This is a genomic window from Methylomonas sp. LWB (assembly GCF_001856095.1).
GTDB lineage: Bacteria > Pseudomonadota > Gammaproteobacteria > Methylococcales > Methylomonadaceae > Methylomonas > Methylomonas koyamae_A.
This window is the reverse complement of record NZ_MKMC01000100.1, coordinates 57,672-115,342: the sequence shown is the minus strand read 5'-3', so window position 1 is coordinate 115,342 and position 57,671 is coordinate 57,672. Positions and strand designations below refer to the sequence as shown.

Genomic DNA, 57,671 nt, shown 5'->3' with positions numbered 1-57,671 from the left:
CCAAGGAATTTCGCGGCTTCATGGCCCGCCACAAGGCGGCCTGGATATTCACCTCGGCGACGTTAAGCGTCGCCAACAATTTCGCGCATTTCTCGCGCAGTCTGGGTTTGAGCGGCGCCGACAGCCGGAGTTGGGAAAGTCCGTTCGACTACCCGAAGCAAGCGTTGTTTTACCACCCCAAGGGCTTGCCGCAACCTAACGATCAGGATTTCACCGACAAAATCGTCGAATTCGCGCTGCCGGTGCTGGAAGCCAGCCGGGGCAGGGCGTTCTTTCTATTCACCAGTCACCGGGCTTTGCAACGAGCCGCCCAATTACTGGACGGCCGGATCGATCATCCGCTACTGGTGCAAGGTACCCGGTCCAAGGCTGCCCTATTGGACCAGTTCAAGGAGCTGGGCAACGCGGTACTATTGGCCACCGCCAGTTTTTGGGAAGGCGTGGACGTGCGCGGCGATGCCTTATCTTGCGTCATTATCGACAAACTGCCGTTTGCCTCGCCCGGCGATCCGGTGTTGAAGGCCAGGATGAGCGCCATCGAAAAGCAGGGCCGCAACCCGTTTTTCGAACACCAATTACCCAGTGCGATTATCATGCTCAGGCAAGGTATCGGACGCCTGATCCGCGATGTCAACGATCGCGGAGTACTGATGGTTTGCGATCCGCGCTTGTTAAAGCGTTCCTACGGACAGATGTTTTTGGATAGCGTGCCGGCGATGCGGCGTAGTCGCGACATCGAAGATGTGCGGCGGTTTTTTAACGAAGTATCGGATTAGCTCGATACTGGGGCCCGATCGGGCCAGCGAAGCATCGGACGCGTTTTTGATCAACTCTGTTACTCGAACTGAATTATGAAATTACTGGCAGTAGAAACTTCCACCGATGCTTGTTCGGCCGCCTTGTTTTTCGACGGCGAGATTGTCGAGCGCTTCGCCGTCGCGCCGCGCGACCACACCAAACTGATTTTGCCGATGATAGACGAGCTGATGGCCGACGCCGAACTAAAACCTCGGCAACTCGACGCGGTCGCGGTGGGGCGTGGGCCGGGGTCGTTCACCGGGGTTAGGATTGCCGGCGGCCTCGTTCAGGGCATCGCGTTCGGCGCGGATCTGCCGGTGGTGCCGGTCTCGACGCTGGCCGCGATCGCCCAGGATTTTTTCAACAAACAATCATTGGCCGAGATGGCGTTTACCGCGATGGACGCCCGGATGGATGAAATTTACTGGGCGGTGTATCAGCGAGATAATGAACATTTCGCCAAATTGCTTGGCATAGAAGTCGTGACGCCGGCGGGAGAGGTGGCGTTTCCCGAAGCCGTCGGTTTTGGCGTCGGTTCGGGCTGGGGCGTGTATTGTGCCCAGTTGGCTGAATGCCTGGGCGAACTGGTGCAAGGCGTCGAAGTCGACGTTTGGCCGAGGGCCGCCTGTATCGCTCAATTGGGCGTGCGCGACTTTATGAAGGGGCTGGCCGTGCCGGTCGAGGAGGCCATGCCGGTCTACCTGCGCGACAAAGTGGCGAAAAAGGAATCGGAAAGATAAGGTACAATGCCGCCCTTACGCGGCAGTTTCATCGGGTCAATGGCACAGTTCTTCGAGATTCATCCGGACAATCCGCAGCAGCGCTTGATCCGGCAGGCGGCGGAAATCGTTCGGAAGGGCGGCGTCATTGCCTATCCGACCGACTCTTCCTACGCGCTGGGTTGCCATATCGGCGACAAGGCGGCAATGGACACCATCCGCCGGATTCGCCGGCTCGACGACAAGCATAACTTCACACTGTGCTGCAGCGATCTGACCCAGGTGTCGACCTTCACCAAGATGGGTAACGACGCCCATCGGCTGATCAAGAAGTTGACGCCGGGACCGTTTACGTTTTTGTTGGACGCCACCCGCGAGGTGCCTCGGCGCTTGCAACACCCCAAGAAAAAAACCATCGGCGTCAGAATTCCGGACAACCGGGTGGCGGCGATGTTGTTGGAAGAACTGGGCGAACCGCTATTGACGGCGACCTTGATTCTGCCCGGCGACGAAGAGGCGCTGAGCGACCCTTACGAAATCCGCCTCGGCCTGGAACACGAACTGGATTTGGTGATGAGCACGGGAACTATCGAAGCGCGCGCCACGACTGTGATCGCCTGCGGCGACAACGGCATCGAAATCGTCAGACAGGGCATAGGTATAGCGCCGATGCTGGAGGCTTGAGACTATGATGGAAGAACTGACCTTGGTGCAACGCGTCGTGGTTTGGAGTTTGCCGGTAGTCTTCGCGATTACCGGCCACGAAGTCGCCCATGGCTGGATGGCCAAACGCTACGGCGACAAAACCGCCGAACGGGAAGGCCGCTTGACGCTGAATCCGTTGCGGCATATCGACCCGCTCGGCACCATCATCATTCCCGGCCTGCTGTTAATCACGTTTACCGGTTTTATCTTCGGCTGGGCCAAGCCGGTACCGATCGACGCCCGCAACTTCAAGCAGCCCAAAAAAGCCATGATGATGGTGGCGTTGGCCGGTCCGTTGGCCAACCTGTGCATGGCAATAGCCTGGGCCTTGCTGGCTAGGATAGGGGTTGCGCTGGAGTTCGAATTCGTCTCGATGCCGTTGATTTACAGCGGCGTGGCGGGCATTACCATCAATCTGGTGTTGATGATGATCAACCTGCTACCGATTCCGCCGTTGGACGGCAGCCGGGTATTGTCCGGATTGTTGCCGGATTATTGGGCATGGCGTTATAACCAATTCGAACGTTACGGTTTCATCGTGTTGCTGATTTTACTGGCGACCGACGTGCTCAGCTTTTTACTGGCGTATCCGATGTTTTATGCGCAGCAATTGTTTTTCACGCTCGCCGGCATGTGAAGCGGTTTCGGATGGGTTTTTTAAGCGCCGAGCGGATGTTCGCTTAAACCGATGAATGCGGTGGAGTTACCGGTGGAAACGGCGCCGGAACCGATTGCGCTGGTGCTCGGCGAGCCGTTCCAAACCTTGCCCGACGATTTGTACATCCCGCCGGATGCGCTGGAAGTGTTTCTGGATGCGTTCGAAGGGCCGTTGGACTTGCTGCTGTATTTGATCCGCCGACAGAATCTGGATATTCTCGATATCCCGATCGCCCAAATCACCAAGCAGTACATCGCCTACATCGACATGATGGACAATTTGCGTCTGGAGCTGGCGGCCGAATATCTAGTGATGGCCGCGCTGCTGGCGGAAATCAAATCGCGGATGCTGCTGCCGCGCCAGCCGGAAAGCGAGGAAGAGGAGGAGGACCCGCGCGCCTTCCTGATCCGCAAATTGCAGGAATACGAAGCGATCAAAAAAGTCGCCGAGGAAATCGACCGCTTGCCGCGCCACGAACGCGATACGTTCGAAGCGGTTGTCGACGTTTCGACAATCGGCATCAGGCAGATTTTGCCGGACATCGAGCTCGGCGAGCTGTTACTGTCCCTCCAGGATGTCTTGAAGCGCGCCGAACGACTTAGTCACCACCATATCAGTAAAGAGCCTTTATCAGTCCGTGAACGAATGGCAGCCATTTTGGAAAAACTTGACGGAGCAGATCAGCTCCATTTCTCAGCGTGTTTTACCCGAAGTGAAGGAAAAAACGGGGTGGTTGTCGCGTTTCTTGCCATCCTTGAGCTCTCCAAGGAGCGACTCCTCGACATCTTCCAGCCCGAGCCTTACGCCGGCATCCACGTCCGGCTTAGAGCCAATACCGCTACAGGCGACTGATTCGCCGTCGTTCGCCGCTACCGTCGCCGATGTTCCCGTCACAGCCAAACCGCGCAAGCCCAGAGTCAAGCCGGAGCCCGTCACGGTCTATGTGCAGGTCCGGCGCCGAGCCGTGCGTTTTCCGCGAGGTTGGTCGGTCGAGCGCCATGCCGGCATCGCCGCGCCGACCGAAGCAATCGCAAACGTCGAATCGGTGGAGCCGGCGGCGATCGATGCCGACGTTTCGCGTGGTTTCAGACCCAGTAAGGCGCGCCTCGCGGCTGGCCGGCGCGGCGATTGGCGATGCCCGACATCCGCTGCCACATCGGTCGGGCGCAATAAGTCCTCGGCGCGCTTGCCGCCCAACCGGCGCGGTGACTGGCGAATGCCGCGGCCGGCCGCGCCCGCCGTTAGCCAGCGCAAGCGCGTGCCGAGATTGCCGTTGGCCTTGGCCGACGGTTGGCGGGTGGCGGTTACCGAGCGGAGCGAGCCAAGGCCGGCGGTCTTCGACTATCCGCTGGAGGCCAATGTGAATACCAAGCGCATCGTCGAAGCGATTCTGTTCGCCGCCAATCGGCCGATGACGGTCAAACAGATTCAGGAAACCTTTCCCGAACTGGAACAACCGGATACGCTGGCGATTCAGATCGCGTTGGAAGAAATCGCCCGCGACTACGCCGATCGGCCGGTCGGCCTGAAACACCTGGCCAGCGGTTACCGTTTTCAGGTGCGGGAAGGTTTGGCGCATTGGGTCGGCCGGCTGTTCGAGGAGCGCCCGGCGCGTTATTCGCGAGCTCTGCTGGAAACGCTGGCCATTATCGCCTACCGGCAACCGGTGACGCGCGGCGAGATCGAAGACATCCGCGGCGTCAGCGTCAGTACCTCCATCGTCCAGACGCTGCTGGAGCGCGAGTGGGTCAAGGTGGTCGGCCATAAGGAAGTGCCCGGCCGGCCGGCGCTTTACTGCACAACCAAGCAGTTTTTGGATTATTTCAATTTAACGTCGTTGAGCGAATTACCGCCATTGGAAGAGATTGTCGACATGGACCTCGGCTCGTCCGCTCAACCGCCAGCACCACAGGAATCCCGTGAAAGACCGCAAACCCAGCAAACCCCAGTCGGCGAAGGCCCAACCGCCCAAGCGCAAAACCAACCTTCCGAAGCCGAGTCCGACGAAGCCCGGCTCGACGAAACCCGGTCCGGCGACACTCCCGAGCGCACTCTCCACTGACGCGAGCGGCGAACGCATCCAGAAGTTCCTGGCGCGGGCCGGTTTGGGCTCGCGGCGAGAAATCGAGCGTTGGATCGAGGAAGGCAAGCTGACGGTCAACGGCAACCGTATCCAGCCGGGTTATCACTTGAAACCTGGCGATCATTTGGCGGTTAACGGCCGCATCGTCAAGTGGGAGAAGTATGCCGAGCAACCGACCCGCGTGTTGGTGTACCACAAGCCGGTTGGCGAATTGGTAACCCGTCGCGATCCCGAAGGCCGGCCGGTGATTTTTACCCAGTTGCCGCGCTTGGCCGTCGGCCGCTGGATTGCGGTTGGTCGTTTGGACATCAACACCTCCGGCCTGCTGTTGGTCACCAATAACGGCGAGCTGGCCAACCGTTTGATGCATCCGTCGCGCGAGGTCGAACGCGAATACGCGGTGCGCATCCTCGGTGAGGTCGGCGACGACATGATGGAACGCCTGAAAAACGGGGTGGAACTGGAAGACGGCCCCGCTCATTTCGAGGAGGTGAGTTTCTATGCCGGCGAGGGCGCCAACAAGTGGTTTTACGCGACGGTCAAGCAGGGCCGTAATCGCTTGGTGCGCCGCTTGTGGGAATCGCAAGGCGTCAAAGTCAGTCGCCTGATACGGGTGCGTTACGGCGATATCGTACTGCCGGAGCGGGTGCGCGCCCATTCGTTCTACGAACTGGAAGCCAAGGAATTGCAGGAATTACTGGCTTTTGTCGGCCTGGCCTAACGCGCGGGTATTGCCCGAGCGGAAAATTTCGGCGGGAGCGGCTTCGGTCGCGATCAATGGTGTGCCGACACCGGTATGTATGTCATTTGCTCAACGATTCCCAAGTAACGCATCGCTGTCGCGTCCGGCGATTGCGGTTGGCCGGAGCGCCCGCGATGCGCCGGCCGATTCTTCAGTCGTAGCCCAGCGCGGCCAGAAAGGGTTTCAGTTCGGCTTCAATTTCGGCGAACTCATCGGCGTAATGGCGCCAACGGCCGACCGACGACGAATACAACGGTTGGGCGACTTGCTCGTAACTTGGGCTGGCAATGTATTTGCCGGCCGCTCGCTGGTGGAATTCGGCGACAGCGGGGTTCCAATCCAGACCGATCAGCGAGAACACCCGCCGGAACGTTGCTTCGAAGTCGAATACCGCATCTTCGTAACGCAGTTCGACAAAGTCCATCGTCAACATTGGCTTGACGGTCAGCCACCAATCCATCACCTGGCCGTAAAAGCGCGCCGTGCCGAGCCAAGTCAGCAATGGCACCGTGGACGGCGTGGGAACCATGGTCTGCATGAAACAACTCAGGCAAACGTCGCGCGGATCGCGCAGCAAAAACACCAGCTTGGCATCCGGAAAGATCGCGTTGATGAAACCAAGATCGATGGAATTCATCGTGGTTTTGTCGAGCAGGTGTTTCGTGCCGATCCGGTCGCCGAACAGTGCTCGCGCCCGATCCCAGTAAAACCGTCGCAGATGCAATACGCCGTCCCAATCCAAACCGGCCAACAATTCGGTCTGTCGGGTGCTTTGCGGGTTGACGCGCCTGAGTTCCTTGACCGTCGCGGCGATCAGGTCGGTTTCGTCGGCAACGAATAAATCGGGGTGAGTGCCCAGCACTTCCTGGGTCAGCGTGGTTCCGGTACGCATGAAACCCAGCACGAAGACCGGCGGGGGCAGGTCGGCCGGAAACTCGCGGCCGGCCCAGCGGCCAAGCAAGTCGCGGGTGTAGGCTGTTTTATAGTCAGCCAACATCGTGGGGACCAAGGTTGCGTCTTGCCGTTTGACCTCAACGAGTTGCGGCGCTATATCGGCGGCGGGACGCAAGTGGGCAAAAACTTGGGAAAACTCGCCCAGCCTATCCAGCAACCGGGCCATCTCCTTGTGGGCGCGAAATTTTTCTTCCGGCTTCAACAGGGGATGGCTCAAGGCCTTGGCTAAACGTTCGCGCGCCGGCTGGTATTGGCCGTCCGATATTTCCAGGGTGGCGACGAGTATCGTCAGCATCGGATTGTCAGGCACCAATTTCAACGCTTGTTTGGCGGCGGCCAGTGCCGGCTTTTTTTGATTCAGCCGGGAATGGCTCAGAGCCAACAGTTGGAAACCGCGAACGTGGTTGGGCGCGATTTGTACCGCCTGTTTGCAAAGTTCGAGTGCGCCGTCGTAGTCGCTCCAGTGCTGTAGCTGATCGGCCAAGTCCAAGGCTAAGCCGGTGTCGCGGCTTTTTTTGGCTTTTTTCAGCAGCCATTGGCCCGATAGACGTAAGTATTTCAGCCCTGCGTCGCGATCGCCCAACCAACATAAGGATTGGCCGAGACAGGCGGCGATTTGGGGATCCTTAGGGCTTTCGGCCAGGGCCTTGCCGAAGCATTCGGCCGCGGCCGCGAAGTTTTTTTGTTGCACTGCGGCTTGGCCGCGTTCCATGAATGACGCCATTTCGAATTCGCAAAAAAAACCGCAAGTTTAAATTGGATTAGTGGGATGTGTGAATGGAATTTGCCGCGCGGTGGATCAGCGTTGATTTTTGAGACTGCCGAGCCCATTGTGCGGCGATGTCAGCGTTGGCTCGAACGATGCGCCTAGCGCACGACGCGGTAAGCGACCGCGCCATATCGCGGACGGGACATGACGCGGTTTCAGGCTATTGGTAGATGATCAAAGAGGGTTGGCGCTGATACGCATTTTTATCGACGTTGCAGTTTGCACCAGCTCGTAACCCAAGTTCCCAGGTAAGCGTGGAGAGCTCGCTAAAACAGGGTATCCGGTAATGTTGTTGGCGGTGATCAGCGTGACTTCTTGGCCAAACCCCAGCAAGTAATCTTCACGAAACGAGACATACAGTCGGGCGCCATCCAGGTTCATATTGCCGTTTACGACCAGTTTGTCATTACCGGCCGCGCCGCCAAGCTGCATTTCGATCGATCCTCCAAAATCCAAGCTGCCATCAATGGTGAGAGTACCAAGATCCGAGCCGGGGGCGATCGTAACCTTTGGGCTCATTCCTGGGTATCTTATCGTCCCGCTGCCGGTAAGCACCCCGCCGTTAAGGTCTATTTCCACATCGCTGTCGAAAACGCCGTCTATTTTTGTGGTTCCGGAGTTTTGGGTATAAGGGTGTCCACCTAAGTCACATTTAGTGTTTTGGGTAATTTCGAATAGTCCATCGTTAACGATTTGTCCATCGCCGCCGCCGCCGGTGGCACACGCGTCCCACAACTGCCCCTGGGAGTCCCTAAATGTTTTGTTGAATGACATTTTTCCGGTGTTATGAATCAATCCTAAAAAATACGGAAAAATTGCGCTGGAGTATTGTCCTGGCTGGCCGAACAGCAGATTCCCGGCATTTTCCACGACTGCATCTGGAGAATATAAATCCATGTAGCCGTTAACCAGGATGGTGCCATTGGGGTGATTGATGATTTTTCGGTTCGTGCCGTTGGAAGAGCCGGACCCGATATTGAAGTTGTAATTCGCGATCAGCAGGCCGTCGTTTTCGAATATGCCGGATACTACAAAAGCGCTAGTAAATATTTGACCATGGTTATTTAAAACCCCGGCGACGCTGAGGCCGGAACCGCTTGTACTGGACAAGCCCGAGGTAACCACTCTGTCGGTAGAGGCAACCGTTACAGTTTGCCCGGCTGGGATAGGAGAAGGGATGCTAACAATCGCTGCTTGACCGGAAACGGCGGGTAGAGCCAGCAGCATCGATATTGCGGTACGTATTTTTAATTTGGCTTGTAACATAATTTATTCCTATTTTTTTGTGTGTTTGCAATGACGTTAAATTGAAATTAGCAAAATATCCGCGCCTCCCACTAAGATGTTACTTAACTTTTAAAACGCCTCAATTTTCCCTGGCCGGTATTCGTTTACCTCCCGCGTTTTCCAATATTGCAAAACCGGAGATTGTGACGAAGCTCGGATAGTTAACGTCAGTTTGCAAGCTAGTCTATAAATCTCACTTTTCCAGGCACGCCGAATCCGGCTGTCTCAATGAAAATCCGCCATCCGTGGCGGCCGTCGCGATTAGACCGAGCGCTTGCGACGTTGAACGCCGATGTAGCCGGCCAACGCCGTGCCGAATAGCCAGACCGCGCCGGGTGCCGGTACCGAGCTGGGCGGTGCCGAAGTCACGCTGAGTTTATAGCCGTCGATGGTATCGCCCCATCCGCCGTTACGATAGCCGCCCAGCACGATGGTATAGACCTGGCCGGCCAGTACGTCGAAGCTGATCGTGTTGAGGTTGCTGGGGGTGGCGCCGCCGACGCTGTAGGCGACAATGTCGCCGACCGCGAACGTGGTCCAGCCATCCGGCAACGAGTACTGGGTTAAACCGTAAATATTGTTGTCCGAATTCCACAAGCCATGGTGGTAGTAGTCGGCATTGCTACTCATACCCTGGAATATTGTGAAGCCGAATTGGGTGCCGCTTTGATTCACGCCGGAAGCCGACAAGGTGATTCGGGCGTCGATATCCGATTTGAACAAGCCGAATTCAAGATCGTGGCGCCAGCCGGCGGCGTGTTTGGCTGGGTCGTTAGGGTCGTTGGTATCCCCGGTCACGGCATCGCTCCAGGCGCCCTTGGCGGTGTCGATATCGGCGTGCACTCCGTAGCGGGTGAAGGCGTCGGCGCTGGAGATTTCGGCGCTGTCGTAGCCGGTCATCGACAAGCCCCAGTTCAGGTGGGCGCCGGTGTAGCCGAACGGGGTTTTGTGGCTGCCGGTGGTGCCGGCCCAGGCCGCGATCGAAGTATCGGTGCCGTTGGAGCTGCCGCCGAAACCGTATAGCCAACCATCCACGCCGCCGCCCAACTTGGGTACGCAGGCGGCCGTCGCGCAGGGGGCGCCGTAGGCCGTGGTCAGGTTATACATCGTGGTGGCCGACGCGGTGGCGTCGCTGATCGCGCCCAGCGTCAGCGAGCCGCCGGCCAGGGTGTAAGCGATGGCTTTGGAGAGTGTGGTGTATTTCATAGGGTCTCTACATTAAAAAATCGTTTTAAGAACATCGGCATCATGCCGGGGCCTAACCATCATCCGAATCAGGCCTTGCGCCGTTGCCAGCCCAGCAAGCCGATCGCGCTACCGAACAGCCAAACGGCGCCCGGCAACGGAACTGGGGCTGCGGAAATCGTCAATTCGTAGTCGTTTCTGGTAAAGGTCCAGCCGCCGCCTTGAAAGCCGCCCAAATAGATGGTGTAAACCTTGCCGGCTTCGGCCAAAAAGCTGGCGTTGTTGCCGTAGACATCGTCCAGAATCAACTTGTCGGCTTCCAGGCCGTTGCCGTCGCCGCCGCCGGCAATCGTGAACGGGTTGGGGTCGGTAATTTGATAGGCGTTGTCGCCAACACCGACGGCCGCTTGGTTGTCCCATGCATGCCAGGAACCGTGGTGGCCGTAGTTGTCGGTGGATGTATCCATGCCCTCGAACACCGTGAAGCCGTAGTCCGGGGTAAGATCGGCGGCACCGTTTTCCAGAAGACTGTGAATCGACAAGGTCACGACCTGGGTCACCGTCGATTTGAACAAGCCTATGTCGGTGTCGTGCTTCCAGCCGGCGCCGGCGCCGGGAGTGCTCTTCGGCGACTTGCCGCCGTCGTGCCAAGCGCCCTGGGCGGTGTCGATATCGGCGTAGTTAAAGATGGTGCCGTCCGCTAATGCCGTGCCGGCGTAACGGGCGTTGGAGTCCAGTTTGGAGATTACCGCGGTATCGCCGGCATCAATGACGGCGGTCCAGTTTAACGTTTGGCGGCCAACGTAATCGAAACTAGCGCCGCGCGGATCGTTGCCGACCCAAGGCACCGAGGCATTGCCTTCCGCAACGGCTTTATTCGGGTTGTTATAGGTTGCAGGACCGTTACCGCAGGTACTGCCTGCGGTACCGCAAGCGTTGGCGCTGGTCCGCATCCAGCCGTCGGTGCCTCCGGAACCGCTTGAGACCAGTATGTTAGGCGCCGATCGATCGTGATTGAAGGCGTTGTAGGAGGTTACCGCGGCGGCATTCGCAACGGAAGAGCCGAATCCGGCCACCGCGCTGCCCGATAAGAGCATGGCGATGACGCGGCAAAGTGGTTTAGGATTGTGCATGATCTGTTCCTGGGTTTGAATTAACGAATACCGACTTGGCGTCGCGCGACGGTCGGTGTTCCGCGCCGTATCGCCGAAATTTCGGTCAAGCGCTGACGCGGTCAAGCTGTAGCGTTTTTCCGATTCAGGATTCCGCTAAAAATAACTTCTCGAAATGACGTTTTTCTCCCACCGTTCGTGCTCAACTTACATGGATGCGGAAGGCAGAACCTTGCGGGCGGCATAGCCTAGAGCTCAGACGAAGCAGCAGCGGTTTGGCGGGGCCTTGTTATTTCCCTTCGGCTAGGCTCGCCTGATCGCAGTCGAAGGGCTCGAGATAAAACTGAAAACCGTGGTAATCAGAAACAGGAAAGTTAATCTTCATCTTATCTCCAGTGTTGCAAAACAGGACGTTGAGCCGGGTAACGCACCCCAGCAAACTCCCGGAGCCCCTAGTTGCGTAGCTTGGCTGCGGGTGCTTGCGACTGAGTACGGAATAAAGAAAGCATTATTTGCGCCAAATTGATGCGACAACCTGCGTTGACATAATGCTTGTTCCAAGATATTGAAATTCAGCTAAAAATTAGCGACACGATCAGTAAGCCAGTGGCGAAATCTGTAATTGCCAATAGGCCCGGAAGCAGGTGTGCTTTCCAAAAATAGGTGGTTTGACGCGTTTGTTAGTTTAAGTAACATAGTTTAGTGATAAAGATCAGTGGCTTTGGTGATTCATACCATGCCGTCGCCGCAAAACCTTGGAGGCGTAGCGCAGGCGAGTGAAGCTTGGGCGGTATTTGGAGGTGCTAGCGCCGCGTGGCTTTTGGGCTAGAAAACTGCAAGGTATCGAGAAACGCGTCAAGTCTTGCGAAAGTCAAGACGTCGATCCGCCTGTTGAGTAAAATTTGGAGGTGGTGCTGACAGCCAGCGACGTCGAAGGATTTGAGCGAGGGAGGTGCGATTGTTAGCCATCCCAGACTAACAATCTTTCCCGTCGGCGGTGGATAATCGCCGCCATCCGTGGCGGCCGTCGCGATTAGACCGAGCGCTTGCGACGTTGAACGCCGATGTAGCCGGCCAACGCCGTGCCGAATAGCCAGACCGCGCCGGGTGCCGGTACCGAGCTGGGCGGTGCCGAAGTCACGCTGAGTTTGTACCCGTCGATGGTATCGCCCCATCCGCCGTTACGATAGCCGCCCAGCACGATGGTATAGACCTGGCCGGCCAGTACGTCGAAGCTGATCGTGTTGAGGTTGCTGGGGGTGGCGCCGCCGACGCTATAGGCGACAATGTCGCCGACCGCGAACGTGGTATAGCCATCCGGTAACGAATCTTGAGTAAGGCCGAAAATATTGTTGTTGGAGTTCCAGGCGTCGTGGTGGAAGTAATCGGCGTTGGTGCTCATGCCTTGGAAGATCGTGAAGCCGAATTGGGTGCCGGTCTGATTAACGCCGGAAGCCGACAAGGTGATTCGGGCGTCCACCTCGGATTTGAACAGGCCGAACTCGAGGTCGTGGCGCCAGCCGCTGGCATGTCTAGTCGCGTCGTTGGTATCCGGTGAAATCGCATCGCTCCAGGCGCCCTTGGCGGTGTCGATATCGGCGTGCACTCCGTAGCGGGTGAAGGCGTCGGCACTGGAGATTTCGGCGCTGTCGTAGCCGGTCATCGACAAGCCCCAGTTCAGGTGGGCGCCGGTGTAGCCGAACGGGGTTTTGTGGCTGCCGGTGGTGCCGGCCCACGCCGCGATCGAAGTATCGGTACCGTTGGAGCTGCCGCCAAGTCCGTAAAGCCAGCCGTCGGTACCGCCGCCCAGCTTGGGTACGCAGGCGGCGGTCGCGCAGGGGGCGCCATAGGCCGTGGTCAAGTTATACATCGTGGTGGCCGACGCGGAGGCGTCGCTGATCGCGCCCAGCGTCAGCGAGCCGCCGGCTAGAGCGTAAGCGATGGCTTTGGAGAGTGTGGTGTATTTCATAGGGTCTCTACATTAAAAAATCGTTTTAAGAACATCGGCATCATACCGGGGCCTAACCATCATCCGAATCAGGCCTTGCGCCGCTGCCAGCCCAGCAAGCCGATCGCGCTACCGAACAGCCAAACGGCGCCCGGCAACGGAACCGGGGCTGCGGAAATCGTCAATTCGTAGTCGTTTCTGGTATAGGTCCAGCCGCCGCCTTGAAAGCCGCCCAAGAAAATGGTGTAGACCTTGCCGGCTTCGGCCAAAAAACTGGCGTTGTTGCCGTAGACGTCGTCCAGGATCAATTTGTCGGCTTCCAAGCCGTTGCCGTCGCCGCCGCCGGCAATCGTGAACGGGTTGGCAGTGGTAATTTGATAGGCGTTGTCGCCAACACCGACGGCCGTTTGGCTATCCCATTCGTGCCAGGAACCGTGGTGGCCGTAGTTGCCGGTGGATGTATCCATGCCCTCGAACACCGTGAAACCGTAGTCCGGGGTAAGATCGGCGGCACCGTTTTCCAGAAGACTGTGAATCGACAAGGTCACGACCTGGGTAACCGTCGATTTGAACAAGCCTATGTCGGTGTCGTGCTTCCAGCCGACGCCGGCTTCCGGGGTGCTGCCGGGGGATTTGCCGCCGTCGTGCCAAGCACCGCGGGCGGTGTCGATATCGGCATAGTTAAAGGTAGTGCCGTCCGCCAATGCCGTGCCGGCGTAACGGGCGTTGGAGTCCAGTTTGGAGATCACCGCGGTATCGCCGGCGCCGACCACCGCGGTCCAGTTCAGCGTTTGATTGCCGGCGTAATTGAAATTGGCATCGTTGCGCGGATCGTTGCCGACCCAGGGTACCGCGGCGTTACCACCGGATAATGTTTTGTTTGGACTGTCAAAGGTAGCGGGACCGTTACCGCAGGTACTGCCCGCAGTACCGCAAGCGTTGGTGGTGGTCCGCATCCAGCCGTCGGTGCCGTTGCCTCCAGAAACCAGTGCGTTCGGCACCGACCGATCGTGATTGAAGGCGTTGTAGGAGGTTACCGCGGCGGCATTCGCAACGGAAGAGCCGAATCCGGTCAGCGCGCTGCCCGACAAGAGCATGGCGATGACGCGGGAAAGTGGTTTAGGGTTGAGCATGATCTGTTCCTGGGTTTGAATTGACGAATATCGCCAAAACGACGCGCGGTTACCAGCCATTCGCTTACGAAGCGGTAACACTTGTTTTGCCGCTGGTGTGGCTTGACGGATGCAACGAATTCGTGATTCGCTTTTCGAAGCATCGGTTCGCAGCTCAATGTCTGTCGGCGAATGTTCGGTGTCGTTTGGTTGCGTGGCCGGGCTCCGAAAAACTACGGTCAAACGCAACGTTAGAGCAAGCAGGATGCATGCCCGAATCGGTTGAGAACCCTGCTCCGTATGTGATTCGCACGCGGACGGTGGGGTGAATATAAGTTATTGAAATATATTTATTTTTCTAATCCGATAACTTCGCGGTCGTGCTCGGCTTGGACGCTCCGCGCAAACCGGCAGGCAGTGTGCTTTTAAAAAGTGTGGGATATAGCGTGCATGATGCGTTAAATAACATTGTTTTTATTACGGTTCCGCCGGCAGCGGGCGGTGTTGATATTCGTTCTCCAATATCGCGAGGCCGCATCGGTTGCGGTGCGTCGGTTCACCCGAGGTGATGGATCATGTTGCGGGAAGCCTGGTTGGCCTCTGGGAGTTTTGTTATACGTCTCGTAATTAAATTTCGGTATATGAAAGGTATGGCATCGGGTCAGAGTTCGCTAACCCGACCGGTATTGGCTGTTACCGAGATCCTCCGCGCGATGAATAGCGGGTGCGCGACCGGTAATGCCGCCGGCTAGAACGCATAGTTCCAGGTGGCGGTCAGGGCGCCGTCTCGGTCAAGTTGATAACCTTGGTGATCGGTTCCTACCGGTTGAAGCCATTCCACGCCGAAACTGTGGCCGGCGAAGCGGCCGTCAGGAACGTCAGCGCTCAGGCCGAAACCTATATCCCAATAGCGTCCGCCGTAGTTGGTTGGATAATCCACTGGGGCTGTCGGTTCGTGGTTTTGTGTCGTGGAGCTTTGAATCTTGTCTTGCCAAGTGTAAACCCCTCGAATGGACGCCGAAAGCCAATCGAATATCCGATAGCTGCCCCAGCCGCTGGCTTGAAAAAGGTCGCCGTAGGCGTAACCGTACTTGTTTTTTTCCAAGCGTTTGATACCGCTCAATTGCATGCCCCAGCCCCAATCGTCCATGCCGCCGACGTAAGTCAGACTGGGTTTGAAATCCCAGGTGCCGCTACCTAATTGCATGCCGTAATCTTGTAAAACCGGCGAGCCCGGCGTGACGTCCGTCTTAGCGTTGTTTTTCAAAGAGCCTTGGCTCATCTGCGCGTCGATACTGCCAGTTGGTGCGCTGACTCCAATGCCCGCGTGTAAATGGTGTTTACCGTCATCCGCCAGCTTAATTAACGCGGTAACAACGGTATCGCCAATATCGTTGCTAGTGTGGTACGCGCCGCCATGTCCGCCGTATTCGCTAAGCTCTTCTTGGTCGGCGAAGGCGCGGATCGGATTGCTCATGCTCATGTCCATACTCATTAGCTGCGGCATGACCATCAGATTCAACCAGTCGGTCGGCGCATACATCAGATCCAGCATGTGCATCTGCATGTGCATCTTGGTCGGCTTGTAGATGCAGCCGTTGCTAAAGCCGCTACAGCCCCCGGCGACGATTGCCGCGTCGCTGGCGGGGCTGTTGCCGCGCAGCATGGCGCCGCTTTGGACGTTATACATAAATCGATAGCCGACCATGATTGAGTCGGCTTGATTCATCATGTGGCCGAACATGATCCCGGCGGGTGGCGGCGCGCCGTGGACGTGATGGTGGTGATGGCTCTCGTGACTCGAGCCTTCCTCGAACAAGCCTTTGGCAGCGAAATCGACGCTCAAGTTAGCGTGGGCCATAAAGTAGTCGAAATCGGCGTAGTCGCCGATGCCGCCTCCGCCCAATTTGAGCGAACCGGCGTGCGTCACGTACTCGAATCCGCCTTCTAATTTAACGCCGCGCGCAAACTGCTTACCTATTGTCAAGCCTCCGCTCAAGTCGCCGAATGCCGACAGGCGAAAATCGCTGGTATAAAACCCATCCGCGCGCGGTGATAAGAAATAGGGTGCGAAAAAGTCCGCTTGAGACTGTGAGTAATAGCGGATTCCGGGTGTCACGGTAAGCCCCCAAGGAAGCGATTGGTACCATTTCAACTCGAAGGTGTGGGAGTTGATTCCCCAGTCGTCAAGATAAAAACGATAGTCCAAATGCAAGGAAGCATCCAGCGCGGGAACATGCTGGTTCAAGCGGCTGGATAGCGACCATTGATTGCGCTGGCTGGGGCGATTTTCCCGAAACAGTTCCGTACCGACTACTTCCAGCTGAGTGATGCGCTTCCAGTCAACGTGTTCGGCATCGGTTGCTAGTTGGTAGTATTCTTCGGGCGAGATTTCACCTCGAACATAGACGAATTTGTAAGGGTTGCTCAGATAGCCGGTTTGATGTGTAAAACTGGTGCTAAGCTGAGCCACGCTGTTTTTGGAGAATACTTGCGAAATACTGGCGGTAAAGTTGTGAAATTTGCTTTCCTCATTCAGACGCGGGTAGTCGGCCGCACCGAAATGTTCGCTGTGTCCGGCGTGTCCGGCGTGGCTGTCGGAACTGCGGTTGATTGTGTTACTGGTCATGCCGTAACCGGCCGACACGGTCGTCAACTTATTATTGAACTCGTGACTGATGTCGACATTGCCAAAGTTGGATAGAAAATCCGGCTCCTCGGAAAATCCGCCAGTGACGCCCAATGTCGTATTATCGAAGTAATAGCGCGTGCCGAATTGCGGCATCGAACGAGTTTCCTGCGGTTGCAACTGAAAGCGTTGTACCGTGGCGTTGCCGGTGGGTACCAGCTTGTTCAGGATTGCCGCGTATTGGGCGATCTGCGCTTGTTTGCTGAGTTCGGCGTCGAGCGCCGTCTGTTGGCTGATTTGTTGATTGTAGGTGTCGGTGAGAGGCTGGGTCTGTAGGTTGTAGTTGTCGGTAACGGTGGCAACGTTACTGTTGTATTGGGCGGTTAACGCGTTTTTATTCGCGGCGTATTTGTCGTTGATCGCCTGAGTCGCCGCATTGTAACTGGCGGTGGCTTGTTGCCGAGCGCTCAGATTCGCGCTGTCCAATTGCGCCAATTGAGCTTGGTAATTGCTGTCTAAAGCCGCTATTTCGGCTTGATGTTCCGCGATTAAATCAGTACGGGCGGCGGTGTATTCGTTTCCCAAGCGGGTCAGCTCGCTTTGTTCCGAAGCGTTCAGCGCGCTCAATTGCGAATTGTAGTTGGTGGTCAGCGTGGTGTACGAAGGGTTATAGACTGTATTGGAATAGGTAGTTCGATAAAGCTGTAGCGTGTTGTCCCAGGCCGTTTGCATACTGGTCGGCGTCGATACCGGCGACACAACGATGTTGTCCAGGGTTACCGAGAAAGATTTGATTTGTAGCGGCCCGTTGGAAATTTCCACGCCTTCCTCGTCGAAAACTTGGTCCGGGTCGGTTGGCGTTTTAGGGTAGCCTTTATAATGGAGCCAAACGGCGTTGACGTTGGCAAACGAACTGTTCAGAGTCAGAGTGCCGTTAAAGCCGTTGGCGACGGTTTGATAAGCGATCTTGGTGGCGTAGTTGGTACCGTCTCCATTATATAGGTCGGGGTTGATGGATTGGTTGAATCCGAGGATTTCCCAATAATCCTCGGCGCCAGTGCCCGGATTGCTGTTGCTGATTGGCGCGAGAAAGTCCATGGAGTCCAAGCTGAATGCCGCGCCGGTCTGCGCTCGAAGATAAACGCCGCTGGAATCGTTATGATAGGTCAGTTGTCCGTTCCCGTAGTGCAAATGCGCGCCGGACGCCGTTGGATCCTCAACAATACCGACTGCGAAATTGTTTAAGGTGGGGGAGGAAGTGCCGAACGGGTAAACGCATTGGCTGCCTTGATTCAGGCGGCAGACGCCACTGGCTGTAGGGTTGACGTTGGCCATGCCGTAGTAGGCCGCGCCGCTGACGTTGTTAAAATCGATGGTCCTTGTCGCCGTAATGCTGATGGGGTCTGACGGCCTAGAGCCTAGTGTGTTGGTAATGTAGTCGTTTTCGGCTTGGGTGCGGGTCGTGTTTAGAGTGGTCACCGACGAATCGTAAGTCGATTGCAGTGCATTTCGTTGGCTCTGCGTGTTGGATTGCAGCGTGTTGACCGAGACATTGTAATTTTCAAGCAACGCCGGCAATTCGGCGTCTATGGCGCCAAGCGACGCATTATAGGCGCTCGATTGCAACGCCTTGTCGGCGGCCAACTGAATATCCAAGGCCAACAGGTCGGCATTCAGGTCTTGCGTCAACGGGGATATTTCCAGCGCCGCTTTTGCATCCTCGCTGGCTTTTTCGGCGCTAAGCTGGGTACTTAGTGCGTTCAGCGACGCTTGATAAGCCTCGTCGATAGGTGTCTTTACGGCTTCGTATTGCGCCGAATAGCCCGAGTTGGCGATTTGACTGGCCGCGTCGATGTTGTCTTGAGCGGCGTCCATGCCGTCTACGTAGGACTTAAAGGAGTTCAGGCCGCCCAATACCGTTAACCCTGACGCTGTAACGCCGCCGGAGGCCGAACTGACCAGATCGACGTATTCCACTAAATCTCGTCCGCCACCCAAGACGTATTTGGCTTGGTTGGTTATTGCTGTCGGAATCGAGTAGGCCGGAGTAGCGCCGCTGTAAGTGTCGCGGTCGAGACTGAAGCTGAGTTCGATCCGGTCGGAAAGAGGAATCACCGCATCGGCATGGTAGACCTCGACACGCATACGCTCATCGCTTTCTTGATAGTGCCCGTAGCTGACGTTGGTGTGGATTTGTTGAGCGGGAATCGCGGCCGATGCATTCAGGCCCGGTAAACTTAGCGCGGCCGACGTTAGCGCCGCAAGCGCTTTGTTCGAATCCGGTTTAATTGCACCCACAGCCGCCTCCATTGCCTCCGTGCCCGCCTTGCGAAGCTTCCTTACTGGTGTAAACGTGATCTCGGAAATGGTTTTGGCTGGGATTCGGAGTGATGGCCATTTCCGGTTTTGCCAGATTGCCCCGCTCCCAGGGCGCGACGTCGGCGCATCCTTGCGTGAAGCCGCAAACGATCAGCAGATAGACCGGCTTCGTCGACCAACGAATTCGCGTCTTGGGCGCTTGCCCGAGGGGAGCGGGGGGGGGATTTGAACTGTGATTACTGAATTGTCCATCTCGTTGGGCCGAAATCGCTTCGGATCTTGGATGGCTCGCGCGAGTATAACGCGTCGCGCGGCCATCACCTTCCACTGAGATCGGTTTGGACACGACTCGAGGTTCTTCCTGTCTCGCCAGAAGGAATCCAGCGCGGTAGCTGTGGCGCTCGGACCTATCACGGCATACCCGCCAGACCGGCATCGGCGAGAGCTCCGAACCACCGCTAGGGAGCGCGACGGTTGGGCTAGCGTCACGAGACTCGGCGCTACAAATTTTTATCGGGGGCGTCACTAGGCTGGACTTTACTGTCGAATTCATTTTAGGGTTCCTTTAAGTCAACGCCGCATTGGTTGTTTCGTATCGCAACCGAGACCGTAGCGTCGTTGTCTTTCATTTGCCGGAGTGCATTTAGCGCCATGGGTTCTCGAGTGGATCGCGAAATGGCGGTCGATTCGCTTGCCTTTCGCGGTTCTCAACCGCTCGATAGCCGAATAGTCTTTGTTTGGTCGTTTATTTTGAAACCTTTCTTGCCAGCTTGTGGTTTTTCCGCGACCTGTCGATAGATTTGCGGTATGGAATCTCAAAAATACGAGCACCAAAGCCGCTAACAGGTCGCGCACGTTCACCGCGCACGTTCACGGTGTTCCAGAACGTTTAGACCTGAGGCGGGTGTAACCTCGGGTGACAATTGCAATGGTGCCGCTCTTAATTGAAATTGGACAGAAGATTCGGGCGAAGAGTGGGGCTTGTTGCGACATTCTGACGTAGCGTTGGCGATAAACAATTTTGATGGTAAAGCACAAACCATGCCGCAAGATCACCCAAAAACTTCCGGAGAGGTTGGGCTGTGGAACCTCGCGGTTCCGCGGTACGAATGGAAAGCCTTGAGACTAGCATCATCCGCGCAATGGTTTTAGCGGGTTCGGAAAACCGATTTGTTTACGTGGCTAGCGCCTAAATTTGTGGGCTATCGATTACTGGCTTTAACGATGATTATTGTCAGTTTGGTAAGTGCGTCAAATCACCTATCAGCCTGACGCCTAGAGAGTTTACTAGATAGATTGGGGCTGCCATAGGATGAGTTTCTCTGACTTAACGTCTTGATAAAGCGCCTGAAAATGGGCGGAGCAGTTGGTTTTAGAGGCATATCACGCATCGATCTAGTTAAATAACATAGTTATTTTATGCTGATAATGCGCTCTAGGCTTTTGGGTTTACTCAGTAAGGTTGTTGGAGAAAATCTCGTCGGCATTATTAACGGGGGGCTATATCGATATTGTTCAGTTAAATCAGTAGGTTGTTGTTCTGGCTGGCTGAGTAGTAAATTTGTCACGACGCGATGATTGTTCTTGGTACATGAATTGCTGGCGTATAGTATGCTCTCCTGTCTACATATGGGAGTTTGTTTGGCTGGAATTAATTTTTGCGAGGACATTTGAATGAATAAAGGCATATTTGGCGTTGCGACAGCGACTGCGTTGCTGTCTGTGATGGGGGGGGCAAACGCGTCCATGACGACGATGGTGACCTATAACTTGAACGACTTTCCGGTAGCGGTTTACCACGATTCGAACGTGACTTCGACTGCTTCGGGGGCTTGTCCCGCCGAACCTGGGCGGTCGGGAAACTGTTACATTTCCAATAACACCGGCGCAACTCCCGCGTCCAGCGTAACCGAAAATGTTATCGTTGCCGGAACCGTGCGCGACGAAGCGGACTCCGGTGCGCACGTCCATCAGGAAGTGGACGATTTGGACGCGTCGAATTTAAAAATCCACTACCACGCGGACTCTGGCGGGCTTTACGTCAGAATGCGGGATAAAAGCGCATTCAGCTTGTTGTCTATCAATCTCGAGGCTCCCGAAGGAACCGGAAATCCCGACCCCAATGCGTATTGGGAGATTCTTGGGTTTAGCGATGCGATAAACCCTTCATTGACGGCGGGTGATGGTACTAACTATGCAAATCGCGTGGCCTATCAAACTTTACCGTCTACCTTCGATTGGTCCGATCCCTCCTCACCGTTGTTGCTTAACGACGACTTTAGCAACATTAGTGCTTTTTGGATTCATTTCGGCGGTTGGGGCAAGGTGCCTTACGATCCCGATGCGGTATACGACGACGAAGGTTTGTTGGTATCGGATGGTCCGTTAACGACTCCGGTATTTAATCTCTATATCGATAACATTACGATGGCTGCCGCTGGTACGGTCAATCCCCCGTCTAACGTTCCTGTCCCAGGTGCTGTTTGGCTGTTTGGATCGGGCTTGTTGGGTCTTTTGTCATATCGTAGAAATAACGTTAGCGCCTAACGTTTTGTCGGGCTAATGGCGAAAAAAGGGTCGGGTAACCGGCCCTTTTTTATGAAGAGCATTTTTACGCGCGCGAAGTATGTCAAATCACCTATTTTTGTTACGGATGCTAGAGTTGGTCTTGGACGGATTTTTTAACATAATGAATCTATTGAGTATTTCTGTTTTAGCTCAATTATTGCTTTTACAATACCTGCGCGGTGTCGGTACCGGACAAGCAAGGCGTTCACCCAATATTTGCCCTAGAGGTTACCAATGAGTTTAAACAGAAATCTATTTATTTTCGGCTTCGGCGTGCTGGTCATGGAGGCCGGAAATGCCCACGGCCCGTTGCCGATGCCGCTACAAGACGTTCCAGTCCCGACAGTGCCGGGTTTGTTGCTGGACGCTACGCATCCCGATCCGATTGTCGTCAACAAGGAAAAGGCGATAGCGCTTGGAAAAGCGTTGTTTTGGGATACTAACGTGGGGAGCGACGGCATGGCGTGTGGTTCATGCCACTTTCACGCCGGAGCCGATCGTCGGGTACAAAATCAGATTAATCCAGGTGGAAAAAGCCATCTTTCCGCAACCGCGCAAACTTTCGAATTGGCGGCACCGGATCACAAGCTGAATGCCGATGACTTTCCGACTTATCGTTTCGATAACCCTTTCGACAATACTAGCAGTGTCCTATTTTCCACGGATGATGTTGTATCGTCGTCCGGTACATTCAGCGGCCAGTTTACCGGCGCATCAAAATTGACGGGTATGGAAGACCAGTGTGCTCGTGCCGCCGATCCGGTGTTTCATCTAGGGTCCATAGGGACTCGGAAAGTCGAGCCGCGTAACGCTCCATCCGTTATCAATTCGATCTTCAATTACCGAAACTTCTGGGACGGACGCGCCAACAACGTATTTAACGGTGTTAACAATTGGGGGGATCGAGATCCCAATCCAATCGGGGTTTGGGTAAAAACCGGCGCTCGAAGCGTTAGTAAGCAACGGCTGCATTTAACCAACTCATCGCTTGCGTCGCTCTCCGTGGCGCCGCCGCTAAATGACGCCGAAATGTCTTGCCAACAACGCGATTGGCCGAGCATCGGTCGCAAATTGCTGTTACGTCAACCTTTGCAAAACCAACAGGTTCATCCCCAGGATAGCGTTCTAGGCGCCTATAGTCTGAGTGGCGCGAGCGAGTTAAAAAACGGTCTGAATTTGACGTACCGAACGATGGTGCAGCAAGCTTTCAACAACAAATATTGGTCCTACAGTGGTGCCGGGCCGTTTGGAGCACCGAGTTCCGGGACGCCCTACAACCAAATGGAAGCAAACTTCTCTATGTTTTTCGGTATTGCGTTGCAGATGTATCAGGCAACGCTGGTATCCGATCAAGCGCCTATCGATTTGAGCCCGCGTGACCCTGCTTCCATGGAGCCAACATGGGAAGGCTTGGGCAAATCCGCGGCTGAAATTGAGCAGTTAAAAGAAGGGTTGAATGCTTTTGTCAGCAATCACTGCAATCTGTGCCATGCGGGACCAAACTTAACGACAGCGACGATAGACGTCAACAGTACCTTGGTGACAGCGACGACACCAACCAGTTATTACGGCCCATCTCACTTTCGGATCCCCTACGGTGCGAATGCATTAGGAACAGGGAATGGCGCGGCCGCGGCCGCTATTACCCCGTTTAAAAATGTTGTCGATCGGCGAAATTTATCGGGTGCTTTCAAACTGGTCGATGTTGGGTTTGCCAATACGGGCGTTAACGATCCTCTCGCTGATATGGCGATAGGTGGCGTTGACGATTTTAATAACCCGTTGTCGTTTGCAGACCAATACGTGCAATACCTGCTAGGAAACAGTTCGGCTATCAAGGATTCCGTGGTCGCTACGACTCGTGCTTGCGATTTTACGATCGGATTGGCGGTTAATTCAACGTTGGTGAGCAGCGCAACGATAACTAAAGCCGACGGCACCCTGGAGATCGATGGGAATCGCGAAGGTGTTTTGCGGGATCAGAATTGTTTATCGGCCTCGAGGAAATATATTCCTACCGTGACCACGGCGAATAATGTTTATGTTAATAAGCCGACCAAATTGGCGACCAGCACGGCCGGGACGTTTAAAATTCCCGGATTAAGAAATATTGAATTGACAGGTCCCTATATGCATAACGGTAGTATGGCCACCCTGGAGCAAGTTATTGAATTTTATTCCAGATTAGGGAATTTTAATAATCCGAACAAGGATAACTTAGTAAACAACATCACCCTTGCCGGTTATCCGCCGGCCAGAGATGCAATTATTGCATTACTAAAGAGTTTTACCGACGAGAGGGTGCGCTACGAGAAGGCGCCATTTGATCATCCGCAAATAAAGGTGCCACACGGACATGCCGATCAATTTGGCGCTTTGAATGAAGGGAATTTTGGAAGCGTCAACTTGGCCAAGGATCAGTATTTAGAGATTCCGGCCGTCGGCGCGAATGGAGCGGATACTCCGTTGCCATCGTTTGCGGATATTTTGGAGCAATAATCAGCATTAAGACAAGTGGACGTCGTCCGCTTGTCCGATGTTAAATTGAAATTTAATATCGGTAGATGTTGGCTTCGTCCGTTATCTAAATTGAAAACACGGTTATTTGCTAATTTGTGTCGTGTTTTATTCTGTTTTGGGGATTATATGAGATTTAAAATAAAATCGGTGTTGATTGTGGCTGTGTTCGCGCTTGTAATGGCCGGTACTAACAACGCCGCGGCGAGCGTTACGTTTTCAAGTCTAGCCAATTTGAGTTTTTCAATTGCAAATATTGAAACGTCGGCCAGCGATTTGAGTGACTTAGAGTTTTCAGCATCGTTCGTAAGGTCGGGAGCTGATTTTCCAGCGACGTTTATCGACTTGACCGGAGACGGGGTAGTTTTTGATACGACCGAGGAGTTCGCCACGGGCGTTAAACCGGTACAGGTCGGCACGAGCTTTTCCCACGAATTTGATTTAGCGGGGGGCGTTTCAGCGGGTGCGATCGACTATAGTCAAGTCGGTTGGTACGATGTTGGGTTTAATAATTTAGGCGTTAACTCATATTCGATTACCATGAGTTATTCCTATAGCTTGTCAACTGAAATCGTTGGAAATGATGGCGTCACATCGGTCGGTATTCATTATACCGATAGCGATGGATTGATCGATCAATTCGACGAGGCGTTGGCAAGCTCCTTAATCACGGGCCTTTCCTCCGGGACTAAACAATTTTCGGGTAGCTTTACCTTTACATTGGATGGCGTAAGTAATGCTAAAACTTTTTATATTGACTTAAATCACTCGGGTAATCTGCTGTCGGCGGCGCCAGTTCCTCTGCCGGCTGCCGCGTGGTCTTTTTTGATAGGTTTGCTGGGAGTGTTGGGCTTCAATAAGAAAAGCATGGTTTTTTAGTGGAATAGAGAGTCGGTTTAAACATCTGCTGATTTAATTAGTTATAGAATTCTAGGTTGCGAATTAATCAGAGGTTCCTTAATACTCGTGGCGTTGATGAATAAGTATGTGTCAGCGTAAGAAATTGATTACACAGAAGCAGGTAAGTCCTTACGTGTATAGACTGGTCGGAAGTTATTTTGATAATATTAGTGAGGGAGTTATGAATAAATTAAACCAAGTTATCCGTGTTGTATTTTTTCTGCAGATATTGTTTTCGGTCAATTCGGCGCGAGCGGATATTTCAGATTCGATTGAATGTAGAGAGGCTCTAGTAAATAATGTTGCTTATACTATTCCTTATCAAACTGCCATTTCTTGCGATAGAGGAGTCGGGAGTGTCACCTATTCCGGTGATTTAACCAATTACGGCGAATTTACCGTGGCCCCTGGCTTCAACCTTGTTTTAGAGGGTGGGATAGAAAACTATGGAACTTTAAACATCTACTATGAATTACAGTTCCGGGGAAACGCTGCGGTTATTACTAACCGGGCGTCTGGGATTGTTAATTCCCCTGAGTGGCTATTTGTACACAGTGGTAAATTTGACAATTACGGGACGGTTAACTTTGCGCCGATACATGGTGACGCCGCTTTGGGTGATAATTTGCTGGCTATAAACGGTGCCTTTAACAATTTTGGAACATGCAGGTTTGATGACTCAATAGGGTCGGCGGGTGGAGCAGGTGCATTTAAAAATCAAGGTAAATTTGAAATAACTTCTCGCGGTAATTTCCCGAAAGAAGATTATCAGGAATCCTTCAATTACGTTCAAACCAAGGGAGAGATCGAAGTCAATGGCTTTTTTAGAGCAAAATCAGTCAATATATCCGGAGGGAGGCTGAGTGGGAACGGAACGCTAAAGATCGATAGTGGAACCGCTTCCATTGTAGGTTCAAAAGGAGTAATTTCTCCTGGCGCTCCGATCGGTACTTTGACCATCAGCAAAGCCGATCTGATCTTAGGCGGTTCTCTGGATATCGAACTATCCGGGCCACAAAACAACGACAAATTAAATGTGGATGGCAGTCTGAACTTGAGCAACACTTATCTCAACGTCTTGCTACGGCCTGGCTTTTTACCTCCAATCGGTACTCAATTTACCATAGCTAATGCGACTCATATTACCGGTCAATTTTTAGTTCCAGTATTGCCTAAGCTACCCTTTGGCGCCTGCTGGCTAATAAACTACACGGACACCGCCGTAATGCTGGAAACATCGGGTGGCGGAAACAGTAGTTGCATTGATTGATGGTCTTAAGAGGTACGGATTTAGGGTTGGGTTGAGCTAGGCGATGCTTAGATTTTAAGAACCAATTTTCCGGATTATTTCCATTCGGGATGGATGAATGCGGTAACTAAAAATAAGCGCCTTAGGGCGTTTAGCACCGATCGCTTCCGGTGTGATTTATACAACTAAGTCGGCGAATGCCATGGAGCGGCCGGATTGCGGCGCGAGTGATGTGCGCTGGGCATAATCGCCATTACACGGGCAGTGTTCGATGCGGTAATGATGCAACCCAATTCAACTCTTACAATATTAGGAGTCTTTGACGTGCCGCAAGTTGGGGTTAGCAGAAAGACACGTTAGTGTGCCTATTTGCTAAGGACGTGTTCTGGGGCGCGCTATTGTTGCGAAAGATTGTTCGGCAATCCGTTGCCCGAAAAATCGACAAAATTTTGCGACCACTTTTCCGTCGGCGCCGCCGACTCGCCAGCGTCGTCATGTTTCGCCCCCAACGAGGAGGGGACGAAACATGAGCTCTTACGTGACTTGACGGCGCGTTTCGATGCCTACCAGATTTTTCCTTTCTGCGAGAACCCTTCCGGTACTAAGCGTCACGGGGGCTAAAATCGTCACATCGCTATCGCGCCATTTCCACGATTTTCAGCGAAGGATGTTTTTTGAGGGTAAAGCGCTATATGCCCATCGTTAAATAACATAGTTATTACGATGGGTGCTGGCGACCCTCGAAATCCGTTACAACAAGTTATGGTCTGTAAGTTGCTATAATTTTCGTACTTGGGTTACTTGAGGCCTTAGTGGCACGAATCGTTGAAATTTATTAATCCTTCAATGGAGAACACATGAAAAACAAAGTTTTTTACAAATCGAATGCTAAATCGGCATCTAAGTTGGGTCTGGGCATTGCGCTGGCGCTGGCTGGGGTGGCTCAGCAAGCTCAAGCGCACGTCGAGTATTACGATCTCAACCAGGGGGCGCAAATTGGCGATCTGACGGCTGCCGGTAAAGCGGCTTCCACCGCGCAGTATGGCGAAACACCAGCGGCGGTTTTGGCCGTGGCGGGTTCCGGTTTGACGAGTGCTCAACGTGCCGCCAACGGTATCGGTGCGGCCATTAGCGCGCAGAGCGATCGTCCGCTGAACGACCCGAACCTGTGGAACGCCACTAACCAAAGCTATACCGGCGTCGGCTCGTTTTCCAACGTTAACTACACCTCCGCCGCCAGTAGCGCCACGGTTGACGTCACCGACGTAACCGATTTCGGTTGGGGCGCCGGTACACAGACGTTGTTGGGCGATAGCCATAAGGTCGACTTTTTCAACTTCCGTCTGGATCAAACCTCGACGGTGACGATCAAGTGGAATGTCGATAGCGACGGCACCTATATCGACTCCGCGTTTACCTTGTACAGCGGCGTGTTGAACTACCAAGCCCACGACGATGCTAGTGATAAAGCCAATCCTTCGGTGGTGCCGACCGGCAAGGTTCAAGACGTGCTGGATTCGGCTACCGCGCCGGTGGACGCGCAAGGCATCGCTTCGTCCTTCCGCGATACCAGCAAGGCTGGCAGCCCGGGAACCTATGTCGGTCAGTTCAATGCCTTGGCGAACTGGGGTCAATCCAACGTTTCCGGTAACTGGGGCAATATTGCTTATCTGGCCGGCGTAAACGCCAATGCCAGCGCCGAAGTAGCGGCTAACGGCTTCAGCGCCAATGCCGAAGATACTTTGGAAACCTTGGTCATCACGCTCACCGCCGGTAACTACACCATAGCCGCCTCAGGCGCGTTGGGTGCTGTTGCCAATAGTACCCTGGGAACTTTGGGTGCATTGGATTCTTTCGGGCTCACTAATTTGCATGGCCACCTAGAATTTTCGGCGTCGGTTGCGGCGCCGGTTCCGGTGCCAGGCGCGGTATGGTTGTTCGGTACCGTCTTGGCTGGATTCGTGGGCTTGAATCGCCGTAAAGTGTTGGTTGCCTGAATTTCCGACTTGGAAATACCGTTAGGTAACCGATGAATAAAAGGCACAAGGACGTGTTATTGGTTGTAAACGGCCCGTATGGGCCGTTTTTTTTGCATAGAGAAAGCTGTTCTCGGGCTGGGTCTTGGTCTGATCGAGGATGTGTGGGATTTGCCGATATTGCTATTGCATATAACATAGTTTAATTAATTTGCCCGCGCGTCTTCTAAGCTTTGTGCGGGAAAAATTCATGGCATGCGATTTGCTGTAACATGGCCTAGCTTAGCCGACGAAGTATAGAAAAGATTTTCGGATTGGCTAGGGTGTCGTCGGGCGTTTGATGAAAGTCGGTTTCCACAGTCGCGGACCTTGGAGCTTTTTACTTGGGGGATTTATGTTGAATATGAATAAGTTTAATTGGGCGGCGCTAGCTGTCGTGTCACTGTGCGGTTTGTCCGGACAGGCGCTGGCGCATGTCGATTACGCGGATTTAAGCGATCCGATTTCGTCGCCGGGTGGCGTCAACGGCGGAACGTTTACCAATTTCGGTTGGCATAACGGTACCGAGGCTGCGTTGGGCGATAGTCACTCGCTGGCGGGTGGGACATTTTTCAAATTTCATCTGGACCAATCTTCGTTAGTGACGATCACTTTTAGCGATATTAGTGGAACAGATGCGTTGAACCCGGCATTTAGCTTGTATTCGGGGCTGTTCGCGGCTGAAGCGCACGACGATACGACGGTAGATCCGTTGAATCCTAAAGTATTGGTCTCCACGCCAACGCCGCATGTCGTCAAGCTGGCTTCGCCGGTGGATAACGGGGTGCTGTCACCGTTTCGCGATACTGAACACGTCGAATATCGCGGCCAGTTCGATGCTTTGGATTCCTGGAGCATGGCCAATAACAGCGGTGAATGGGGGGTAATTCAATATCTGACTCACGTTGGTCCTGCGGGAGGCAATTCGGTGTCGCTGGTGAATTATCTGTTGGGCGCCGGCGATTATACGATCGCGGCCGGCGGCGGAACGGTTTATGACGCTGCAACCGCGCTGGAGGGTTTGGACGGCCAGATTTCCTTAAGCGTGACGGCGGTGCCTTTGCCGGCGGCAGTATGGTTGTTCGCTCCGGTCTTGGCGGGTTTGACGGCAACGGCAAGGAAACGCAATAGCGCCAAAGGTTGACTTTCGTTTTGGGAAATGAGGAGAAAACAGGACGTTTTGCCAGGGATGGTTCGCCACATTCGCCGCGAGGCGAAGCCGGAAAGCCACGGGTCCTCTTAGGGGGAAGGGACGGCCGGGTTGCAATCGATGTAAGGGGCGGATTTGGGGTTCACTGCGAATTCAATGTCTGTCAGAGGGATAATAATTATTACGGTAAAAATAACTATGAAAAAAATGACTTTAAAAGCTTCGGTTTTAACGTTGGTTGGCGGTATGGCATTAATGTCCGGACAAGCAATGGCGCACGTAGGCTACGGCAGCGCGTTATATTGGGGCGCGGGCACTTACGATCCGTTGACAGGTAACACCCAAGGCGCGACAAGTACCTATGGAGCTGCGGCAAACTTTACACCCACCGTATCCAGCAACGGCGGTTATCTGGCCGGTTTGAACCCGGATTCCTTGGGTAATACTCACGACATCCGCTTCCGTTATTTCATTCTGGAAAAAGACGCGAATGTTAGCTTCACCATTACCGGTACAACCAATGCCAATGGTGCAAGCACATTGAACCCAGGCTTCTCGTTGTACAACGGCGTGGTTCCAGCCTCCTCGCACGACGGCGTGGGCGATGTCGCTTCAACCGCGGCTGATCCCGATACCGCTGCATATTTGGCGGGAGCGCCTGATTTTGCTTCTTGGTCGCCGTTCGCGGGTGTCAATGACGTTCGCGGTGGCGCGGCGGCCGGCACAGCCGCTAACCCTACCGGTTTGTGGGGCGTGTTCGATACCAACGGCAGTATTACCACAGGCAACAATGGCACTGCCGGCGCGACCGATACCCATGGCCCGAACTATTTGGGTAATTTAGATACTGCTAAGATCGCAACGATTACCTATACCGGCAAATCGGGTGCGGACGCCGCGGCGGGTTCCAGCTTCACCAACTCATCAGGCGGAACTACTGGCGTTTTAGCGGCCGACGGTACGGTGGATAACAGCGTGTCTTGGAATGGCTTTTTGCACGCCGGCGTCTATACCCTGGCAATCGGCGGCGCCAATGTCGCGGATTACACCCAGTTGTTCAACGACATCGTCAACGGCGGCGCCACCGCCGGTAGCCAGTACGCGGCAGCCTACACAGCCGACCGTTTGGCCCGCGGTTTGACTATCAGCAACTTCAGCGTAACCACCGTTCCGGTTCCTGGTGCGGTTTGGTTGTTCGGTAGCGCATTGATGGGTTTCCTGGGCATGAAACGCCGCGCGCGTAGCGCTTAATTCAAGGAAGGTTATCGGCTTGCTTCGATAACGCATTGGCGGGATGCCAACCATTCGCGAGCGCTCGCCCCAGGGATTGGGGCAAGCGCTCGTTTTTGTTTTGATGCCATCGGGCCGGTTTGTGACGCTTAAGGATGCCGCTTTAAATGATATTCGATGGCCGAGGCGTTTTTCTTTAGTCGCCGGCATACTGTCGATTCGATGCCGGCAACGGACGATTTGGTTTTTCGCGCTTATAATGCCCGGCCCGATTACCGATCGAGTACTTGTTAGGAAGTTCGCGGCGATCAATAGGTTTTTACTTCTTACTCAAAGTTTGGTCAGTCATGTCTGAAAACGGTTTAACCGATTCTAAAGCGCGGAGCGGCGCATTGAGCGCCGCCGCGTTGTTTGCCCTGGTGACGATTAGCGGCGGCGCGGTGATGATATTGGAACTACTGGGTACGCGAATTATCGCGCCGTTTTATGGGGTCAGTTTATACGTTTGGACCGCGCTGATTTCGGTAACGATGATTGCGTTGGCGATCGGGTATTACCTGGGCGGTTATTTGTCGGATCGTTATCCGGCCTTGCGGCTGGCGCATATTTTGGCGCTGGCTTCGGTAACAACGGCGCTGATTCCGTTTCTCGGCGGTCCGGTAATGACGTGGACTAATCCGCTGGGAATACGCGGCGGCGCGTTTGTCAGTGCGTTGTTATTGTTTACGTTGCCGCTGACTTCGTTGGCGATGGTTGGTCCCTATGTGATCAAAATGGCCACTCGCGACTTGCGGGGTGTAGGCCGGGCAGTCGGTTCGGTGTATGCGGTCAGCACCGTCGGCAGCGTGATCGGCACTCTGTTGCTGGCTTTCTATTTATTGCCGGAATTCGGTACCCGCGCGATCGTGTTCAGCTTGAGTCTGGCGTTATTAGTGGTGGTGATCGGTTTACTGGTTTTCGACAGGCCGGCGCCGTCAACGGGTGGGGCGACGTTTTCGGTGGTATTGGTGGCCGCTCTGACTTGTACGTTGGCGGCGAACGGCTATGCGAAGACCGTCAAATCGGTCGGCGGCTTTAAGGTGTTGCACGAACAGGAAAGCATCTACGGCTGGGTTAGAGTCGTCGACGACGAGCGCAAGGGCTTTCGCTTGCTGTTGTCCGATTCTTCGGTGCTGAGTGCGGTCGAAAAAGCCCAAGGTCGCAGTTTGCTGGGGTATCAGGTGATATTGGGTTTGGTGCCGCCGTTGTTCAGACCCGAGGCCAATCAAGCCTTGCTGATCGGTTTGGGCGGCGGCCATGTTGCTCGCGATTTAAAGGCTAAGGGACTGGCGACGGACACGATAGAAATCGATCCGGTAGTCGCGGATGCCGCGAAGCAGTATTTCAATTTTCAGCCGACCGGCGAATTTTTGGTGGGCGATGCGCGTTACGAAGTCAAAAAGCTCAATAAGCGCTACGACTTCATCATCCACGACTGTTTTACCGGCGGTTCAGAGCCGACACATATGCTGACGGTCGAGATGTTGAGCGGCTTGAGAGCGATGTTGAACGAGCAGGGTATTCTGGCGCTGAACTACGTCGGCTTCACGCAAGGCGAAGGCGCGAACGCGGTGACCTCGGTTTATAAAACGTTGGCCAGTCTGTTCCCGAATATTCGCGTTTTCACCACCGAAAAAGGCGAATTCACCGATTTTATTTTTCTGGCTTCGCGGGGTGGCATCGAATTCGATCGCAATAAGCCGGAACTCGCTCGGCCGATTCAATGGTTGTCGGAGCACGAATATGCGATGACCGATGCCGACGGTATTCTGATTACCGACGATTATAATCCGATGGAAAGCATGCAGGTCAGGAAGGCCGAGAGCTACCGGAAAATTTTCATGGAACGAATCGCACCCGAATTATTGTTGCTTTAATACCGAATAACCGTTTGATCTCGCCGAATCGTCCGCAGGAATGACGCTTCGATAGCATAAAGTAAGCTTGACCGTGGTGACTATGAATCGATTTTTGACTGGTAAAGTTTGGTTACGCCTAATCTGGCTCGCTGTGTTTTTGCTGATGTGGCCTATGAAGAACTGTTGGGCCGTTCTGTCCGCCAGCGCGGGTTCGAATCAGACCGTGCTCTACAACGCGACCGTCACGCTGAGCGGTAGCGCATCGGATGTGACCAAGGCCGTTAAGCGCTGGCAATGGCGGCAGATTAGCGGCAAGAAAGTCAAGTTGCGTAACGCCAATCGCGCGTCCGCTAGTTTCGTTAGTCCGTCGGTTGCCGGGACGCTGAAATTCATGTTGACCGTCACCGACAAAGCCAAGCCCAAGGCGTACGCGGTCGTCAGCGTCACGGTCGTGCCGAGTGCGCCGGGTTTGACCCTGGTTTCGCAAAATTTTAACGCCAATCAGGCGATAGCCGCCGGTCAGACCCAGGTGTTGACTTGGAGCGTGCGCAACGACAGCGGCTACACCTTGTGCGCGAGGGAAGGCGGCATCAGTTCTTGTAAAATTGCGTTGGTCGCTGCGAACGGCACCGGTGGTCTGACCTATACAACGATTCAGCCGGAGAGTACCGACGATTGGGCGAACGGCGTTACCAAGGACTTTTCGGTGAGCGCGATAGCCCCGGCGACGATACCGGCCGGTAGCTATCAACAGGCTTGGACCTTCAGTTACGACAGCGGCCAGAGTTTACCGATCGCCGGCAACGACAGCGGATTGTCGGCGCAACTTTCGGTGGCGCCCATCGTCAGCGTTTCGTTGCTGAACGCGTATTACGGTAGCGACGCGTCAGACACTTACCATGCCGGCGATTCGATCACTCAAGGCACGTCTAAGGTGCTGAATTGGGTTGTGAAAAATAATAGCAACACCTCGCTCGACAGCGTCGTGCTCGCGGCGGGTACGGCGACCGGTAACTTGCAGGTCGCGGCGATCTCGCCGGCGTCGGTCGCCAGTTGGGCGAGCGGCGAAAGTAAGACCTTTTCGGTCACGGTGACCGCGCCCGCCGACGATTTAGGTGGAAGTCATGCGTTAAACTGGAATTTGAGTTACGGTGGCGGTACAGCGTTGACGTTGGATAATAGCCAGCAAATCGGTTTCAGCTTGCAAACGCCAAATCCGAATATTCATTTGGTGTTGGTGCGGCGCTATTTTGAAAACAATGCCGCCGTGGTCGACGGTAGCCAGATCGCTCAGGGGGGTGGCCGTACCGTGAAATGGGATATCCGCAACGACAGCAGCGTGGTATTGAACAATGTTAGCTTGTCGCCCGGTTCGGCGACCGGCAATTTGACGATAGGCGCCATTTCGCCCGCGGTGGCCAATACTTGGGGGATAGGCGAAACCAAAACCTTCTCGGTCGCCGTTTCCGCCAGTGTCGGCGTGTTGTCGGGCCGTCACGGCAAGGCATGGAGTCTGGCTCTTGATGGCAATCCGCTAAATTTGGACGGCAATCAGACCGTGGGCTTTAGTCTGACGACCGCGCCGTTGTCTTGCGAGGTCAGCGCCAGCCCAAGCCTGGTCGGTTTGACCAAATTGAATACGAACGGCGTGGCGGCGATTGCCAGTAGCGCCAGTTGGTCTTGCGTCAAGGATAACAGCAGCGGCCTGATTTGGGAGGTAAAAAGCGATGATGGTGGATTACGCGACAAGGATAACGTGTACACCTGGAGCGAAGCTCAGGCCTATGTGCAATCGGTGAACGCCCAAGGTTTGTGCGGTGCCTTCGATTGGCGCTTGCCGACCGCCGAGGAATTGCTCAGCCTAGTCGGCGCCCGAACCGACGATGCATCTGCGCGGGTCACGCGCCTGATCGACTACGATTTTTATCCGAATAGCCAAACGGCGGATTATTGGTCCAATTCCGATTCGTCCGACGGCAACGCGTGGGGGGTGTCGTTCGAGGACGGCGGTTATGTCTTGAACGCCAAAACGTCCGCGCATTACGTTCGCTTGGTTCGCGACGCAAATTAAACGTTAACTTTCGCTAAGGCTTGTTGGGCATTGTTGTAATTTATGAATAAGAGCTATTGTTCGTCCGTGTTGATTTTTGTGTTGGGCATCGCGCTGTCGCTAAACGCGGTTGGCGCAGAAGTAGGGCAAGCGCTACCGTCCTGCGCGGCGAGCTTTGCCGGCAAGGAACCGTTGGATTTTTCCGCCTACCGTGGCAAAGTGGTGTTGGTCGATTTTTGGGCGACTTGGTGCGGACCCTGCTTGAAGTCGATGCCGTTTTTCGATCGCTTGTTCAGTCAATCTCAGCAACGAGGATTGCAAATCGTCGCGATCAATGTCGATGAAGACACCGAACAAGCGCGGCAATTTATCGATCAGCATCCGGTGAGCTATCCGATTGCCTTCGATGCGGAAGGCGCTTGTCCGAGTGCGTTTCAAGTCAAGGCCATGCCGTCGTCCTATCTGGTCGATAAAACCGGCAAGATTCGTTATGTACATTTGGGATTTAGGGAAGAGGATCAAGCGGTGCTCTCCGAAAAGATTGCCGGTTTGTTGGCGGAGTAGTATTCATGGATAAGCCGCGAAAATTAAAGCGGGCGGCGTACCTGACCCTGGTGTGGCTGGGCTGCCAAGCTTGTGCGGACGTGGCGCCATGGGAACGCGGCGTGATGGCCAAGGACATTATGTCGTTGGACCCTAACCCCAATCTGAATCACATCCGCGACCATATCTTTACCAGCAGGGAGGCAGCGCAAGGCGGCCGTTCAGGATCGGGAGGCGGTTGTGGCTGTAATTAGTACTGAAAAATCCAAGGCGCTGGCGGCTCTGACGACCGCCGCGTTGAGTTTGCCGGGGCTGGATTGCGCGGCTGGAGTGCCTTCCACTCAGGCCGAGGGCAATACCGAGTACGGTTATTATCAGGAAAGCAGCGGGCGGATGAACGTCCAGATCTTTCACGCGGATGGCCTTATTCCGTTGAACGACCGCTTGGAATTCAACTTTAGCCTGGACCGCGACACCTACACCGGCGCGTCGCCGGCTTACAGTTTGCCGTCGGCGATGACCAACCAGCCGGTAGCGATCAAGACCACCGAAAACGGCAAGGACTACGCGGACGTCGTATCCGCCGCATCGGCGGTTTCGGCGGCCACCTTGTCCGGCGCGGAGAGTCTGTTACAAACTTCGTCGTTCTATCAAGAGGCCTATAACAGCATTTTGACGTCGCTGAACGACGCCGATGCGGCGATCTACGGTAATAACATTCCGCAAGATGTATTGGCCAACAATCAACAGATCGCCAGCTTGGCGGGTTTCGACGCGGCCTTAAACAATTTCATACCCGCCAACGACAAAGCCGTGCAGCGGTTTCAGACCCAGCCGCTGGAAACGCGAACCCAGCCGGTTTTAGGGCTCAAATACTATTTCGATGACACCACGCTGGGGATTACCGGCGGTCAGTCCGAAGAGCCGGACTTTCAGTCCAACTTCGGTAGCCTGAACTTCAGTCACGAATTCAACGACAAGCTGACTACGGTGTCTGGTGGGTATTCGGTTACTCGCAATGCGATTTTTCGCAATGGCGGGCATTCCCATACCCCGTCCGGTTTGGGCCTGGGCCACATTCACCCGGCCGATTGCGAAATCAGTACCTGTACGGATTATTCCAGTCTGAACGCCAACAGCCTGTTTCACGGCGTCAACTTGGCGATTTCGCACGTGCTCGACAAGAATACCTTGCTGAACTTGGCCGGCTCGTTCACGCACCAGTCCGGCTTTCTGAGTAATGCCTACAAGACGGTTTATGTGCGCGGTGAAATCACCCCGGAAGAATATTTGGCCTTGTCGAATACCGGGGCCAATTCCGCGATCGATTGGAAGGCTATCAGCAAGCTGGAAATTGTCGGCCCGGAATTGTTCAGGGAAAATCGTCCGGGTCAGCGCAATCTGTTTTCGTTTTCGGGCGGGGTCAATCATTACTTTCCGGCGCTGGATGCGGCGCTGCATTTTGATTACCGCTACTACCACGACGATTGGAAAATCGACGCCCATACCTTCGAGATGAAATGGTTGCAATCGCTGCCGTTCGGCATCACGGTGACGCCCAGCGTTCGTTATTACTCGCAATCGAAGGCCGATTTCTTCGCGCCGTATTACTTGGCGCCGCGGGCCGACGGCTTCTATTCCAGCGATTTTCGCTTGTCCGGGTTCGGCGCGTTGAGCGGCGGCGTGATACTGTCTAAGCAAATCGGCAAGGCGGTTAAGTTGGAAGCCGGCTTCGAATATTACCAGCGTGCCAGCGCTTTCAAGCTGGGCGGAGGCGGCGGCAGCGATTATGCGGACTACAGCTACTATCTCGCCCACGCCGGCGTCAACATCAATCTGTCGGCGCCCGGCAGTTTGCTTAGCGGCGACGGCAGTTTGATCGACAGCTTGTTTGGCGATGGCGATCCGCATGCGCATCACCACCATCATCATCACGGCGCGCCGGTGCCGGCCGGCGTGATGTTCGGTCATATGATGCCCAAGGCCGACGATGTCATGGTCGGCTACATGTATATGTACAACGGCCAAGCCGGCACCATGCTGCACGGCAGCCAGGCGGTATCCGACGCCCAAATCGTAGCGGGCGGCTGTCCAGGCTACGGCTCCGGGGTAGCGGCCTTCAACGGCTGTTTGGTCAAGCCGGCGTCGATGCATATGGGCATGCATATGCTCGACATCATGTATGCGCCGACCGACTGGCTGAATTTGATGGTGATGCCGCAGCTAATGGACATGGATATGACCATGAGCGACGACCTGCGTGCCGCGAACTACACGCCGAACTCGACCTACACCGAAAAGCATTACGTCACCGATACCAGTTCGTTTTATGCCGGCATGCATCACACCGTGTTCGATCTTGGCGATACCTCGTTGATCGCGCTGGTCAAGCTGTTCGACGACACGGCCCACCATCTGCACGCCGGTATCGGCGTTAGCGCGCCGACCGGCAATGTCGCGATTCCGCATACGACGCTGAGCACGGTCAACGTGCCGGACAGTCTGGGGGCGGATCATTTCTATCAAGCCAATATCAAGGTCTTGCAAGATTACGGCATGCAATCGGGCAGCGGTACTTGGGATTTCAAGCCGACGCTGACCTACACCGGCGAGCACGACGACGTGTTCTGGGGCGCTCAATTTAGCGCGGTCAAACGCTTGCAGGATAAAAACAAATCGGGTTATGCGCTCGGCGATACCTATCAGGGTTCGACTTGGGCCGGCTACAAAGTCACGCCTTGGCTGTCCGGTACGGTACGAGGCGTTTACACCCAACAGAACAAGCTGAAGGGCGATTTATACCAATTGAATCCGACCGCTTTGCTGCAAGGCCAGACTACGCAACTGGCGCATAATCTGACCTCCACCGTCGATTACCCGCAAAATTCCGGCGGCCATTACTGGGACATCGGTTTGGGGCTTCAGGTGGCTGTGCCGGGCGGCAAATTCGCCGGGCATACCTTCAGTTTGGAATGGCTGCAGCCGATTCAGGACTATGTCAACGGTTATCAGCTGGAGCGCACCGGAGCGTTTTCGGCGCGCTGGAACTATATGTTTTGAGGCAGTGGCTGGCCGATCGAATGCCGGCCCGAGCGGGCTGTTTGCAAGTAAACGATGATGAAGCAAGAACGGAGAATACCGTGTTAGATTCCGATGGCAGACAAAGGCAGCATCGCGGATGCGCCAACGTATCTAGAATTTTGTTGGGTTTGTGGCTTGGCGCGAGCGGATCGTTGACGCCGGCGCTTGCGCATGTCGAGTACTACGATTTGAATCAAGGGGCGCAAATCGGCGACTTAACGGTGGCCGGCAAGACCCAGTCCACGGCGCAATACGGCGCGAATCCATCCGTCACCGGACCGGGGGTGACCTTGAATACGACCTCCGGTCGGCCGCTAAACGATCCGGCTTACTGGAACGGCACCTACCAGTCTTACACCGGTGTCGGTACCTTCAGTAACGTGCATTACGATGCGGATCTTAGCAGCGCGACCGTCGATGTCGACGATGTCACCGACTGGGGCTGGGGCGACGGTACCCATAGTTTGGCGACCGGGCCTATCGGCACCTTGGGCGATACTCATAAGGTAGATTTCTTTAATTTTCGGCTGGCCAAGGCGTCGTTGGTGACGATCACCTGGAATGTCGACGACAGTACCGGAAACTATATCGACAACGGTTTTAGCGTGTTTCGCGGCGTGATGAATTACCAAACTCACGACGACTCCAGCGAACGCTTAAATCCGACGACGTTCGGCGTTGGCAAGGTGCAAAGCGCGCTGGATACCGGTACCGTGCGGGATGCGCAGGGAATCGCCTCGGCCTACCGGAATACCACCGCATCTGGTCCCGGCAACTACATCGGCCAATTCAACGCGCTCGACAATTGGGGCTGCGGCAACCAAGCGGGTAATTGGAGCGCGGTGTCCTTCGTCGCTGCAGCCAATTCGCATAATCCAGCCGATGGCTTCTCCAATAATCCCAACGACACCTTGGAAAGTCTGACGATTAAACTGGCGCCCGGCAACTACATCATTGCCGCGTCCGGCGCGCTCGGTGCCCAAGGTTACGGCACGAATCCGGGTACGTTTAACCTATCCAATTTGCACGGACATTTGACGTTCCAAGCCACCGCGATCGAGGCTTGCCAATAAGTCGCTAAACGGAGTCGGCGCGGCGGCCAGCGTTTAGACGACCCGATCCGGCGGTTCGACTCCCGCGAAAAACGCCTGCAGATTGCGCAGCACTTTTTCCCCCATCGCCGTTCGCGTTGAGATCGTCGCGCTACCCAGATGCGGCAGCAGCGTGACATTGTCCAGCTTCAAGAAGCCGGGATCCAGATGCGGTTCGTTTTCGTAGACATCCAGGCCGGCGCCGGCGATGCGTTTTTCGGTCAACGCGTCGATTAAGGCGCGACTATCGACCACGTCGCCGCGCGCGGTATTGATCAAATGCGCCGTTGGCTTCATCTGTCGCAAACGTTCGGCATTCATCAAATGACGGGTCTGATTGCCGCCGGGGCAATGCAAGGAGACGTAATCGCAGCGCGGCAGCAGCTCTTCGATGCTGGCGCAACGTTCCGCATGTAGATCGTCGACCACTTCGGGATCGGCGGGAGTGGGTTTGACATAGAGGATTTTCATCCCGAAGCCGTGGTGCGCCTTGCGGGCCATCGCTTGAGCGATACGGCCGAAGCCGATCAGGCCCAACGTGGCGCCGGTGACGTCGCTACTCATCATTTGGGTCGGACACCAGCCGCTCCATAGTCCGCTCCGTACCAGCCGGTCGCCCTCGGCGCCGCGCCGCGCCGACATCAGTAGCAAAGTCATTGCGATATCCGCGGTAGCTTCGGTTAAAACGCCCGGCGTGTTGGTGACGACCAAGCCGTTGGCGCGGGCGGCATCGATGTCGATATGGTTGTAGCCGACGCCGAAGTTGGCGATGATTTTGCAACGCCGGTTGGCGGCATTCAGAATGTCGGACCCGAGGGTGTCGCAGACACTGGGACAAATCGCGTCGTATGTTTGCATGGCGTCACGGAATGCGTCGGTATCCAAAGGCCGGTCCTCGGGGTTCAGCGTCGCGTCGTATAGACTGAGCAACTTCGCTTCGACGCCGGCCGGCCAGCGGCGGCTAATCAATACCTTGGGCTTGGGCATGTGGGACACCTTGAGTTTACTGGAGAAGTCTCAAGTATAACCTCGGTCGGTCCGGCTGACGAAGCCCGCGGAGCTTGAGTTAGCTTTAACAGGTGCTTAGAAACCCGCAAACCTGGGTGTTATGGCCCATTACCTATCATTAGTCGCCATTGCCCCGCGCTCCGCGCATTCGGGGGCTACAGGAAGCTTAACGGCTGCGCGAAGTTTGGTAGCGCCTGCGCTGTAAGGCCAGGCAGCCCAGCAAGCTCCCTAAACCGAACCAGGCGGTAGCAATCGGCAAATTGGGTAGAGCGGCCAGTCGGCTTTGGCGAGGCGGGTTCGCCGACTCGGCTATCGTCAGGCGGTAACTGAAATCCGGGAGTAAGGCCCAGGCACCGCTGCTGATGGCCGGGTAATCGAACCAATCGACTTCGAAGGACCGACCGGTTGCGCCGGCGGGAACGCCGGTTCGTGCGGACGATTTCGGCAAGTATGACACCGAGTCTTCGCCGCGGCAGGCCGAGGATGCGCAGAAGGCAGTCCAGCCGCTGGACTTTGCTTGCCATGCCGATTGGTCTGGCAGGTGTACGGTGTCGGCGAATTCCGGCGCGAACGCGCTGTGCTGGGAATCGGCGCGGGATTGGGTAATCGCGAGTGCAACGACGAACAGCATTATCAATAACTGCTTGAGTTTCATGGCATGCTCCTGTTTTACGGTGCAAAGCATCAAGCAATTCAGGTGCCAGTTTTATAAGTTGTTGATTGGTATGGGTGTATGCATGGGCCGAGCTGGCGTCAGTCCGGCAGAGGGATGTACTTTGGTGCGGGGTTGTCGCGTTTTGGTGCCGGTTGCGACACTCCGCAACCGGCAACATCGCCCGACTTATGCTAACAACCTGGGCGACGATTCGGTCGCCCAGGCGTGGCCGACTTATTTGGCGGTCGAGCGATAATACTCGACGGCGGCCGCGACGCCGCTACCGGCCTTGATATCGAAACCGTTGTCCAGCATCGCCATTTCCACACCGGCAATCGCGCCGAGCAAGGATACGTCGTTCATGTCGCCGACGTGGCCGATGCGGAATACTTTACCGGCGACTTCGTTCAAACCGGCGCCCAGCGAAATATTGTATTTGCTGTAAGCGGTGCTGATCACGTGGCGGGCATCTTTATCGGCCGGTACCACGATGGCGGTGACGGTATCCGAAGCCCAGCCTGCTTGGGCGCAAGTTTGCAAGCCCCAGGCTGCTACGGCACGGCGCACGCCTTCGCCCAAGCGATAGTGGCGGGCGTAAACGTTTTCCATGCCTTCTTCCAGCAACAATTCCAGCGCTTTACGCAAACCGTACAACATCGGCGTGGACGGGGTGTAAGGGGTGTAGCCATCCTTGTTGGAGGCCGCCATGTCTTTCAGCGAAAAGAACGAGCGAGGGAAGTTGCTGTTGTCGATCGCAGCCAGAGCTTTTTGGCTAAAGCCTAAAATTGCCAAACCCGCCGGCAGCATAAAGCCTTTTTGCGAACCGGCGATGCTGGCGTCCACGCCCCATTCGTCTTGGCGAAAATCGATGCTGCCGATGGCGCTGACGCCGTCCGAGAACAGCAGGGCAGGGTGGCCGGCCGCGTCCAGCGCTTTGCGCACACCGGGGATGTCGCTGGTGACGCCGGTCGAGGTTTCGTTATGCGTCGCCAGAACGGCTTTGATCTCGTGGTTTTTGTCGTCTTTCAGGCGCGCTTCCAGGTGGTCCAAAGGAATGCCCTTGCCCCATTCGACTTGCTGGATTTCCACGTCGAAGCCCAATTTGCGCGCGGCTTCCGCCCACAAATGGCCGAATTGGCCGAAGCGGTAAATCAATACTTTGTCGCCCTGGTTCAAGCAGTTGGTCATTGCCACTTCCCAGCCGGCGGTACCGGTGGCCGGGAACACGAAGCATTGGCCGGTTTCGGTGCGGAACACTTTTTTCAGGTCTTCCAGAATCGGCGCCAGCAGCTTGGGGAAGATCGGCGAGCGGTGGTCTTCCATCGGCACGTGCATCGCGCTCAAGATTTCGTGTGGGGTATTGGTTGGACCTGGGACAAAAAGGTGATTGCGACCCGCCATCTGCTGACTCCTTAAAGGGATTGATTGTTTCGTGAAAAATCGCCGGATAGTGCCACAGAAGCGGGTTTTGAGCAAGTCTCTACGCAAGGAACGGTCTAGTTTCCAGACTTGGCTTCGGCTTCGTTCCTGTTGTTCTGAGCAGCCCCAGTCGATGGAGATTTTAAGGCGCGATTCGGTAAATCGGCCCTAGACCGCACTTCTACCGAAGGGAAAACCGGCGTTCGGCGCCGGCCTGAAGCAGGCTAAGCGGCTCTAGCCGCGAACGCCGCCCTCCAATTCCGCTCGCAGTTGGGCCTGATTCAGCTCGCGCTCGGACTGCGACACCACGATGGTTGCCACGGCGTTGCCGATCAGATTGGTCAAGGCGCGGGCTTCCGACATAAAGCGGTCTATGCCCAAGATCAGCGACAAGGCAGCCACCGGTACCGCCGGCACCACCGCCAGCGTCGCGGCCAGCGTAATGAAGCCGGCGCCGGTCACGCCGGAGGCGCCTTTGCTCGTCAACATCGCCACCAACAACAAGGTCAATTGCTGAGACAAGCTCAAATCGACATTCAACGCCTGAGCAATAAACAAGGCCGACAGGGTCAGATAAATATTGGTCCCGTCCAAATTAAAGGAATAGCCGGAAGGGACGACCAAGCCGACCACCGACCGCGAGCAACCCAAGCGCTCCAGTTTATTCATCAACGGTACCAATGCCGTTTCCGACGAAGACGTTCCCAGCACCAGCAGCAACTCTTCCTTGAGGTAACGCAGCAGCTTGAAGATATTGAAGCCGGCCAGTTTGCCAATCCCGCCCAGCACCAGCACCACGAACAGCGCGCAGGTCAGATAAAAACAGCCCATCAACGCGGCCAAGGGTTTCAAGGCGTCTATGCCGTATTTGCCGATGGTAAAAGCCATCGCCGCGCCCGCGCCGATCGGCGCCAACTTCATGACCACGTTCATCATCGCAAAGAATAGATGGGCGCATTCCTCGACAAAGCGATGTACCAAACGCCCGGCTTCACCCATTTTCTGCAGCGCCAGCCCAAACAGCACCGAGACCAGCAACACCTGCAGCAAATCGCCCGAGCCGGTGAAGGCGTCGGTAAAGGTTTTGGGAATGACGTGCAATAAAAACTCGGCGACGGTTTGTTGACCGGCCTGCTTGGCGAAACCCGCGACCGCCGGCGCATCCAGGCTGGCCGGATCGACGTTAAAGCCCTGGCCCGGCGCCAGCACATTGGCCACTATGACGCCCAAGGCCAACGCAAAGGTCGATACCACTTCGAAATACAGCAAGGCTTTAAAGCCGACGCGCCCGGCTTTCTTCATGTCGCCCGCCCCGGCAATGCCCAGCACCACGGTGCAAAACACCACCGGCGCGATCAGCATTTTGATCAAGCCGATAAAACCGTCGCCGACCGGCTTCAATGCCACCGCATGCGCCGCATCGAAATGGCCGAATAATCCACCCAATACAATCGCCGCCAAGACCCAATAGTACAGCCGGGTTTGAGCGCGGTCAGCCGGCGGTAACGGATGGGATGGTGTGTCCATGGCAGGATTGAATTGGATTTATCGCGGCGATTTTAGACTGAAGGTAAAAGTCGGCCAATAGAGCCGCCCAAATTTACGCGCCTTCACTGTTTGGGTTGAGTGACCTGTCGAAGCGGTTTGACACCGATGGCAGTAGTCATGACAAACCGGGGCGAAATATCGCAGATATACGACATGTCGTCTCGGTTTGATGTTGCCATAAGCCTTATCTTTCCTACAAAGATCAATTTGTCTATTTAAATTCAACTGCTTATGTATTTCAAATAAATCGGCATGGGGTTTGCGTTGTTTTTAACAAGTGGGTCGGAAACGCCTCAACCAATGATTTCGTCAGCGGCCGGCGGGCATAAACGACACCGTCGTCATGACCTCGATTAGAGGTCGCAGTTAACAGATTAATCAAACAAATTGTGGGACTCTGCGTATGCCGATCACCTTACTGAAAGCACTCAACCTGGCCAAAGATCTCGGCGATCTCGGTTATTCGTCGCCAGGGTCTTGCTATTACAGCACGAGTTCTTTCGATGAGGGCGAGGCGTTTAAGTCAGCGGGAGTACGGATTCAGATAGGCAGCGACTTGCATTCAGCGAGAAGCGAGCAGTTGGTTTTGGACGTCACGCAAATGCCCGGCATTGAGCCGTCACAGACGTCGTTGAAATTTTGAATTTATTTTTGAACCCTAGGAGTAAGTAGATGAATACTGAATTAGTACGAACCGCAGTCATTGTTCCGGTTTGGAATGCCAGTCAGCACTTGGATCGGCTGTTGCCGGCACTGGCGAGCCAGTCTTTGCAACCCGATGAATGGCTGATAGTCGATAGTCACTCGACGGATGACACCGTTCAACGTTGTTTGGCGGCGGGCGCTAGAGTCGAAACGATTCCGCCGGGAACATTCAACCATGGCGGGACTCGGCGTTGGGCCAGCCAGCTGGTGTCTGCGGACATACTGATCTTTATGACGCAGGATGCGATTTTGGCCGATACGGAAAGTTTGCGTAAGTTGCGGGATGCGGTGTTGTTGGATGTCAACGTGGGCGTGGCATACGGGCGACAGTTGCCGCGCCCCGAAGCCGGCACTCTTGAAGCGCACGCCCGTTATTTCAATTACCCCGCGCGAAGCAGAACCAAGAAGCTTTCCGATTCCGCCAGCTTGGGTATCAAGACTTGCTTCAGCTCCGACTCGTTCGCGGCGTACAGACGCACGGCCCTTGATGCGGTCGGCGGATTTCCGCTCGACGTGATCGGCAGCGAAGACGCCTATGTTGCCGCTAAAATGTTGCTGTCCGGCTGGAGCGTTCGGTATGAAGCCGACTCCCGCGTGATTCACTCGCATAGCTACTCGCTGCGGCAAGAGTTTCGGCGCTATTTCGATATTGGTGTGTTTTACGGCCAGGAAGACTGGATTGAACGCCAATTCGGTAAGGCGCGCGGCGAAGGGCGGCGCTTTGTGATTTCCGAGATCAAGCACATCATGCAGTTGGGGCAAACTTGGCGCATACCCGAATGCATTTTGCGTTCAGCGCTGAAATTGTTGGGGTATCGGCTAGGTTGGATACACAAGGCCTTGCCATTGGCCCTGAAGCGGCGCATCAGCATGTTTCCTCGTTACTGGGAGTCTTTGGAATTATCATGACTTTTCAAAATCGCCACGGACTGGTATCGCGGTATTTTCCGATTCTTGCGTATCTTCTATTCATCCGGCCCCTAAAGACCGTTCGCCCCGAGCCTGTCGAGGGGCGCACTGGTCAGGGTTTGGCCGAGCTCAGCCCGAACGGAATACCAGTGATCAATAGGGCCGGGTTAATAATTCTGGACTTGGCTGCTTGAGGTTCGCCCGCTAAAGCCGGTTTGCCGAGCGATGGAGGGATGGCGCAAAGGGAATTGCACGGATTCACCCTGCGGGACTGCCGACACCGGTGACGAGAACCGTAAGCAAGTAGATGTAGTGGCTAAAATCAACCGCATCGATCATGTGATTCTCTAACCGCTACCTTAGGCAAATCGATTTCATGTCCCCATTCTCGGAATAAGCACCTAACGGTCATGAAACTGCTGCGTCGCCCCGGCAAATGAAAGTCAATGGCGTGGGAGCGGCTTTAGCCGCGATTGACAGCGCCCCACACCGAATTGGGTGACCGCGTTCGGTGACTTTCATAGTAATTTCATATTAACGATGAAAGTTTGAATAAGTCCAGTTGTTGGCCTGTCATCGTTGCAACCTACGTCCTTTCTCGATCGATACGGTTCGTGCCTTGGCGCATCTTTCCGGGCTGACGGTAAAAATCGGCCAAAAGCGGACGGCTCTTTAATTGTTGATCGTCCGGCTAAGTGCTTCTAGCAGATGAAGGGTGGGCACAAAAAGCCGTGCCCACCGGGCTACAAGGTTTTTAAGGATTAAGCTTAACCTGTTTTGCCAATGTTACTTGGCATTTTCAATCGCTTCTTCAATCCAATCTTCCAAATTATTTCTGATGTCGTTGTATGCATCAGTTGATTTTGGGTCTTTACATGGAATTGTTTTTACATTTCCTTGTTTGTCCTTAAATGTAAATTGAGCGAAAGGATTTGTTCCTTTTTTGCATGTACCAGTATTTGGGTCTTTAATATTATGAATATAAACTCCTAACAGCCCCCTGTCTTCTTTCCAAGCTTTTTCTATTTCGTATTTCACCCAAGGTCTTTTGTGGGTTTCCTCGCCGATTAACACAACAACACAGGAGCGATAATTCATATTATCATCTATCCATTTCTCAATGGCTTTGTCGCCTCCTTTTTTAACGGTTTCCCAGTCATTATGAGATACAGGCTTATTATCCTCCAATGCACCGATATTCCTAATCTGCTGAACGCGCAAAACATCGTTTCCATAATGAAAACTATAGAACACCTGTCTCTTTGCCATCTCTTTATCCTCTAGTGTTATAAATGTTAGTGTACTGCATCTGAACCCTAAGCTACTTGTTTATCATATCAATAATCTTTACCACTTTTTGTATAATGTCATTTGGCTCAAGCTTCTCAGAAGCCAACTCCTTAATTAGTGGTACAACTGAATCACACCCTCCATAGTATCTATCAACATCACTTATAACCTCTTTTGATAGCTCTTCTGACATATATCCAGTTGCCGCAACAGGAATTGGTATAACCCCTTGAGAAACTGCAATATCAAACTCTCTTCTTACCCCATTAGCAAGAACTACGTTTCCAGAAGCGTCTTTTTTATTCCCAAAAATAAAGATAGCAACCCCTGCCAATGCAATCATTTTTTGACGGTATTCCTCCCAAAGCTCAGGCAGTTTCTTGCCTCCCGTCTCATACTGAGGGAAAGGCTTCATAATCAACTGGTCTTCTGAATATTTGTTAGGCTTTTCATATACAGCCTCCAACGCCCCGTTGATAACAGCACTACCAACGCCCCAACCAAAACCATTGACGACTCTATAATTTGATGAAACCACAGCCTTACTGAGTGAATGTATAAAACTCTGAGAATTGTCCTTATCCCAATATCCATAATCCTCGGCACTCCCGGATATAAATATTGTTTTCTTTTTAAATCTACTCTCTATCTCCCTTAAAATATTAGGTATATCACTATACTCGTCAATCAAAAGAGCCTTAATGCCATAGTTTTTTAAATCATTAACTCTGAGTTGCTGCTTCCTCTTCTTATAAGAAAATATCTCATCATCATCCTCGTCCAATTTTGTTTCTGTTTTTATAAAACAATAGTGTTGCCTTTTATCTTCTCCAAACCTAATTCTTAGCCTACTTAACACATAATCAAGATTTGGATCAGTAAAACTAAATCCAATAAAAAGGAAGGTTTTTGAAACTAGGTCTCCTTCCAATGCAACAATAAAATGCTCATGTGTTTTAAAGTAAGATTCGTATTGCTCTTTTGTAAGGATGGCGTCGCTTGGGTGATGAACATCTCCGTGCATCTTATAAACAACAACATCTCTTTTCGGTCTAGTATTTGCTAACTGCCTTACTTGGTGCTTTACATCAACAACCTTTAATGCTTCCTTCAATGAATCCTCAATTAAAGTGTCGTAATTCGTTGTCCAGTAACTTGTAATTGGAAGTCGAGCTAAGATTTTATGGCTTTTCGAGGGCTCTGCTTGCTCTGAAAATTCCTCCAATATTTTTCTAGTTAAACCTGCTTTTCCTCCTCGTTCGTTTGCATGATATTGTGCCAATGATATTAAATCATGCTCTTTTTCCACCTTCAATCCAACTTCATCGGCAATATCTCTTAACAACTCTTGCCAGTCAACATAACCAACCTCTCTTGACATTCCCGCACCAGCAAAAATTGCAACGTTATTTTCCGCGAGGTCTTTTACAAAACTCTTTATAAAGGCTTCTATGTCTCTATTAAATGCCATGATTTTTATCCTTTGATGGTTATATTCTGATAATATCGCATGATTTCCCCTTCTGTATATCAACAGAGACAAGTGGATTTGGCCGGTAAACATCAAATTGCTGTCATTGAACTAGGCGGAGCAATAAACCGCAACGTGTCGCAAGTCGCCCGCTAAACTTCCTGAACACAACGAGCGGCAAGCATAGCGCTTGGAAAAATGCCTATGCGAAGTCGTTAGCGTCTATTCTATGCTGTTTTCAATTTATGGACTATCCTTTCGGTCATTCAAGGATAGTGCGCCTCGGTTGTGCCGCTAGTTGCACTGCTTAAGTTAGTGCCCTGGCGAACGGATAGAGACGCATGACAAAGCGGCTGGCGGTAAGCCGCTTTGCTTGCCCGTCCCGGAACGGTTTTTACACGTGTTTCCAACGTTGGGGGAAAACCGCTGCAGGCCACGGCCGGCAAGGCTTCCGGCGATTCGGGTTTCACGGAGCCGTGGAAACACGTCACGTAAGCCTGGAAGGACGTCACGGAACGTTGGAAGGACGTCATGGAACGCTGGAGGCACGTCACGGAACGTTGGAAGGACGTCACGGAAGCCTGGAAGCACGTCACGGAACCTTGGAAGCACGTCACTAGACAGCGGAAGGACGTGTTTCCAACATAAAAACACGGCGTGGAAACGCCGATACCCTCGTCGCGGGCGTTGCCGGTGGCGAAACTGGAGTAGGTGGGCGGATTCAATTCATTCATCAAGGAATTTAACATGCCCAAATCCACGTTTATCCCGAATGCCGATCACGACTTTCTGGCCTGGTTCGACCATTTCCTGGCCAATCTGAAACCCGAACACGGCGTGGCGGACGCCGACTTGGCGGCGCTGACGGCGGCGAACGCCGATTTTCACGATAAGTCGCGGCTGGCCGGCAACGCCGCCGCACTCGCCAAGCAGGCGACCGCCGACAAGAGCGACAGCCGCCAAGTATCCGAAAACCTGATTCGGGCGGAAGTGCGGCGCATCAAGGCGCGCGCCAATTACACCGACGGTATCGGCGCGCAATTGGGTATCGACAGCAGCAGCCGGGCCGGCGATCTGTCCACGGCCAACCCCAAATTGAGCGGCAACGATCAAACCGGTGGGGTGGTGGTACTGAGTTTTGTGAAAAATCGCAGCGACGGCGTGAATATTTATTGCCAGCGCGACATCGACACCGACTGGGTGTTGCTGGGCCGCGCCACCGTCTCGCCCTTCGTCGATCGCCGGCCGCTGCTGACGCCCGGCAAGCCGGAATTGCGCCGCTACACCGCCGTGTTCATGTCCAAGGACCAGGAAGTCGGCCAGTACAGCCAGGAGCTGGTAGTGAATTGCGCGCCGTGACTGCCGGGGGCATTTAAGTCGCCTGGGCCATGCTCGCAGTCTCGCCCAGGCGTGACTTGAGATTAGTCGTGCATCCTAAAAATGAATTTGTCGGTCTTGTTTAACCCCATTCGACTCCCCGCGGTCATACGAAATCCCGGCCGGCGCTAAGCCTATTGGCGCAGCCATCTCCACGTCACTCGCAATCGCTGGCATCGCGGCACCGCTAGCCGGCGTTTTAACCGGCGATTTTCAGGCCAAGCCATTTACTCTACCGGCAGTCGGTGCGCACGGACCGCTGGCTGGGGGCGTCGGCGTTTGCTCCATGGTAGTGCGCGCATCCGTCCGCAAGCGTTGACTTTGCACGTCCCGAAAGTAAAATGGCTGGCTATTTAAATCATTGCCGGAACAGCAAAAACAGCCGTTCTCTCACTAACCTTAGGAATTGATTCATGAGCCACACTCTTTACCAAGCCAACGCGCAACGCGTGCAACGCTGCGAACTGGCGGTGCCGGGTTCCAATCCGGACATGTTCGAAAAAGCCCTGAAAAGCGGTGTGGACTTCATTTTCCTGGATTTGGAGGACGCGGTCGCGCCGGACGACAAGCTGCAAGCCCGTAAAAACGTGATCCAAGCCATCAACGACTTGGACTGGGAAGGCCACGGCATCACCTTGTCGGTGCGGATCAACGGTCTGGATACTCAATATATGGTGCGCGACGTGGTCGATCTGGTCGAGCAGGCCGGCGCTAAAATCAAAACCCTGTTGGTGCCCAAGGTCGGCGTTTACAGCGACGTTTACATGGTCGATGCGATGCTGAGCCAGTTGGAAATGCAGCAAGGCCTGACCAATAAAATCGGTATCGAAGCCTTGATCGAAACCGCGTTGGGCATGGCCAACGTCGAAGACATCGCCAAGCAGGGCGCCATCGGCGGCCGTTTGGAAGCCCTGCATTTCGGTGTCGCCGATTACGCGGCCAGCAATCGCGCCCGTACCGTCAACATCGGCGGTTTGAATCCGGATTATCCGGGCGACCAATGGCATTTCGCGATCAGCCGGATGACGGTGGCTTGCCGGGCTTACGGCCTGCGGCCGATCGACGGTCCGTTCGGCGACATCAAGGACCCGGAAGGCTACAAAGCCGGCGCCCGCCGTGCCGCAGCGCTGGGTTGCGAAGGCAAATGGGCGATCCATCCGTCGCAAATCGCGTTGGCCAACGAAGTGTTCACCCCGCCGCCGGCCGAAGTTGAAAAAGCCAAGCGTATCTTGCAAGCCTTGAAGGAAGCCGCCGCCCAAGGCAAGGGCGCCGCCGCGCTGGACGGTCGTTTGATCGACGCCGCGTCCGAACGGATGGCCAACAACATTGTGCGCGCCGCCGAAGCGATCGCCGCGAAAACTAAATAATTCAATTCTTGTAGGTTGGGTCGGTCCTGAGCGAAGGCTAAGGGCCTAACCCAACACGAAGGCTTTAAATGTTGGGTTAGGCTTCGCTAACTCAACCTACATTTTCTAATATCACGAGAGAACCCATGGACATTCATGAGTACCAAGCAAAACAGTTGCTCGCGGAATACGGCGTGAAAATCGCCGAGGGCGGTCTGGCTTACAGTCCGGAAGACGCGGTGCAACGCTCGCGCGAAATCGGCGGCCACGTCTGGGTCGTCAAGGCCCAAATTCATTCCGGCGCGCGCGGCAAGGCCGGCGGTATCAAGGTGTGCAAAACCCACGACGACGTCAGCGCCGCCGCCGAAGCCTTGCTCGGCAAACGTTTGGTAACCCATCAAACCGGTCCGGCCGGTAAACAATGTTTGCGCCTGTATGTCGAAGCCGGCGCCGACATCGTCAAGGAACTGTATTTCAGCCTGCTGATCGACCGCGCCCACGAGCGCATCGTCATGGTCGGCTCGGCGCAAGGCGGCATGGAAATCGAAGAACTGGCCGAGACCAACCCGGATGCGATCAAGAAAATCCACATCGAGCCGGCCGTCGGCTTGCAAGATTTTCAAGCGCGCGAGATGGCGTTCGCGTTGGGCATGACCGCCGACCAAGTGCCGCAAGCGGTTAAATTGATTCAAGGTTGTTACCGGGCGATGCGCGACCTGGACGCCAATATGATCGAAATCAATCCGCTGGTGATTACCGGTCACGACGAATTGATCGCGCTGGACGCGAAAATGGGTTTCGACGATAACGCCTTGTTCCGCCGTCAAAAAATTTCCGAGTTGCGCGATAAGACCCAGGAAGATCCGCGCGAAATGGCGGCGGCCGACCGCGGCTTGAGCTACGTCGGCCTGGACGGTGACATCGGTTGCATGATTAACGGCGCCGGTTTGGCGATGGCGACGATGGACATGATCAAACTGGCGGGCGGCGAGCCGGCCAACTTTTTGGACGTCGGCGGCGGCGCCTCGGCCGAGCGTACCGAAAAAGCCTTCCGGATGGTGTTGCAGGACAAAAACGTCAAAGCCATGCTGGTCAATATCTTCGCCGGCATCAACCGTTGCGACTGGATCGCCGAGGGCGTCGTCCAAGCGGTCAAGAACATCGATATGAAAGTGCCGCTGGTGGTGCGCTTGTCCGGCACCAACGTCGAGCAGGGCCGCAAGATCATCGAGGATAGCGGATTGCCGATCATTACCGCCGATACCTTGGCGGAAGCCGCCGAAAAAGCCGTCGCCGCGCGCAACCAAGTCGTGGCCGAGCAAGGATAAGGAAACACTATGTCAATTTTCATCGATAAATCCACCCGCATCATCGTTCAAGGCTTTACCGGCAAGATCGGCAGCTTTCACGCCCAGGAAATGATCGACTACGGTTCCAACGTGGTCGGCGGCATCACGCCGGGCAAGGGCGGTCAAACCCATTTGGGCCGGCCGGTGTTCAACACGGTCAAGGAAGCGGTCGAACAGGCCGGCGCCGAAGCCAGCATCGTGTTCGTGCCGCCGGCTTACGCCGCTGATTCGATCATGGAAGCCGCCGACGCCGGTATTAAATACTGCGTGTCGATTACCGACGGCATTCCGACTCAGGACATGATGAAGGTCAAAAACTTTCTGAGCAAATTCCCCAAGGAAAAACGCATGGTGTTGACCGGGCCTAACTGCGCCGGCACCATCAGCCCAGGCAAGGCGATGCTGGGCATCATGCCGGGCCACATTTACATTCCCGGCAGCGTCGGCATCGTCGGCCGTTCCGGCACGCTGGGCTACGAAGCCGCCGACCAAATGAAGGTGCTGGGCATCGGCGTATCGACCTCGGTCGGTATCGGCGGCGACCCGATTAACGGCAGCTCGCACCGCGACATTCTGGAGCGTTTCGAGCAAGATCCGGAGACCAAGGTGGTGATGATGATCGGCGAGATCGGCGGACCGCAAGAAGTCGAAGCCGGCGTATTCGCCAAGGAAAACATGAGTAAACCGGTGGTGGCCTATATCGCGGGTCTGACCGCGCCGAAGGGCCGCCGCATGGGCCATGCCGGCGCGATTATTTCCTCGACCGGCGAATCGGCGGCGGAGAAAGTCGAAAGGCTGAAAGAACTGGGCGTGACCATCGCGCCGACACCGGCGGCAATGGGCGAGACGATCGCCAAAGTACTGGCCAAGCTGTAAATCCGGCCGGGCCAGCCGCCACCAAGCCCGCGGGATGCGGGCTTTTTTATTTCCAATGTTCCTTTTGCTTAGATCCGAGTTATGACATCCGCATCGCAACGAGGCCAGTGTCTCGACCATTACCGCCGTCTGCCGGCCGAACACCAGACGATCGTGAAATTGCTGGCGTTGTATTACGGATACTGTTCGTTAACCACATTGGCTAAATGCCTGGCCAGTTTGGGTATCAAGGAAGGCGGCAAGGTGTTGAAGTCCGAGTCGGTCAAGGCCAGGATCAAGCCGCTGATCGCCGCCGGGTTGCTCGAGGAAAATCCCCGGCCCGGCGGTACCCGTTGTTCGCGGACCCTGGCGGAAGTGATCGTTCGGCAAATGGTCGACGACAACGAATTCGAACGCTACGCGGCCGTCGTCACCACCCATAATCCGCCCGGTCACGGTTATTACCGCTATAACAGCGTCGACGATTGCATCCGCGAGGCCAGACTGTTTTTTCATCGCGGCGATTACGCGCAAGTCGCGCAATGTTTGAAGATCGGCGATCACTATCCCGGCAAAATTCCGGACCCGATCGATTTATACCTGTCCTGGTTTCTGAATCCGCTGGACTTGGCCGGATTCGCCCGCCAACACGGCCCGCTATTACTGGAAATGGCCGGATTCGCGGCGATGCACCAGTTGGTTTATCTGTACGCCAACTCCGACTTGCAACAGCTTTACCGGCATTTGCTGGATACCGACAAGGGCCGCGAGGATGCCTTGTTGCCGCGGGTGGTACTGGAGTTGAAGTTGTTGGAGGGCGACTGGGACGGCGTGGCCGGCGCGGTGCGGGGTACCGAAGATCCCGAGTTGCAGGCGGTCGCGGCGATGCTGGCTTTTTTGCGTGGCGAAGCTTCCGCCGCGCTGACCGGTTACGATAAGGCGTTGGCGGCGTTTCGCAAGCTCAGCGGCCAACGCAACATTTACTTTTACGGGTTGGCGGGGGTGTTTTATCCGCTGGCCATTCTCAAATACGGCGACACCAAGCAGCGCGCCAAATTGGCGACCTTGCTGAATCAAGCCGGCAAGCTGGGCGGTCCTTGGACAGGCATCTATCACTATCTGGCGGTCTTCAACCAGTTTTTGCAAGGCGACCTGTCGGTTCGCGATCAACTGTTGCGGCTGGAGCTGCCGTTTCGGCTCAGCGGCGGTTTTCGCGACAGCGGCACGCCGGACGGCGTGCACGCCACGTCGCTGTTTCAATACGTGTTGTTGTTGGTCATCAAGTCCTGGGTCAAAACCGACTTTGTCGATAAGGTCGATCCGTTGGAGCAGAAGCTCTACAGTCATTTACTGGCCAACGGTTATCGCTGGCCGGCGGCGGAGCTGGCCAAGATCTTCGCCGGTATCGACTTGCCGCGCGCCAAGCAATGGGATGCGGGTTTCTTGGAAGGTCGGACCGCGCTGAGCACGTTGTTCGTCAGTCGCGCCGATTGGGAAGTGGCCTTGGATGCGCTGCTGAATTTGCCGCTGGCCGATAAAAAGCCGGACGCGGCCGCCAGCGACAAGGCATTGCGGCTGGTTTGGCTGATCAGTCACGACGAGAAAAATCACCGTATCGAAATCGAGCCGCGCGAGCAAAAACAGCAGGGCAAGGGCGGCTGGAGCAAGGGCCGGGCGGTGGCGTTGAAGCGCCTGGCCCAGGAAACCGCCGGTTTCGATTACCTGACCGACCAGGACCTGAAAATCTGCGCCCACATCAAGGAATACCGCGATAGCGGCTGGTACGGCAGCAACACTTTTTTCGCGTTCGACGCCGGCACGCCGCAAGCCTTGATCGGCCATCCCTTGGTGTTTTGGGCCGACGCGTCGGAAGTCCGGGTCGAAATCGTTAAGGGCGAGGCGGAATTGCGGGTCAAGAAGTTGGGCAAGGACGACCGAATCAAGATCAGTCTGGAGCCGGCGCCCGGTTTCGAGCAAAAGTTTTATATCGCCAAGGAAGCGCCGACCCGCTTGAAGGTGGTGGAATTTACCGCCGAGCACCACAAAATTTACGGCGTGTTGGGCCCCAAGGGCTTGGAAGTGCCGATGTCCGCCCAGGAGCGGGTGTTGCAAACCCTGACCGGCATTTCCGGGTTGCTGACCGTGCATTCCGACATCGGCGGCAGTTCCAGCAGCGCCGAGCAGGTCGAAGCCGATCCGACCCCGCGCCTACATTTGTTGCCGCATGGCGAAGGATTGAGGGTAGCCTTGCTGGTGCGGCCCTTCGCCAATGGCGGCGCCTATTTTCAGCCCGGCCAGGGCGGCGAAAGCGTGCTGGCCGAGATCGACGGCAAGGCCTTGCAGGCCGCGCGTAATCTGCGCTTGGAAAAACGCCGGGCCGAGGCGGTGCTGGATGCCTGTCCGATTCTCGGCGACGGCGAGCGCGACAGCGCCGGCGACTGGCTGCTCGATCATCCGGAAACCTGTCTGGAGTTGCTGCTGCAAATCCAGGCCTTGCCGGAGGGTCAGGCGATTCTGGAATGGCCGGAAGGCGTGCGGTTCAAGGTGTTGGGTCATTCCAGCGGCAAGGGCCTCAGCCTGCAAATCAAGCGCGACAACGATTGGTTCAGCCTACAGGGCGAGCTGAAAGTCGGCGACGACACCGTGCTGGACATGCAGCAACTATTGGGTTTGCTCGACAACCGCGAAGGCCGTTTTCTGCAACTGAAGGACGGCCAGTTCATCGCGTTGACCGACGAATTCCGCCGCCGTCTGGAAGATTTGAAAGCCTACGCCGATCTTAGCGGCAAGAAGGTCCGCATCAATCCGCTGGCGGCGCTGACCTTGGAAGACTGGGAAGACGAGGTCGGCTTCAAGGCCGATCAGCATTGGCAGGCGCACATGCAGCGCTTGCAGGCGTCCCGCGATTACCAGCCGCGAGTGCCGTCCACCTTTCAGGCCGAATTGCGCGACTATCAGATGGACGGTTATCGTTGGCTGGCGCGGCTGGCGCAATGGGGCGTGGGTGCCTGTCTGGCCGACGACATGGGCTTGGGCAAGACCGTGCAGGGTCTGGCCTTGCTGGTCGAGCGCGCGCCGCTGGGACCGGCCTTGATCGTCGCGCCGACCTCGGTGTGCGCCAACTGGGAGAACGAAGCGATCCGCTTCGCGCCGACTCTGAACCCTATCGTGCTCGGTACCGGCGACCGCCAGCGCTTGCTGGAAAATTTGCAAGCCTTCGATCTGCTGATTTGCAGCTACGGCTTGTTGCAGCAGGAGCAGGTGGCCGAGATGCTGGCGAAAATCGAGTTCGGCACCGTGATTCTCGACGAGGCGCAGGCCATTAAAAACGTAGCCACTCGCCGCTCCCAAGGCGCGATGAATTTACAGGCCGGCTTCAAGTTGATCATGACCGGCACGCCGTTGGAAAATCATTTGGGCGAGCTGTGGAATCTGTTTCGCTTCATCAATCCGGGCCTGCTCGGCTCGCTGGAACAATTTAATCAGCGCTTCGCCGGACCGATCGAACGCGAACGCAGCGCCGAAGCGCGGTTTCGCTTGAAGAAATTGATCCAGCCCTTCATCCTGCGCCGGACCAAGACTCAGGTGTTGCAGGAGTTGCCGCCGCGCACCGAAATCCCGATTTACGTTGAACTCAGTCCGGAAGAAACCGCCTATTACGAGGCCTTGCGCCGCGACAGTCTGCGCGTGCTCAGCGCGGCGGAAGGACCGGCCGGCCAACGCCATCTACAGATCCTGGCCGCGATCACCAAATTACGGCGCAGTTGCTGCAACACTCAGTTGGTCAACCCGGATCTGGCACTGCCCAGCAGTAAATTGGCCGCCTTCGGCGAGATCGTCGACGAATTGCTGGATAACAAACACAAGGCGCTGGTGTTCAGCCAGTTCGTCGATCATTTGCAATTAATCAAGCAATACGTCGAGCGGCGCGGCATTCGTTACCAGTATCTGGACGGCTCCACGCCGGCCAAGGAACGCCAGACGCGGGTCGATGCCTTTCAACGCGGCGAAGGCGAACTGTTTTTGATCAGTTTGAAAGCCGGCGGCGTCGGTTTGAACCTGACCGCCGCCGATTACGTGATCCACATGGACCCGTGGTGGAATCCGGCGGTCGAGGATCAGGCGTCCGACCGCGCCCACCGGATGGGCCAGCAGCGGCCGGTAACGATTTACCGGATGATCGCCAAGCAAACCATCGAGGAAAAAATCGTCGCGCTGCATGGCCACAAGCGCGACCTGGCCGATAGTCTGTTGGATGGCGCCGACTTGAGCGGCAAGGTCACGGCCAACGAGTTGCTGGATTTGATGAAGGCCGAAGTCGCATAGCGGCTTATTGTCGCCTTAGATTGTGCTTCTTGCGAGCGATCGCCCGATCGGCCTTATTCTGTTGATGCGTCAAGCGGGCGCGTTCCGTATTCGTCACCACG

42 protein-coding genes and 1 riboswitch (2 of these 43 cut by a window edge) are annotated in these 57,671 nt (G+C 55.0%); of the genes, 27 read left to right on the top strand and 15 right to left on the bottom strand.

Going from position 1 to position 57,671, the window contains the following annotated elements; all coding sequences use genetic code 11:
* From BJL95_RS23145 to rluB, 7 genes are all read left to right on the top strand, one after another.
* Positions 1–776 carry the 3' end of an ATP-dependent DNA helicase gene (locus BJL95_RS23145; protein WP_071160923.1) on the top strand. Its footprint begins 1,144 nt before the window's first position, so 776 of the gene's 1,920 nt are visible here — the last part of the coding sequence; the start codon falls outside the window, past its left edge; its stop codon occupies positions 774–776.
* A 75-nt stretch (positions 777–851) separates the two neighbouring features.
* Positions 852–1,538, top strand: a complete 687-nt coding sequence (gene tsaB / locus BJL95_RS23140; protein WP_071160922.1) for a tRNA (adenosine(37)-N6)-threonylcarbamoyltransferase complex dimerization subunit type 1 TsaB — start codon at positions 852–854, stop codon at positions 1,536–1,538.
* A 39-nt stretch (positions 1,539–1,577) separates the two neighbouring features.
* The gene (locus BJL95_RS23135; protein ID WP_064025833.1) at positions 1,578–2,201 is read left to right on the top strand and encodes an L-threonylcarbamoyladenylate synthase; all 624 of its coding nucleotides are present in this window, start codon (positions 1,578–1,580) and stop codon (positions 2,199–2,201) included.
* Between the two features lie 4 nt (positions 2,202–2,205).
* Entirely contained in the window at positions 2,206–2,859 is a 654-nt protein-coding gene (locus tag BJL95_RS23130; RefSeq protein WP_064025835.1) for a site-2 protease family protein, read from the top strand.
* A gap of 51 nt (positions 2,860–2,910) precedes the next feature.
* Positions 2,911–3,732 carry a ScpA family protein gene (locus BJL95_RS23125; protein WP_064025837.1) on the top strand — a complete coding sequence of 274 codons (822 nt, stop codon included), beginning with the start codon at positions 2,911–2,913 and terminating at the stop codon, positions 3,730–3,732.
* Between the two features lie 112 nt (positions 3,733–3,844).
* Positions 3,845–4,942, top strand: coding sequence for an SMC-Scp complex subunit ScpB (gene scpB, locus BJL95_RS26140; RefSeq protein WP_368086621.1), 1,098 nt, complete (start codon positions 3,845–3,847; stop codon positions 4,940–4,942).
* Between the two features lie 16 nt (positions 4,943–4,958).
* The gene (gene rluB / locus BJL95_RS23115; protein ID WP_083386234.1) at positions 4,959–5,684 is read left to right on the top strand and encodes a 23S rRNA pseudouridine(2605) synthase RluB; all 726 of its coding nucleotides are present in this window, start codon (positions 4,959–4,961) and stop codon (positions 5,682–5,684) included.
* A gap of 172 nt (positions 5,685–5,856) precedes the next feature.
* On the opposite strand, the gene BJL95_RS23110 is transcribed toward rluB, so the two are convergent.
* The 8 genes from BJL95_RS23110 to BJL95_RS25850 form a co-directional block, all read right to left on the bottom strand.
* Positions 5,857–7,383, bottom strand: coding sequence for a tetratricopeptide repeat-containing sulfotransferase family protein (locus BJL95_RS23110; RefSeq protein ID WP_254786887.1), 1,527 nt, complete (start codon positions 7,381–7,383; stop codon positions 5,857–5,859).
* A gap of 219 nt (positions 7,384–7,602) precedes the next feature.
* Positions 7,603–8,694, bottom strand: coding sequence for a hypothetical protein (locus BJL95_RS23105; RefSeq protein ID WP_071160920.1), 1,092 nt, complete (start codon positions 8,692–8,694; stop codon positions 7,603–7,605).
* A gap of 282 nt (positions 8,695–8,976) precedes the next feature.
* Positions 8,977–9,921: a hypothetical protein gene (locus BJL95_RS23100; RefSeq protein ID WP_071160919.1), complete on the bottom strand. Its 945-nt coding sequence runs from the start codon at positions 9,919–9,921 to the stop codon at positions 8,977–8,979.
* A 68-nt stretch (positions 9,922–9,989) separates the two neighbouring features.
* A complete protein-coding gene (locus tag BJL95_RS23095; RefSeq protein ID WP_139306403.1) occupies positions 9,990–11,033 on the bottom strand; it encodes a hypothetical protein in 1,044 nt (347 codons plus the stop codon).
* Between the two features lie 1,012 nt (positions 11,034–12,045).
* Entirely contained in the window at positions 12,046–12,981 is a 936-nt protein-coding gene (locus BJL95_RS23090; protein ID WP_071160917.1) for a hypothetical protein, read from the bottom strand.
* 68 nt (positions 12,982–13,049) lie between these two features.
* Positions 13,050–14,093 carry a hypothetical protein gene (locus BJL95_RS23085; RefSeq protein ID WP_139306402.1) on the bottom strand — a complete coding sequence of 348 codons (1,044 nt, stop codon included), beginning with the start codon at positions 14,091–14,093 and terminating at the stop codon, positions 13,050–13,052.
* A 727-nt stretch (positions 14,094–14,820) separates the two neighbouring features.
* Positions 14,821–18,999 (bottom strand): DUF3570 domain-containing protein, encoded by a 4,179-nt coding sequence (locus BJL95_RS23080; RefSeq protein ID WP_175463786.1) that lies wholly within the window; start codon positions 18,997–18,999, stop codon positions 14,821–14,823.
* Positions 18,986–19,099 (bottom strand): DUF4266 domain-containing protein, encoded by a 114-nt coding sequence (locus tag BJL95_RS25850; protein WP_254786890.1) that lies wholly within the window; start codon positions 19,097–19,099, stop codon positions 18,986–18,988. The genes BJL95_RS23080 and BJL95_RS25850 overlap by 14 nt, the downstream gene beginning before the upstream one ends.
* A gap of 1,595 nt (positions 19,100–20,694) precedes the next feature.
* On the opposite strand from BJL95_RS25850, the gene BJL95_RS25400 reads away from it, so the two are divergent.
* The 13 genes from BJL95_RS25400 (at position 20,695) to BJL95_RS23015 (ending at position 39,294) form a co-directional block, all read left to right on the top strand.
* Positions 20,695–21,567, top strand: coding sequence for a hypothetical protein (locus BJL95_RS25400; RefSeq protein ID WP_071160914.1), 873 nt, complete (start codon positions 20,695–20,697; stop codon positions 21,565–21,567).
* A 255-nt stretch (positions 21,568–21,822) separates the two neighbouring features.
* Positions 21,823–24,087 carry a cytochrome c peroxidase gene (locus BJL95_RS23070; RefSeq protein ID WP_071160913.1) on the top strand — a complete coding sequence of 755 codons (2,265 nt, stop codon included), beginning with the start codon at positions 21,823–21,825 and terminating at the stop codon, positions 24,085–24,087.
* 147 nt (positions 24,088–24,234) lie between these two features.
* Complete coding sequence (locus BJL95_RS23065; RefSeq protein WP_071160912.1) at positions 24,235–24,984, top strand: hypothetical protein; 750 nt, start codon at positions 24,235–24,237, stop codon at positions 24,982–24,984.
* Between the two features lie 202 nt (positions 24,985–25,186).
* Positions 25,187–26,275 (top strand): hypothetical protein, encoded by a 1,089-nt coding sequence (locus tag BJL95_RS23060; protein WP_071160911.1) that lies wholly within the window; start codon positions 25,187–25,189, stop codon positions 26,273–26,275.
* Between the two features lie 836 nt (positions 26,276–27,111).
* Positions 27,112–28,251 carry a PEP-CTERM sorting domain-containing protein gene (locus tag BJL95_RS25395; RefSeq protein ID WP_071160910.1) on the top strand — a complete coding sequence of 380 codons (1,140 nt, stop codon included), beginning with the start codon at positions 27,112–27,114 and terminating at the stop codon, positions 28,249–28,251.
* 382 nt (positions 28,252–28,633) lie between these two features.
* Positions 28,634–29,413, top strand: coding sequence for a hypothetical protein (locus tag BJL95_RS23050; RefSeq protein WP_139306401.1), 780 nt, complete (start codon positions 28,634–28,636; stop codon positions 29,411–29,413).
* A gap of 42 nt (positions 29,414–29,455) precedes the next feature.
* Positions 29,456–29,538: riboswitch (cyclic di-GMP riboswitch) on the top strand.
* A gap of 151 nt (positions 29,539–29,689) precedes the next feature.
* A complete protein-coding gene (locus BJL95_RS23045) occupies positions 29,690–30,670 on the top strand; it encodes a hypothetical protein (RefSeq protein WP_139306400.1) in 981 nt (326 codons plus the stop codon).
* Between the two features lie 371 nt (positions 30,671–31,041).
* Complete coding sequence (locus tag BJL95_RS23040; protein WP_254786886.1) at positions 31,042–32,565, top strand: fused MFS/spermidine synthase; 1,524 nt, start codon at positions 31,042–31,044, stop codon at positions 32,563–32,565.
* 154 nt (positions 32,566–32,719) lie between these two features.
* Complete coding sequence (locus tag BJL95_RS23035) at positions 32,720–34,618, top strand: DUF1566 domain-containing protein (protein ID WP_071160907.1); 1,899 nt, start codon at positions 32,720–32,722, stop codon at positions 34,616–34,618.
* Positions 34,619–34,660: 42 nt separating this feature from the next.
* Positions 34,661–35,161 carry a TlpA disulfide reductase family protein gene (locus BJL95_RS23030; RefSeq protein ID WP_071160906.1) on the top strand — a complete coding sequence of 167 codons (501 nt, stop codon included), beginning with the start codon at positions 34,661–34,663 and terminating at the stop codon, positions 35,159–35,161.
* A 5-nt stretch (positions 35,162–35,166) separates the two neighbouring features.
* On the top strand, positions 35,167–35,394 hold the full coding sequence (locus tag BJL95_RS23025; RefSeq protein ID WP_071160905.1) for a DUF4266 domain-containing protein: 228 nt from the start codon (positions 35,167–35,169) through the stop codon (positions 35,392–35,394).
* A complete protein-coding gene (locus BJL95_RS23020) occupies positions 35,381–38,200 on the top strand; it encodes a DUF3570 domain-containing protein (protein ID WP_071160904.1) in 2,820 nt (939 codons plus the stop codon). The genes BJL95_RS23025 and BJL95_RS23020 overlap by 14 nt, the downstream gene beginning before the upstream one ends.
* Positions 38,201–38,280: 80 nt before the next feature.
* Complete coding sequence (locus BJL95_RS23015) at positions 38,281–39,294, top strand: hypothetical protein (protein ID WP_139306399.1); 1,014 nt, start codon at positions 38,281–38,283, stop codon at positions 39,292–39,294.
* 33 nt (positions 39,295–39,327) lie between these two features.
* Here BJL95_RS23015 and BJL95_RS23010 read toward each other — a convergent pair whose 3' ends face one another.
* From BJL95_RS23010 to dctA, 4 genes are all read right to left on the bottom strand, one after another.
* Positions 39,328–40,299, bottom strand: coding sequence for a D-glycerate dehydrogenase (locus BJL95_RS23010; protein WP_071160902.1), 972 nt, complete (start codon positions 40,297–40,299; stop codon positions 39,328–39,330).
* A gap of 187 nt (positions 40,300–40,486) precedes the next feature.
* Positions 40,487–40,975 carry a hypothetical protein gene (locus BJL95_RS23005; protein WP_071160901.1) on the bottom strand — a complete coding sequence of 163 codons (489 nt, stop codon included), beginning with the start codon at positions 40,973–40,975 and terminating at the stop codon, positions 40,487–40,489.
* Positions 40,976–41,209: 234 nt separating this feature from the next.
* Positions 41,210–42,376 (bottom strand): aminotransferase class V-fold PLP-dependent enzyme, encoded by a 1,167-nt coding sequence (locus tag BJL95_RS23000; RefSeq protein ID WP_071160900.1) that lies wholly within the window; start codon positions 42,374–42,376, stop codon positions 41,210–41,212.
* Positions 42,377–42,628: 252 nt separating this feature from the next.
* Positions 42,629–43,921 carry a C4-dicarboxylate transporter DctA gene (gene dctA, locus BJL95_RS22995; protein ID WP_071160899.1) on the bottom strand — a complete coding sequence of 431 codons (1,293 nt, stop codon included), beginning with the start codon at positions 43,919–43,921 and terminating at the stop codon, positions 42,629–42,631.
* Positions 43,922–44,345: 424 nt separating this feature from the next.
* Between dctA and BJL95_RS22990 the strand changes: the two genes are divergently transcribed.
* Both BJL95_RS22990 and BJL95_RS22985 read left to right on the top strand, forming a co-directional pair.
* The gene (locus tag BJL95_RS22990; protein WP_071160898.1) at positions 44,346–44,585 is read left to right on the top strand and encodes a hypothetical protein; all 240 of its coding nucleotides are present in this window, start codon (positions 44,346–44,348) and stop codon (positions 44,583–44,585) included.
* A 29-nt stretch (positions 44,586–44,614) separates the two neighbouring features.
* On the top strand, positions 44,615–45,556 hold the full coding sequence (locus tag BJL95_RS22985) for a glycosyltransferase family 2 protein (protein ID WP_071160897.1): 942 nt from the start codon (positions 44,615–44,617) through the stop codon (positions 45,554–45,556).
* 786 nt (positions 45,557–46,342) lie between these two features.
* Here the strand turns inward: BJL95_RS22985 and BJL95_RS22975 are convergent.
* Entirely contained in the window at positions 46,343–46,825 is a 483-nt protein-coding gene (locus BJL95_RS22975; protein ID WP_071160895.1) for a TIR domain-containing protein, read from the bottom strand.
* A 52-nt stretch (positions 46,826–46,877) separates the two neighbouring features.
* Entirely contained in the window at positions 46,878–48,317 is a 1,440-nt protein-coding gene (locus BJL95_RS22970) for an SIR2 family protein (protein WP_071160965.1), read from the bottom strand.
* Positions 48,318–49,064: 747 nt separating this feature from the next.
* Here BJL95_RS22970 and BJL95_RS22965 point away from each other — a divergent pair.
* The 5 genes from BJL95_RS22965 (at position 49,065) to BJL95_RS22945 (ending at position 57,570) form a co-directional block, all read left to right on the top strand.
* On the top strand, positions 49,065–49,676 hold the full coding sequence (locus BJL95_RS22965; RefSeq protein WP_071160894.1) for a hypothetical protein: 612 nt from the start codon (positions 49,065–49,067) through the stop codon (positions 49,674–49,676).
* Positions 49,677–50,107: 431 nt separating this feature from the next.
* Positions 50,108–51,061, top strand: a complete 954-nt coding sequence (locus BJL95_RS22960) for a CoA ester lyase (protein ID WP_064024973.1) — start codon at positions 50,108–50,110, stop codon at positions 51,059–51,061.
* A 125-nt stretch (positions 51,062–51,186) separates the two neighbouring features.
* Positions 51,187–52,368: a malate--CoA ligase subunit beta gene (locus BJL95_RS22955; protein ID WP_071160893.1), complete on the top strand. Its 1,182-nt coding sequence runs from the start codon at positions 51,187–51,189 to the stop codon at positions 52,366–52,368.
* Between the two features lie 9 nt (positions 52,369–52,377).
* Positions 52,378–53,265 (top strand): succinate--CoA ligase subunit alpha, encoded by an 888-nt coding sequence (sucD, locus tag BJL95_RS22950; RefSeq protein ID WP_071160892.1) that lies wholly within the window; start codon positions 52,378–52,380, stop codon positions 53,263–53,265.
* An 81-nt stretch (positions 53,266–53,346) separates the two neighbouring features.
* A complete protein-coding gene (locus tag BJL95_RS22945; protein WP_071160891.1) occupies positions 53,347–57,570 on the top strand; it encodes a DEAD/DEAH box helicase in 4,224 nt (1,407 codons plus the stop codon).
* A gap of 4 nt (positions 57,571–57,574) precedes the next feature.
* Here the strand turns inward: BJL95_RS22945 and BJL95_RS22940 are convergent, their stop codons facing one another.
* On the bottom strand, positions 57,575–57,671 hold the final stretch of the coding sequence (locus tag BJL95_RS22940; protein ID WP_064024978.1) for a hypothetical protein. Its footprint extends 227 nt past the window's final position; the window shows 97 of its 324 coding nt (coding positions 228–324); its start codon lies beyond the right edge, outside the window — the gene reads right to left on this strand; the stop codon is at positions 57,575–57,577.

Coding starts and splice junctions, on each gene's coding strand:
- tsaB (WP_071160922.1), top strand. CDS start 852: ATGAAATTACTGGCAGTAGAAACTTCCACCGATGCTTGTTCGGCCGCC.
- BJL95_RS23135 (WP_064025833.1), top strand. CDS start 1,578: ATGGCACAGTTCTTCGAGATTCATCCGGACAATCCGCAGCAGCGCTTG.
- BJL95_RS23130 (WP_064025835.1), top strand. CDS start 2,206: ATGATGGAAGAACTGACCTTGGTGCAACGCGTCGTGGTTTGGAGTTTG.
- BJL95_RS23125 (WP_064025837.1), top strand. CDS start 2,911: ATGAATGCGGTGGAGTTACCGGTGGAAACGGCGCCGGAACCGATTGCG.
- BJL95_RS23110 (WP_254786887.1), bottom strand. CDS start 7,383: ATGGCGTCATTCATGGAACGCGGCCAAGCCGCAGTGCAACAAAAAAAC.
- BJL95_RS23105 (WP_071160920.1), bottom strand. CDS start 8,694: ATGTTACAAGCCAAATTAAAAATACGTACCGCAATATCGATGCTGCTG.
- BJL95_RS23100 (WP_071160919.1), bottom strand. CDS start 9,921: ATGAAATACACCACACTCTCCAAAGCCATCGCTTACACCCTGGCCGGC.
- BJL95_RS23095 (WP_139306403.1), bottom strand. CDS start 11,033: ATGCACAATCCTAAACCACTTTGCCGCGTCATCGCCATGCTCTTATCG.
- BJL95_RS23090 (WP_071160917.1), bottom strand. CDS start 12,981: ATGAAATACACCACACTCTCCAAAGCCATCGCTTACGCTCTAGCCGGC.
- BJL95_RS23085 (WP_139306402.1), bottom strand. CDS start 14,093: ATGCTCAACCCTAAACCACTTTCCCGCGTCATCGCCATGCTCTTGTCG.
- BJL95_RS25850 (WP_254786890.1), bottom strand. CDS start 19,099: ATGGCCATCACTCCGAATCCCAGCCAAAACCATTTCCGAGATCACGTT.
- BJL95_RS25400 (WP_071160914.1), top strand. CDS start 20,695: ATGAATAAAGGCATATTTGGCGTTGCGACAGCGACTGCGTTGCTGTCT.
- BJL95_RS23070 (WP_071160913.1), top strand. CDS start 21,823: ATGAGTTTAAACAGAAATCTATTTATTTTCGGCTTCGGCGTGCTGGTC.
- BJL95_RS23065 (WP_071160912.1), top strand. CDS start 24,235: ATGAGATTTAAAATAAAATCGGTGTTGATTGTGGCTGTGTTCGCGCTT.
- BJL95_RS23060 (WP_071160911.1), top strand. CDS start 25,187: ATGAATAAATTAAACCAAGTTATCCGTGTTGTATTTTTTCTGCAGATA.
- BJL95_RS25395 (WP_071160910.1), top strand. CDS start 27,112: ATGAAAAACAAAGTTTTTTACAAATCGAATGCTAAATCGGCATCTAAG.
- BJL95_RS23050 (WP_139306401.1), top strand. CDS start 28,634: ATGAATAAGTTTAATTGGGCGGCGCTAGCTGTCGTGTCACTGTGCGGT.
- BJL95_RS23045 (WP_139306400.1), top strand. CDS start 29,690: ATGGCGCACGTAGGCTACGGCAGCGCGTTATATTGGGGCGCGGGCACT.
- BJL95_RS23035 (WP_071160907.1), top strand. CDS start 32,720: ATGAAGAACTGTTGGGCCGTTCTGTCCGCCAGCGCGGGTTCGAATCAG.
- BJL95_RS23030 (WP_071160906.1), top strand. CDS start 34,661: ATGAATAAGAGCTATTGTTCGTCCGTGTTGATTTTTGTGTTGGGCATC.
- BJL95_RS23025 (WP_071160905.1), top strand. CDS start 35,167: ATGGATAAGCCGCGAAAATTAAAGCGGGCGGCGTACCTGACCCTGGTG.
- BJL95_RS23010 (WP_071160902.1), bottom strand. CDS start 40,299: ATGCCCAAGCCCAAGGTATTGATTAGCCGCCGCTGGCCGGCCGGCGTC.
- BJL95_RS23005 (WP_071160901.1), bottom strand. CDS start 40,975: ATGAAACTCAAGCAGTTATTGATAATGCTGTTCGTCGTTGCACTCGCG.
- BJL95_RS23000 (WP_071160900.1), bottom strand. CDS start 42,376: ATGGCGGGTCGCAATCACCTTTTTGTCCCAGGTCCAACCAATACCCCA.
- dctA (WP_071160899.1), bottom strand. CDS start 43,921: ATGGACACACCATCCCATCCGTTACCGCCGGCTGACCGCGCTCAAACC.
- BJL95_RS22990 (WP_071160898.1), top strand. CDS start 44,346: ATGCCGATCACCTTACTGAAAGCACTCAACCTGGCCAAAGATCTCGGC.
- BJL95_RS22985 (WP_071160897.1), top strand. CDS start 44,615: ATGAATACTGAATTAGTACGAACCGCAGTCATTGTTCCGGTTTGGAAT.
- BJL95_RS22975 (WP_071160895.1), bottom strand. CDS start 46,825: ATGGCAAAGAGACAGGTGTTCTATAGTTTTCATTATGGAAACGATGTT.
- BJL95_RS22970 (WP_071160965.1), bottom strand. CDS start 48,317: ATGGCATTTAATAGAGACATAGAAGCCTTTATAAAGAGTTTTGTAAAA.
- BJL95_RS22965 (WP_071160894.1), top strand. CDS start 49,065: ATGCCCAAATCCACGTTTATCCCGAATGCCGATCACGACTTTCTGGCC.
- BJL95_RS22960 (WP_064024973.1), top strand. CDS start 50,108: ATGAGCCACACTCTTTACCAAGCCAACGCGCAACGCGTGCAACGCTGC.
- BJL95_RS22955 (WP_071160893.1), top strand. CDS start 51,187: ATGGACATTCATGAGTACCAAGCAAAACAGTTGCTCGCGGAATACGGC.
- sucD (WP_071160892.1), top strand. CDS start 52,378: ATGTCAATTTTCATCGATAAATCCACCCGCATCATCGTTCAAGGCTTT.
- BJL95_RS22945 (WP_071160891.1), top strand. CDS start 53,347: ATGACATCCGCATCGCAACGAGGCCAGTGTCTCGACCATTACCGCCGT.